This window comes from Trinickia soli, from assembly GCF_002879855.1.
Lineage (GTDB): Bacteria > Pseudomonadota > Gammaproteobacteria > Burkholderiales > Burkholderiaceae > Trinickia > Trinickia soli.
Map to the genome: position 1 here is coordinate 228669 of NZ_PNYB01000002.1, position 57671 is coordinate 286339.

General features: G+C 63.6%; 51 protein-coding genes, 1 tRNA gene and 1 pseudogene (1 of these 53 only partly in view). 21 read left to right on the forward strand and 32 right to left on the reverse strand.

What is annotated here, in order from left to right:
- The 7 genes from otsA to mltG all read right to left on the reverse strand — a co-directional run.
- A protein-coding gene (gene otsA, locus C0Z19_RS03350; RefSeq protein WP_102608364.1) for an alpha,alpha-trehalose-phosphate synthase (UDP-forming) crosses the window boundary here: on the reverse strand, nt 1–237 show its 5' end (the start). It extends 1140 nt beyond the left edge of the window; the window shows 237 of its 1377 coding nt (coding positions 1–237); the start codon lies at nt 235–237; the stop codon falls past the left edge of the window.
- Between the two features lie 19 nt (nt 238–256).
- The gene (locus C0Z19_RS03355; protein WP_102608365.1) at nt 257–634 is read right to left on the reverse strand and encodes a Rap1a/Tai family immunity protein; all 378 of its coding nucleotides are present in this window, start codon (nt 632–634) and stop codon (nt 257–259) included.
- 76 nt (nt 635–710) lie between these two features.
- Nucleotides 711–1463, reverse strand: coding sequence for an ankyrin repeat domain-containing protein (locus C0Z19_RS03360; RefSeq protein WP_425330250.1), 753 nt, complete (start codon nt 1461–1463; stop codon nt 711–713).
- A gap of 49 nt (nt 1464–1512) precedes the next feature.
- Nucleotides 1513–2304 carry a TatD family hydrolase gene (locus C0Z19_RS03365; protein ID WP_102608367.1) on the reverse strand — a complete coding sequence of 264 codons (792 nt, stop codon included), beginning with the start codon at nt 2302–2304 and terminating at the stop codon, nt 1513–1515.
- A 19-nt stretch (nt 2305–2323) separates the two neighbouring features.
- The gene (locus C0Z19_RS03370; RefSeq protein WP_102608368.1) at nt 2324–3355 is read right to left on the reverse strand and encodes a DNA polymerase III subunit delta'; all 1032 of its coding nucleotides are present in this window, start codon (nt 3353–3355) and stop codon (nt 2324–2326) included.
- Between the two features lie 105 nt (nt 3356–3460).
- Nucleotides 3461–4081, reverse strand: coding sequence for a dTMP kinase (gene tmk / locus C0Z19_RS03375; protein ID WP_102608369.1), 621 nt, complete (start codon nt 4079–4081; stop codon nt 3461–3463).
- Nucleotides 4082–5170, reverse strand: a complete 1089-nt coding sequence (mltG, locus tag C0Z19_RS03380; RefSeq protein ID WP_102608370.1) for an endolytic transglycosylase MltG — start codon at nt 5168–5170, stop codon at nt 4082–4084.
- A 78-nt stretch (nt 5171–5248) separates the two neighbouring features.
- On the opposite strand from mltG, the gene ygfZ reads away from it, so the two are divergent.
- A complete protein-coding gene (gene ygfZ / locus C0Z19_RS03385; protein ID WP_102608371.1) occupies nt 5249–6301 on the forward strand; it encodes a CAF17-like 4Fe-4S cluster assembly/insertion protein YgfZ in 1053 nt (350 codons plus the stop codon).
- Nucleotides 6302–6491: 190 nt separating this feature from the next.
- A complete protein-coding gene (locus C0Z19_RS03390) occupies nt 6492–7310 on the forward strand; it encodes an NRDE family protein (RefSeq protein WP_102608526.1) in 819 nt (272 codons plus the stop codon).
- A gap of 202 nt (nt 7311–7512) precedes the next feature.
- Here the strand turns inward: C0Z19_RS03390 and C0Z19_RS03395 are convergent, their stop codons facing one another.
- The 10 genes and pseudogenes from C0Z19_RS03395 to C0Z19_RS03440 all read right to left on the reverse strand — a co-directional run.
- Nucleotides 7513–8373: an SDR family oxidoreductase gene (locus tag C0Z19_RS03395; RefSeq protein ID WP_102608372.1), complete on the reverse strand. Its 861-nt coding sequence runs from the start codon at nt 8371–8373 to the stop codon at nt 7513–7515.
- 61 nt (nt 8374–8434) lie between these two features.
- Nucleotides 8435–9433 (reverse strand): NADP-dependent oxidoreductase, encoded by a 999-nt coding sequence (locus tag C0Z19_RS03400; RefSeq protein WP_102608373.1) that lies wholly within the window; start codon nt 9431–9433, stop codon nt 8435–8437.
- Nucleotides 9434–9505: 72 nt separating this feature from the next.
- Complete coding sequence (locus tag C0Z19_RS03405) at nt 9506–10012, reverse strand: PaaI family thioesterase (RefSeq protein WP_102608374.1); 507 nt, start codon at nt 10010–10012, stop codon at nt 9506–9508.
- Nucleotides 10013–10025: 13 nt separating this feature from the next.
- Nucleotides 10026–10328 carry a Dabb family protein gene (locus C0Z19_RS03410; RefSeq protein WP_102608375.1) on the reverse strand — a complete coding sequence of 101 codons (303 nt, stop codon included), beginning with the start codon at nt 10326–10328 and terminating at the stop codon, nt 10026–10028.
- 108 nt (nt 10329–10436) lie between these two features.
- The gene (locus tag C0Z19_RS03415) at nt 10437–11840 is read right to left on the reverse strand and encodes an efflux transporter outer membrane subunit (protein ID WP_233195982.1); all 1404 of its coding nucleotides are present in this window, start codon (nt 11838–11840) and stop codon (nt 10437–10439) included.
- 13 nt (nt 11841–11853) lie between these two features.
- Nucleotides 11854–13839, reverse strand: coding sequence for a MacB family efflux pump subunit (locus C0Z19_RS03420; RefSeq protein WP_102608377.1), 1986 nt, complete (start codon nt 13837–13839; stop codon nt 11854–11856).
- Nucleotides 13840–13841: 2 nt separating this feature from the next.
- Nucleotides 13842–15038: a macrolide transporter subunit MacA gene (macA, locus tag C0Z19_RS03425; protein WP_102608378.1), complete on the reverse strand. Its 1197-nt coding sequence runs from the start codon at nt 15036–15038 to the stop codon at nt 13842–13844.
- Between the two features lie 145 nt (nt 15039–15183).
- Entirely contained in the window at nt 15184–15399 is a 216-nt protein-coding gene (locus C0Z19_RS03430; RefSeq protein ID WP_102608379.1) for a hypothetical protein, read from the reverse strand.
- Nucleotides 15400–15472: 73 nt separating this feature from the next.
- Nucleotides 15473–16099, reverse strand: coding sequence for a bifunctional nicotinamidase/pyrazinamidase (gene pncA, locus C0Z19_RS03435; RefSeq protein WP_102608380.1), 627 nt, complete (start codon nt 16097–16099; stop codon nt 15473–15475).
- 49 nt (nt 16100–16148) lie between these two features.
- Nucleotides 16149–17450, reverse strand: a pseudogene (locus tag C0Z19_RS03440) (3-hydroxyacyl-CoA dehydrogenase); the annotation flags it as partial.
- 380 nt (nt 17451–17830) lie between these two features.
- Between C0Z19_RS03440 and C0Z19_RS03445 the strand changes: the two are divergent.
- Nucleotides 17831–18262: an STM2901 family protein gene (locus C0Z19_RS03445; RefSeq protein WP_102608527.1), complete on the forward strand. Its 432-nt coding sequence runs from the start codon at nt 17831–17833 to the stop codon at nt 18260–18262.
- Nucleotides 18262–18615 (forward strand): DUF1493 family protein, encoded by a 354-nt coding sequence (locus C0Z19_RS03450; protein WP_102608382.1) that lies wholly within the window; start codon nt 18262–18264, stop codon nt 18613–18615. Before C0Z19_RS03445 ends, C0Z19_RS03450 begins: the two co-directional genes overlap by 1 nt.
- 3 nt (nt 18616–18618) lie before the next feature.
- Here the strand turns inward: C0Z19_RS03450 and C0Z19_RS03455 are convergent, their stop codons facing one another.
- A complete protein-coding gene (locus tag C0Z19_RS03455; RefSeq protein ID WP_102608383.1) occupies nt 18619–20271 on the reverse strand; it encodes a 3-(methylthio)propionyl-CoA ligase in 1653 nt (550 codons plus the stop codon).
- 163 nt (nt 20272–20434) lie between these two features.
- Here C0Z19_RS03455 and C0Z19_RS03460 point away from each other — a divergent pair, with 163 nt between their 5' ends.
- The 5 genes from C0Z19_RS03460 (at nt 20435) to C0Z19_RS03480 (ending at nt 24529) form a co-directional block, all read left to right on the forward strand.
- Entirely contained in the window at nt 20435–21991 is a 1557-nt protein-coding gene (locus C0Z19_RS03460; protein WP_102608384.1) for a protein adenylyltransferase SelO, read from the forward strand.
- A 262-nt stretch (nt 21992–22253) separates the two neighbouring features.
- A complete protein-coding gene (msrB, locus tag C0Z19_RS03465; RefSeq protein ID WP_102608528.1) occupies nt 22254–22676 on the forward strand; it encodes a peptide-methionine (R)-S-oxide reductase MsrB in 423 nt (140 codons plus the stop codon).
- A gap of 109 nt (nt 22677–22785) precedes the next feature.
- A complete protein-coding gene (locus C0Z19_RS03470) occupies nt 22786–23316 on the forward strand; it encodes a septation protein A (RefSeq protein WP_102608385.1) in 531 nt (176 codons plus the stop codon).
- Nucleotides 23317–23319: 3 nt separating this feature from the next.
- Nucleotides 23320–23637, forward strand: a complete 318-nt coding sequence (locus C0Z19_RS03475) for a BolA family protein (RefSeq protein WP_102608386.1) — start codon at nt 23320–23322, stop codon at nt 23635–23637.
- A gap of 112 nt (nt 23638–23749) precedes the next feature.
- Nucleotides 23750–24529 (forward strand): peptidylprolyl isomerase, encoded by a 780-nt coding sequence (locus tag C0Z19_RS03480; protein ID WP_102608387.1) that lies wholly within the window; start codon nt 23750–23752, stop codon nt 24527–24529.
- A 141-nt stretch (nt 24530–24670) separates the two neighbouring features.
- On the opposite strand, the gene purL is transcribed toward C0Z19_RS03480, so the two are convergent.
- Nucleotides 24671–28750 carry a phosphoribosylformylglycinamidine synthase gene (gene purL, locus C0Z19_RS03485; protein ID WP_102608388.1) on the reverse strand — a complete coding sequence of 1360 codons (4080 nt, stop codon included), beginning with the start codon at nt 28748–28750 and terminating at the stop codon, nt 24671–24673.
- A 351-nt stretch (nt 28751–29101) separates the two neighbouring features.
- On the opposite strand from purL, the gene C0Z19_RS03490 reads away from it, so the two are divergent.
- Nucleotides 29102–30403 carry an FAD-dependent oxidoreductase gene (locus C0Z19_RS03490; RefSeq protein ID WP_102608529.1) on the forward strand — a complete coding sequence of 434 codons (1302 nt, stop codon included), beginning with the start codon at nt 29102–29104 and terminating at the stop codon, nt 30401–30403.
- A gap of 106 nt (nt 30404–30509) precedes the next feature.
- On the forward strand, nt 30510–32114 hold the full coding sequence (locus C0Z19_RS03495) for an NAD(P)H-hydrate dehydratase (protein WP_102608530.1): 1605 nt from the start codon (nt 30510–30512) through the stop codon (nt 32112–32114).
- 43 nt (nt 32115–32157) lie between these two features.
- On the opposite strand, the gene C0Z19_RS03500 is transcribed toward C0Z19_RS03495, so the two are convergent.
- Nucleotides 32158–33012 carry a lysozyme inhibitor LprI family protein gene (locus C0Z19_RS03500; protein ID WP_102608389.1) on the reverse strand — a complete coding sequence of 285 codons (855 nt, stop codon included), beginning with the start codon at nt 33010–33012 and terminating at the stop codon, nt 32158–32160.
- 312 nt (nt 33013–33324) lie between these two features.
- Here C0Z19_RS03500 and pgi point away from each other — a divergent pair, with 312 nt between their 5' ends.
- Nucleotides 33325–34956: a glucose-6-phosphate isomerase gene (gene pgi / locus C0Z19_RS03505; protein ID WP_102608390.1), complete on the forward strand. Its 1632-nt coding sequence runs from the start codon at nt 33325–33327 to the stop codon at nt 34954–34956.
- 40 nt (nt 34957–34996) lie between these two features.
- On the opposite strand, the gene C0Z19_RS03510 is transcribed toward pgi, so the two are convergent.
- The gene (locus C0Z19_RS03510; RefSeq protein WP_102608391.1) at nt 34997–35704 is read right to left on the reverse strand and encodes an ABC transporter ATP-binding protein; all 708 of its coding nucleotides are present in this window, start codon (nt 35702–35704) and stop codon (nt 34997–34999) included.
- Between C0Z19_RS03510 and C0Z19_RS03515 the strand changes: the two genes are divergently transcribed.
- Nucleotides 35703–36380, forward strand: coding sequence for an arylesterase (locus C0Z19_RS03515; protein ID WP_102608392.1), 678 nt, complete (start codon nt 35703–35705; stop codon nt 36378–36380). The two genes, C0Z19_RS03510 and C0Z19_RS03515, sit on opposite strands and share 2 nt — an antisense overlap.
- Nucleotides 36381–36466: 86 nt before the next feature.
- Here C0Z19_RS03515 and C0Z19_RS03520 read toward each other — a convergent pair whose 3' ends face one another.
- Nucleotides 36467–38398 carry a SurA N-terminal domain-containing protein gene (locus tag C0Z19_RS03520; RefSeq protein WP_102608393.1) on the reverse strand — a complete coding sequence of 644 codons (1932 nt, stop codon included), beginning with the start codon at nt 38396–38398 and terminating at the stop codon, nt 36467–36469.
- Between the two features lie 83 nt (nt 38399–38481).
- Here C0Z19_RS03520 and phaZ point away from each other — a divergent pair, with 83 nt between their 5' ends.
- Entirely contained in the window at nt 38482–39855 is a 1374-nt protein-coding gene (gene phaZ / locus C0Z19_RS03525; protein WP_102608394.1) for a polyhydroxyalkanoate depolymerase, read from the forward strand.
- 252 nt (nt 39856–40107) lie between these two features.
- Nucleotides 40108–40884: a fumarate/nitrate reduction transcriptional regulator Fnr gene (fnr, locus tag C0Z19_RS03530; RefSeq protein WP_102608395.1), complete on the forward strand. Its 777-nt coding sequence runs from the start codon at nt 40108–40110 to the stop codon at nt 40882–40884.
- 39 nt (nt 40885–40923) lie between these two features.
- On the opposite strand, the gene C0Z19_RS03535 is transcribed toward fnr, so the two are convergent.
- Nucleotides 40924–41913 carry a zinc-dependent alcohol dehydrogenase family protein gene (locus tag C0Z19_RS03535; protein ID WP_102608396.1) on the reverse strand — a complete coding sequence of 330 codons (990 nt, stop codon included), beginning with the start codon at nt 41911–41913 and terminating at the stop codon, nt 40924–40926.
- Nucleotides 41914–42191: 278 nt separating this feature from the next.
- Between C0Z19_RS03535 and C0Z19_RS03540 the strand changes: the two genes are divergently transcribed.
- A complete protein-coding gene (locus C0Z19_RS03540; protein WP_102608397.1) occupies nt 42192–42554 on the forward strand; it encodes a DUF3564 family protein in 363 nt (120 codons plus the stop codon).
- Nucleotides 42555–42697: 143 nt separating this feature from the next.
- On the opposite strand, the gene C0Z19_RS03545 is transcribed toward C0Z19_RS03540, so the two are convergent.
- The gene (locus C0Z19_RS03545; RefSeq protein WP_102608398.1) at nt 42698–43546 is read right to left on the reverse strand and encodes an ureidoglycolate lyase; all 849 of its coding nucleotides are present in this window, start codon (nt 43544–43546) and stop codon (nt 42698–42700) included.
- Between the two features lie 296 nt (nt 43547–43842).
- Here C0Z19_RS03545 and C0Z19_RS03550 point away from each other — a divergent pair, with 296 nt between their 5' ends.
- From C0Z19_RS03550 to C0Z19_RS03565, 4 genes are all read left to right on the forward strand, one after another.
- Nucleotides 43843–44661: an IclR family transcriptional regulator gene (locus C0Z19_RS03550; protein ID WP_102608399.1), complete on the forward strand. Its 819-nt coding sequence runs from the start codon at nt 43843–43845 to the stop codon at nt 44659–44661.
- A gap of 112 nt (nt 44662–44773) precedes the next feature.
- Nucleotides 44774–46282: a sensor domain-containing diguanylate cyclase gene (locus C0Z19_RS03555; RefSeq protein WP_102608400.1), complete on the forward strand. Its 1509-nt coding sequence runs from the start codon at nt 44774–44776 to the stop codon at nt 46280–46282.
- 32 nt (nt 46283–46314) lie between these two features.
- Nucleotides 46315–46881, forward strand: a complete 567-nt coding sequence (locus C0Z19_RS03560; RefSeq protein WP_102608401.1) for a TetR/AcrR family transcriptional regulator — start codon at nt 46315–46317, stop codon at nt 46879–46881.
- Nucleotides 46882–47076: 195 nt separating this feature from the next.
- Complete coding sequence (locus tag C0Z19_RS03565; protein ID WP_102608402.1) at nt 47077–47502, forward strand: organic hydroperoxide resistance protein; 426 nt, start codon at nt 47077–47079, stop codon at nt 47500–47502.
- 83 nt (nt 47503–47585) lie between these two features.
- Here C0Z19_RS03565 and C0Z19_RS03570 read toward each other — a convergent pair whose 3' ends face one another.
- Nucleotides 47586–47912, reverse strand: a complete 327-nt coding sequence (locus C0Z19_RS03570) for a DUF4148 domain-containing protein (protein ID WP_102608403.1) — start codon at nt 47910–47912, stop codon at nt 47586–47588.
- A 242-nt stretch (nt 47913–48154) separates the two neighbouring features.
- Between C0Z19_RS03570 and C0Z19_RS03575 the strand changes: the two genes are divergently transcribed.
- Nucleotides 48155–49102, forward strand: coding sequence for a LysR family transcriptional regulator (locus C0Z19_RS03575; protein ID WP_102608404.1), 948 nt, complete (start codon nt 48155–48157; stop codon nt 49100–49102).
- A 182-nt stretch (nt 49103–49284) separates the two neighbouring features.
- On the opposite strand, the gene C0Z19_RS03580 is transcribed toward C0Z19_RS03575, so the two are convergent.
- The 7 genes from C0Z19_RS03580 to tig form a co-directional block, all read right to left on the reverse strand.
- Nucleotides 49285–49360 (reverse strand) — tRNA-Val (locus C0Z19_RS03580).
- A gap of 83 nt (nt 49361–49443) precedes the next feature.
- The gene (locus tag C0Z19_RS03585; protein ID WP_102608405.1) at nt 49444–49716 is read right to left on the reverse strand and encodes an HU family DNA-binding protein; all 273 of its coding nucleotides are present in this window, start codon (nt 49714–49716) and stop codon (nt 49444–49446) included.
- 290 nt (nt 49717–50006) lie between these two features.
- Nucleotides 50007–50594: a hypothetical protein gene (locus tag C0Z19_RS03590; RefSeq protein WP_146011990.1), complete on the reverse strand. Its 588-nt coding sequence runs from the start codon at nt 50592–50594 to the stop codon at nt 50007–50009.
- Nucleotides 50595–51225: 631 nt separating this feature from the next.
- Entirely contained in the window at nt 51226–53643 is a 2418-nt protein-coding gene (gene lon / locus C0Z19_RS03600; protein WP_102608408.1) for an endopeptidase La, read from the reverse strand.
- Between the two features lie 182 nt (nt 53644–53825).
- Nucleotides 53826–55097 (reverse strand): ATP-dependent Clp protease ATP-binding subunit ClpX, encoded by a 1272-nt coding sequence (gene clpX / locus C0Z19_RS03605; protein ID WP_102608409.1) that lies wholly within the window; start codon nt 55095–55097, stop codon nt 53826–53828.
- 205 nt (nt 55098–55302) lie between these two features.
- Nucleotides 55303–55956, reverse strand: coding sequence for an ATP-dependent Clp endopeptidase proteolytic subunit ClpP (clpP, locus tag C0Z19_RS03610; RefSeq protein ID WP_102608410.1), 654 nt, complete (start codon nt 55954–55956; stop codon nt 55303–55305).
- Nucleotides 55957–56099: 143 nt separating this feature from the next.
- Nucleotides 56100–57446, reverse strand: coding sequence for a trigger factor (tig, locus tag C0Z19_RS03615; protein ID WP_102608411.1), 1347 nt, complete (start codon nt 57444–57446; stop codon nt 56100–56102).
- Nucleotides 57447–57671 lie beyond the last annotated feature (225 nt).

The following is a 57671-nucleotide window of genomic DNA, read 5'->3' on the forward strand; positions in this document are numbered from 1 at the left end:
GTATTGATCGTAGTCGCGGCGCGTCAGGCCGACCGTCGCGAACGTGACCGGGCCTTCGTCCTCGAGCGTCGGCCCGGCATTGGCGACGGCCTCGCTGACGACATCGCCGCTCCAGCCGAACCAGATGCCGCCCATGTCCTTGAGCGCACTGAAAATGCCGACTGCGAGCCCGCCGACCGAGCCTTTGGCCTCGGTGGGCGTTGCGACGCGGTTCGATACAGCGATGAGTCGGCCCATGATGGTGTTCGCCTGGCGGTCAGTCGCCTTTGCAGGGGAAGCTCTTCTCGAGCCCGAGCGACACTGCCGTGCTGGCGTTGTAGCTGTTCGCGTCGGGATTCTCGGCGACGTACCGGCGCACCGCATCAACGAGGCGTTGCGGCTCGACGTGCTCGGGCAGGCAGAAATACTGCCCCACGCGCGGGCCCGTCGTGCCGCCAATGGCGTCGATCGTGTTGAACACGCCATCCGCGGCGCCCTTGATATAGGCCACGCAGGCGGCCCGTGAGATTGCGTCCGTCTGGCTGCACAGCTTGTGCAGATCGCCAGCCGTGAACCTGCCGCCCCCGAGCGTGGTGACCGCCATCGCGGCGACCGGCATTGTCAACGTCCCGACGCATATCAAAGCCCGCAACATAATCTTCCTTTTCTCCGAGCGGTGAACGGGTACTGCGCCAATCGGCCCCGACGATCCTGCGCCGGAGCAAAGATGCTTATTTTGCACTGTTTCCGGCCGGCATAGACGGTGCCGAAGCAGCCGGCGCGCCCGACGCTGCGGCTGCCTCGCGCGCGTACATGTCTTGCAGCGCGTGGGTCACGTCCTTCGCGTGGTAGCGCTTGGCGAAATCGAGCGCCGTCAGGCCGAGCTGGTTCTTCACGCGAGAATCGGCGCCCCCATCGAGCAACACCTTGACCGTCGAGAGGTGATTGCCGCGCGCCGCCATCATCAGCGGCGTGGTGCCGTTCGGGGAGCCCGCGTCGATATACGCCGAATGGTCGAGCAGCAGTTGCACGATGTCGTCATGTCCGTTCGAGGCCGCGTAATGGAGCGGCGCCCACCCCTTCTTGTTCACTTCCGCGCCCTTGTCGACCAGCGCCTTGACGAGTTCGAGGTCGCCGTTCAGCGCCGCCAGCATCAGCGCGTTTTCGCCGGCGCCGTCGAGCTTTTCGATATCCGTCTTCGGATCGGCCATCAGGGCTTTGGCGACTCTATCGGATTTCTCGCGCGCCGCGAGTACGATGAGCGGCATGCCCTTGGCGTCGGTCGCATTCGGATCGACGCCGTGCGCCAAAGCCTTCTTCACCGCGCTGACGTCGTCGAACTTGACGGCCTTGACGACCGAATCGAGGTCCGAGGCGTGTGCCGTGACGGCAAATGCGGCGAGCGCGCCTGCGCAAGCGAGGCCGAAACGGTGCAGCGTGCGTTGGAACAGAGCCGGGAGCGACGAGTGCGTAAGCGTATTCAAGTGGTTTTCCCTGGTTTTATCGTATGAAGGAAGCCTGTTCGGTTCGGCATTACATCCCATGCGGCGCTGGAATGCGGAACAAGCGAAAGAAGTTTTGCGTCGTCGCAGCGCCGAGTTCGGCTTCCGGCATGCCACGCGTCTGCGCAATGTAACGTCCGACATAACTGACGTACGCAGGTTCATTGGGCTTGCCGCGATATGGCACGGGCGCCAGATACGGGGAATCGGTTTCGATCAGAAGCCGCTCCAGCGGCACGCGCCGCGCGACGTCCTGAACGTCGGTCGCGCTCTTGAACGTCACGATGCCGGAAAGGGAAATGTAAAAATTCTGGGCCAGCGCCCGCTCGGCGACAGCCCATGGTTCGGTAAAGCAGTGCATGACGCCGCCGGGCAGGTGCGCGCCCTCCTCGTCCATGATGCGCAGCGTATCGTCCGCCGATGCCCGCGTATGGACGATCAGCGGTTTCATGGTCGTCTTCGCCGCACGGATGTGCGTCCGAAAGCGCTCGCGTTGCCATTCGAGATCGGCGATCGAGCGCCCTTCGAGGCGGTAATAATCGAGTCCGGTTTCGCCGATCGCGACGACCTTCGGATGAGCGGCGAGTTCCACGAGCTCGGCCACGGTCGGCTCGCGTGCATCCTCATGATCGGGGTGCACGCCAACCGACGCATAGACGTTCTCATAAGCCTGGGCAACCTCCAGCACGCCCGGCAGCGTTTCGAAGTCGACGCTGACGCACAGCGCGTGCGTCACGTCGTGCGAGCGCATGTTCTCGAGCACTTGCGGCAGGCGCTCGACGAGCCCTTCGAAATTGATATGGCAATGCGAATCGACAAACATCGTAGGATCCTATGCAACCTCAAACGAATACATCGCGGTAGCCGAGAAACAGCGCTTCGAAGACCAGCCGCGCGTTCAACGGATGATTTTCGACCGCCCGCTCGCGCGTCACGGCCTTCATGAATCGCGCAAACGCATTGGCGTCGATGCGCGCGGCGCATTTCGCCAGTTCGCGCTGCGCGCCCGGGAAATACCGGGGCCGCTGCGCAGCGCGTTCGGCGACGAGATCGTAAAGCCAGCGCTGCAGCCAGCCGAGGACCACCGGCACCGGCAGCTTTTGCAGCGCCTCCGCGCAGGCGAACGCGTCGCATTGCGGGCCCGCCCCCAGTTGCTTGAGCGCGAAGTCGCGCAGCGCGCGATGCTCGTCGGCCGCCAGCGCGAGTGCCGCGAGCGGCGCGCCGCCGGCTTCGGCCAACAGCGCCGCGGCATCGGCCACGCCTTGCTGCGCGAGCCATGCGCGCGCCTCGTCGGGCGACGGCGTCGACATCGGCCATTGCCGGCAGCGGCTGATGATCGTCGGCAGCAGGCGGTCGACGCGCGCCGATACGAGCAGGAACACCACGCCGGCCGGCGGCTCTTCGAGCGTTTTGAGCAGGGCATTGGCCGATGCCGCGTTCAGCGCCTCCGCCGGGTACACGAGTACGACGCGTGCGCCGCCGCGATGCGCGCCCACGCCGCAAAAATCGAGCAGCGCGCGCACCTGCTCGATTTTGATCTCCTTGCTCAACGTGCGCGTTTTCTTGCCTTCTTCGCCGTCCGCCTTCTCATCGGCGCCAGCCGGGGCCGCCCCGACCGCCTCGCCAGCCAGCGCCTCGGGCAGCAGCGCCCGGTAGTCGGGGTGGTTGCCTTGCACGAACCAATTGCAGGCGGCGCATTGGCCGCAGGGCTCGCCGTTCGCCGTCGGCGCCTCGCAGAGCATGCCTTGGGCCAAATGCCGGGCAAACTGCAGTTTGCCGATGCCCGCCTGCCCGTAAAGGAGCAAGGCATGCGGCCACTGCGCGCGCAGGCGCTGCAGGCGTTGCCAGTCATCGAGCTGCCACGGGTAAATCATCGTCGAACCTTCATGCGGATGGGTACGGTTGCGTCACGGTGCCAGGGGCGCGTCGGTCCGGTCATAGCGCTTGATCGGGCTGTATCGCGCTTCGTCGCATTGTCGTCAAAGCTGATCGACGATGTCGCCGAGCACCTTGCGAATGTGCTCGATGCTGTCGGAGGCGTCGACGACGGCGAACCGGTGCGGCGCTTCCTCGGCTCGGCGCAGATACTCGTCGCGCGTCCGCGTGAAAAACGCCTCGGTTTCGCTTTCGAACTTATCGGGTGAGCGCGCAGCTCCGCGCCGGGCGCTGGCCGTTTCGGGAGGCAGATCGAACAACACGGTCAGATCGGGCTGAAAGCCGCCTTGAACCCAGCGCTCGAGCGCTTCGAGCTTGTCGCGAGGCAGGCCGCGCCCACCGCCTTGATAGGCGAACGTGGCGTCGGTGAAACGGTCGGACAGAACCCAGTCGCCACGGGCGAGCGCGGGCTCGATCACCTGCGCCAGATGTTCGCGTCGAGCAGCGAACATCAGCAACGCCTCCGTCTCGAGATCCATGCGCTCGTGCAACAGCAGCTCGCGCAGCGACTCGCCGAGCGACGTGCCGCCCGGTTCCCGCGTGGTCACGACGGCGTGCCCCATGCCGGCCACCTTCGCCTCGAGCTGCTCGCGGAACCACGGAAGGTGCGTGGTCTTGCCCGCGCCGTCGATGCCTTCAAACGTGATGAACTTGCCACGCGCCATTTATTGTTGTCCTCGAATGTATTTGTCGACGGCCCGGTTGTGAGCCCCGAGCGTATCGGAAAAGACGCTGCTGCCGTCGCCGCGCGACACGAAATAGAGCGCGCTGGTGGGCGCCGGGTTCAGCGCCGCCTGCAGCGAGGCGACGCCGGGCAGCGCAATCGGCGTCGGCGGCAAGCCGCGACGAATATAGGTGTTGTAAGGCGTGTCGCTTTGCAGATCGCGTTTGCGCAAACGCCCATCGTAGCTTTCGCCCAAGCCATAGATCACGGACGGGTCCGTTTGCAGCGGCATGCCGATTCGCAGCCGGTTGGCGAAGACGGCCGACACGAGCGGGCGATCGCTGGCCTTGCCCGTTTCCTTTTCGATCAGCGACGCCATCGTGAGCGCCTCGTACGGCGTGCGATACGGCAAGCCCGGCGCACGCGTGGCCCATGCGGCGGCCAACCGTTGCTGCATCACCCGATAGGCACGCCGGTAGACGTTCAGATCGCTCGTCCCTTTGTCGAACAGGTAGGTATCGGGGAAGAACAGCCCCTCGGCGTTTGTGATGTTGCCCGGGTTCGGAGCGTTCGGCGCGTCCGTCGCGCTCGTGGTCTTCGGCGTGCCCGTGGTGCTCGTGTCCTGCGCTGTGCTCGCTCCGATGGCGGCCAGCAAGGCCGCGTCGCTCATCGACGCCGTATCGTGCTTGAGTGCCGGATTGGCGTCGAGTTCGGCCCGCATCCGTTTGAAGGTCCAACCTTCGATCACCGTGACGACGGATTCGTTGACATCGCCGAGCGCGAGCTTTTGCAGCACCTCATAGGGCGTGACCCCGGTTTTGAACTCGTAGTTGCCCGATTTGAGGCGGCTCTGCAGCCCCAGCAGGCGCGTCATGAGAACGAACGGATCAGGCTGTACCGGCACCCCGCCACGGTTGAGCTGCGCGGCTACGCCACGCACCGTGCTGCGCGGCTGAATCGTCACGTCGAGCGTGGGAGCGGACAGTCCAAGCGGGCGCGTGGCCCAGTAGTAACCGCCGGCGGCAGCCAGCGCGGCAAGCAATACGGCGACCACTGCCCCGGCAGCGAGGCATTTCTTCAAAAGGGACATGCGAAACAAGGCTCGGATGGACCCCATATAATACTTGTTCGCCTAAGCCGAAGTCAGGATTGACCCGCTCCGAATTCCATGAACGAACCCAAAGCCTCCGTTTCCCCTGCCGCTCTGCCATCCTCTCCCGCTGCCGCCGAGTTCGACGCGGTGCTTTCGCGGGGCGCTTTCATGGCGCTCGACCAGTTTGGCGTCATCGAGGCGGCCGGCGATGACGCCGCCACCTTTCTGCATGGACAACTGACCAACGATGTCCAGCATCTGGACGCCGCGAGCGCCCGGCTGGCCGGCTACTGCTCGCCCAAGGGCAGACTGCTTGCGTCGATGCTCGTTTGGCGTGCGGCAGACGCCGTGCGCCTGCTGGTATCGAAAGAACTCACGGCCTCCGTCCACAAGCGGCTCTCGATGTTCGTGCTGCGCGCCAAGGCCAAGCTGACGGACGTTTCGGATGCCGTCGCGGTCGTGGGCTTCGCCGGCGATGTGCGCGCGGCGCTCTCGCGTCTGTTCGATGCTTTGCCAGACGGCGTGCACGTTCACGTTGCGGGGCCGGCCGGCTCGCTGCTTCGCGTGCCGGATGCGCAAGGGCGTCCGCGCTATCTGTGGATCGGCCCGAAAGCGCTTGTCGAAGAACACCTGGCGGCGCTCGAAGCGGAGCTCGCGCGCGTGTCGCCCTCCGTGTGGGATTGGCTCGACATCCATGCCGGCGAGCCCCGTATCACGCAAGGCGTCCTCGATCAGTTCGTGCCGCAAATGATCAACTTCGATGTGATCGGCGCGGTCAATTTCCGCAAAGGGTGTTACCCGGGACAAGAAGTTGTGGCACGCAGCCAGTATCGGGGGACGATCAAGCGGCGCACGGCGCTCGCGCATATCGCCGACGCGGCGAGCGGCTCTGCCGATCATGCGCCGGACAGCACTGCGCGCCCTGGCATCGAGCTGTTTCACTCCGAAGATCCGGGCCAACCTTGTGGCATGGTCGTGAATGCCGCGCCCGCCGCCAACGGCGGTGTCGACGTGCTCGCGGAAATCAAGCTCCTAGCGCTCGAAGGCGGCTCGGTTCATCTTGGCGCCGCCGACGGCCCGGTGCTCGTGTTTCAGCCGTTGCCGTACGCGCTGCCGAGCGAGGGTTGACGCGTTTGCGAGCGAATTTCAGGGCTAAGGCCGGATGCGTCTTGCATCGATGTTCGTTTGCGGCATGATTGTGGACGACGAAAGGCGGAGTCTTCCCAACTGGAGTGGGCCGAATTCAGTCGGCTTCGATTTTCAGACGCATTCACGTGCCGTTCTGCCTGTCTGCCTCCTCGTTCTCGTACCTCGTCACATGTGCCTGATCATATTCGACTGGCGGCCCGATGCCGCCACCGGCGCCGTCCTGACACTGGCGGCCAATCGCGATGAGTATTTCGCGCGGGCCAGTGCTCCGCTTGGCTGGTGGAGCGATGCGCCGAACGTGCTTGCCGGGCGGGATCTCGTCGGCGCGGGTACGTGGCTCGGGCTGTCGCGCGATGGTCGTTTCGCCGCTCTGACGAACTATCGCGACCCTCGCGCCTTTCGCGACGACGCGCCCACACGCGGCACGCTCGTGGCCGACTATCTTCACGGTCCGGCGATGGCTCCGCTCGACTACCTGAGCCAAGTGGCGAGTTATGGCGCGGCGTATAACGGCTTCAACCTGATCGTCGGCAATCTCATGGAGCGCTCGCTCGGCTGGTACTGCAACCGCGCCGCAGCGCCGCCGAGCCTGTTGCCGGCCGGCGTGCATGGCATCTCGAACGCCATTCTGGATACGCCCTGGCCCAAGCTCGCGCGCAAGCGGGCGGAACTGGCCGCGCTCGTCGAGCGCGAACATACGCCTGCGCTCGACACGCTGGTCGAATTGATGCGCGACCCCCGCGTCGCCCCCGACGAGGCACTCCCCTCAACCGGCATTTCGTTGGAGCGCGAGCGCGCGCTTTCGGCCGCGTTCATCGAAACGGACGGCTACGGCACGCGGGGCACGACAGCGCTACGTGCCAGTGTTCGCCAATCTGCGTTCGAGATAGAAATCGTCGAGCGCAGCGACGATGACGGGACTCACCGGCTCGTCCGCCCCGGTCATTACGAGCGCCGCTACGCATTCGAGGTCGACGCGCGACGCTAGGACAAGCCCGCTCGATCGATGAAAGCTGAAACGCGTAATAGCGCGGCGGTCGTAGCCGCCGCTAGCGCTCCAGACCGATCGAGCGCGCCATTTCGACATGCGTCGGTCGCGAACCGTCAGTTGCGATCGGTCGGCGGTCATCGGTCAGCCGCGATCAGTTCGCTGCGCCAGGGACGACCGACGAGGCGCATTGCTTCGCACCTCATGCCAGCGTCGATGCCGCCGCCATCGGGTCGGACGGTGGGCGCAACTGCTCGATCTCTTCGTGGCGCGCATGGACGCTGGCCATGATGCTCGGGTGCGTCACGACATAGAAGCGATCGGTCCGCACCGCCTCGTATGCCGCCTCGGCGATATCGGTCGCGCCGAGCCGGCCCGAGCGCACCGCTTTACGCAGTTCCCTGGCGGCCAGCAGTTGCGACGCCGACGGCGACGACTCGTTGCGCCAACGCGCCGGGCGGGCACGTTCGGCGTCCGCAATGGCTGTCGGAACGAACGCCGGACACAGCACGGAGCAACCGACTTTCGCCCCCACGCGGCGCAGATCGTGAAAGAGCGTTTCGGTCAGGGAGACGACGGCATGCTTCGAAGCGTTATAGATGCCCATGGACGGCGGGGAGATCAACCCTGCCACCGACGCCGTATTCACGATATGAGCCGGCTCGTCCTGGCGCAGCATGATGGGCGTGAACACGCGCACGCCGTGCGCGACGCCCATCACGTTGACGCCGAATACCCACGACCAGTCGTTGGCGCTCATCTCCCAAATGAAGCCGCTGGCGCCAACCCCTGCGTTGTTGAACAACAGATGCACCTTGCCGTAAGCGTCGAGTGCGCGACGCGCGAGCGCTTCGACTTCCGCACCGTTCGACACGTCCGTCGGCCATCCGATCACGTCGGCGCCCGTCATGGCCAGCGCTTCCACGACATCGCTCAACGCATCCGCGTCGATATCGGCAAGCACGAGCTTCATACCCAACTGCGCGCCCTTTCGCGCGAACGCGCGGCCGAACCCGCTCGCGGCTCCCGTGATGACCGCGACTTTGTCCTGGAAATGTTCCATGGTGTTCCCTTTGCCTTGCCCTCCGATGTCCGCACCGCACCTGCGGCGTGACGCGCGGGGATCAGGCGATCTTGACGAACTGCTTGCCGAAGTTCTTGCCGCGCAGCAGGCCGATCAGCGCATCGGGCGCATGATCGAGCCCTTCGACGATGCTTTCCCGGTAGCGCAGCTTCTGTTGCGCGACGAGCGAGGCGAGTGTGCGCAGGGCTTCGGGCCAAACGTCCAGATGCTCGGTGATGATGAAGCCCTGCACGAGCAACCGCATCGTCAGAATGATCGACGGTTGCTTGAGCGGCACCGGCTGGCCATCGTAACCCGCGATCATGCCGCAGACGGCAATGCGTCCGAACGGGTTCATCCTCGATAACGTCGCATCGAACACCTCGCCGCCGACGTTTTCGAAATAGCCGTCGACGCCGTCGGGCGTCGCGGCTTTCAAATCCTCGTACAGCTTGCCCGCCTTGTAGTCGACGCAGGCATCGAACCCGAGTTCTTCGACGACGTAGCGGCACTTTTCGGCGCCGCCTGCCACGCCGACCGCGCGGCAACCGGCCAGTTTGGCGAGCTGACCGACGACGCTGCCCACGGCGCCGCTCGCGGCGCTGACCACGATCGTTTGCCCCGCGCGCGGGGCGATGATCTTGTTCAAGCCGTACCACGCCGTCACGCCCGGCATGCCCGCCACCCCGAGATAGGCGGTGAGCGGCACGCGCGTATCGTCGATTTTGCGCACGCCCGCGCCATCGGAGACGGCATAGTCCTGCCACCCGAACATGCCGGTGACCTTATCGCCGACCGCGAAGCCATCGTGTTTCGACTCGACGACTTCTCCCACCGTGCCCCCGCCCATGACGTCGCCGAGCGCCACGGGTGTGGCGTACGACTTCGCGTCGTTCATGCGGCCACGCATGTAGGGGTCGACAGACAAATAGATGTTGCGAACGAGAAACCGGCCGTCTCGCAACTCGGCGAGCGGCGCCTCCTCAAGGCGGAAATTGTCGAGCGACACCTGGCCTTGTGGTCGAGAAGCGAGCACGATGCGTCGGTTCATCTGGGGCATGGCGAGATTCCTCCTTCCGATTCGCGGGTGCGCCGGCAAACGGCGACAAGCGCGGGCGGCCGAGCGGGTCGATCAGCCGTCGCTGGGCCCGGGTTTCGCGCCGGGCGTCCGGCGCCTTTTCTGTTCGACGATATCGCGCCCTACCGCGAGCCGCCGCATATATTTGAAGGTGCCGAGCGCCTTGGCGACAAAGTGGCCGCTGCTGTCGCGCACCTCGCCTTCACAATAGGCCATCGTGGTCGATCGATGCAGGACGCGGCCGAACGCGCGCAACTCACCGCGCCCCGGCTGCATGAAGTTCACCTTCATCTCGATCGTCACGACGCCGACGCCGTCCTCGGCCAGGCTGCGCGCAGCCGTGGCGAGCGCGACGTCCGCGAGCGTCATCGTCACGCCGCCGTGGGCGACGTGCCAGGTATTCATCTGCTCGTCGGTCAGCGTCAGCGCGACTTCGCTCTCCCCGTTCGCTGCAGCGACGAGGCGGACGCCAAGATGATCGACGAACGGACTCTCGATCGTGCGCTCGCGGTCCACTGAGGTTGCCGCACTTGCGCTGGGAGCGTGACGATCCGACGTCATGGCCTCGCGCTCTTCAGACTTGGTAGTCGACGCACTCGCGCGATTCGCGCACTGCGCCGATGAATTGCTTCAATGCTTCGTGCGCCGGATGAACCTGATAGGCATCGAGCGCCGCCTTGTCAGCAAAATCGGAAACGAGCACGACGTCATAGGTCGATTCGAGCCCGGGCTGAGCGATACCGACTTCCAGGTGCAAGATGCCAGGCACGATGTCGCGGCAACCTTCGAGCCGCTCCTTCAGCTTGCGTGCGTTCTCGGCCCGGCTGGCGCCTTCGGCCGTTTCCTTCAACTTCCACATAACAATGTGACGGATCACTGCTTCCCCTCCTTGACGCAGAGTTGCCGCAAATGCGGCGGTAGCGACGGATGATACTCGTTTCGCCGACGCCCGGCTGAACGCGGGCCGGCCCATCGGGCCGCGACGCTAGCCACCGCCGAGCGCGAGGAAAAGCGCCATTCGGTTCTCGAGACGAGCGAGGCGCACCTGCGCCTGTTCCCTGGCAGCGACGTGCTCGATGCGCTGGGCATCGAGCACGGGCGCAATGCCCGTGACGCCCCTTTCGAAACGCGCACGCGCCACGGCTGTCACGAGGCGCGCTTCGCTCAGCGAACGATCGCGCTGCACCGCCTCGGCCATGAGGTGCGATTGGGCGGAAAGCGCATCTTCGACGTCGGCAAGCGCCTGGTACAGCTTCTTTTGAAATTCCAGCGTTGCCCGATCGAAGTCGCTGCGTGCGACGGCGGTGTTCAATCGGACTGAATTCCATTGGACGAAAGGCAGCGCCAAGGCGACGCCGACCGAAGCGACGGGATTTTGCAGCACGCGCACTAGCATATCGCTGCTCGTGCCGAATTCGCTCGTCAATGCGAAGCTCGGATACAGGCTGGCCTGCGCAAAATCGACCTGAGCCATTTGGGCGCGCACGCGCCACTGGGCCGCGCGCAAATCGGGCCGGCGCGCGAGCACAGCGGCCGGGAGACGCGCAGGCACCTCGGGCACGACGGCCGACAGCAGGTTCGTCGGCTCTTGAGCGCGTCGTTCGGGCGCGCCGCCCAGCAACAGCGCCAATGCATTTCGCTTCGATTCACGCTGCTGCTGCCACCGCGTGGCTTCAGCCAGCAATTGAGCCAATTGCTGCTGCGCTTGCCCACGCTCGACGGGGGACGCGGCACCCGCGGCAACGCGCGTCCTGGCGATTGTCAACGTCCGCCGGGCATCGGCGATATCGCGCTCGAGCAGCCCGATCACTTCGTTCAGATAGCCGATGTGCCAGTAGAGCTGCGCCGTGGTGCCGATCAGCGCCAGCGCCGCCGCTTCGCGGTCCGCCTCGCTCGCCTGCGCGCGCCAGCTCGCCTCGTCACGCCGCGCCGCGAGCTTGTCCCAAAGATCGAGTTCGTACGACACGGTTCCGTTCACGCCGGTCGACGTGCGAATGCGGTCTGCGCCGAATCTGCGCGACGCCTCCACGTCCGCCGAGGCGCTCGCCTGCGGCCCCGTCTCGGCATCGATCAGGCCGGCTTGCAACTGCGCGCGGTATACGGCGATGGCCGCCAGCGCCAGATCGGGGTTCTTCGCCAGTGCTTCTTCGATAAGCGCATCGAGCGTAGCGTCGCCGAAGGCGTTCCACCAACGGTTAGCGTGCGCCTCTGGCGACGCGGTGCCTGCCACCTCGGGGGGCGACGCATCCGAGCGTGAGGCGCCCGGGCTCGACGGCGTCATCCACGCGGCCGGCAACGCTGGAATCGGCAACGCTTCGTGCCGTATCGAAGACGCGCAACCGGCCAGCACACCCATGGCAATGAAGGCTGCCCAAGCGGCCATGTTCATCGACGTCCTCCGCTCAATCGCGCGCCAGCGCTTCGACGGGATCGAGGCGCGCGGCATTGCGAGCCGGCATGAACCCAAAGGCGATGCCGATGGCCGTCGAGCAGGCCACCGCAGCGACGAGCGACTTTGCAGAAAACACCATGTTCCATTGATTGACGAATGCCGAAAAAACGAGGCTCGCGGCAAATGACAGAACGATGCCGATGGCGCCGCCCAGCATGCAGACGAGCACGGCCTCCACGAGAAACTGCAACATGACGTCGCTGCGCCGTGCGCCGACCGCCATCCGAATGCCGATCTCGCGAGTCCGTTCAGTGACCGACACGAGCATGATGTTCATCACGCCGATACCTCCGACGACCAGCGAAACCACCGCGATGAGCGTCAGCAGCAGCGTCAGCGTGCGGCCCGTCGATTCGACCGTCTTCACGACGCTGTCCATGTTGTAGGTGAAAAAATCCTTGCGGCCGTGACGGCGCGTGAGCAGCTCCGTCATCTTCGACTCGGCCACAGCGCCCGGCTGCCCCGCCTTGATCCTCACGGTGATGCCGTCCAGCCGCACTCCGCCGAACAGTCGTGCGCCGGCCGTCGTATAGGGCACCCATACCGTCAGGTCGCTCATGCCGCCGCCCCACATGGGGCGCCGGTCCGCCGCCACGCCGATCACCGTGCAGGGCACGTTGCCGATCAGAATCGTCTGTCCGATGGGGTCCGTGTGCGCACCGAACAGCTTGCGGCGCGTGTTGGCATCGATGACGGCCACTTGCGCATGTCGACGGACCGCTTCTTCGCCGAATTGAATGCCTGTGGCCAACTTGCGCCCCCGGACCTGAAAGAAGTGCTCGCCGACGCCGCTGACCATGACTTGCACGTCGACGTTGCCATGGCGGACCGTCGCATTGCGATAAATGCCCGGCGTCACGCTATCGATGTAAGGTTCGGCGGCGAGCGCATCCGCATCGGCCGCCACGAGCGTCCTGATCAGCGAGGCTTCGCTGTCGCCCCAGTCGCGGCCCGGGTAGACGTCGATCGTGTTCGTGCCCATCTCACTGATCTCGTCGAGCATGTAGCGCTTGGCTCCCTCGCCGATAGCCACGATCGACACGACCGACATGATGCCGATGACGATGCCGAGCATCGTCAGCAAGGTGCGCAGCCGATGCGCGAGCAGCGCCGCCCAGGCCGTTTTCAGCGCTTGGACCACGCGGGCGACGCCGGCTGCACCGACCGCTTTGCGGCGTTGGATGTCAGGCGATGCAAGCGGCAGCGCGTCCGCTGCATTTGCGCTCGTTTCGTCGCGGCCGATTCGACGCCGATCGCCGACGATGACCCCATCGCTCATCTCGACGACACGATGCGCATGCGCGGCCACCTGTTCGTCGTGCGTCACGACGACGATGGTATGTCCCGCCGCATGCAGATCGCCGAGAATGCGCATGACCTCGCGGCCGCTCTTGCTGTCGAGCGCGCCCGTGGGTTCGTCGGCGAGTATCACGTCGGCTCCGTTCATCAACGCGCGCGCGACGCTGACCCGCTGCTGCTGACCGCCCGACAGTTGGTTCGGGCGATGGGCGCTACGCTCGGCCAAGCCCAGCCGCGCCAGCAGCGCGTGCGCGCGTGCGAGGCGCGTGCGCCCGGCCGCGCCGGTATAGATGGACGGAACCTGAACGTTGTCGACGGCGCTCAGGTGCGGCAACAGGTGATAGCGCTGGAAGATGAAGCCGAAGCGCTCGCGACGCAAACGCGCCAGCACGTCAGGCTCCAACGCGCCGACATCGATTCCACCCACGCGGTAATGACCCGAGCTGGGGCGATCCAGACAGCCGAGCAGGTTCATCAGCGTCGACTTCCCCGAACCGGACGCACCCATGATCGCGACGAATTCACCGGCCTCGATCGTCAAATCGATGTTGCGCAGTACGGCGGTCTCGGCGGTCTCCTGATCGCCAGCCTGATAGCTGCGCGTTGCGCCGATGAGCTCCAGCAACGGCTCGCCCATCGTCAGGCCTCCGCGCCTGCGCCGGACGACCCGCCTTCAGGCTGCGTTTCGCCGATGATCACGCGCTCGCCTTCGCGCAATCCCTCCAGCACCTGAGCCTTCACCTGATTGTTCAAGCCCACGCGAACCTGGCGCGATTGCACGCGGCCGTCGTCGGCCAGCACGCGCACGGCGAAGGAACCGTCTTCGGCCTTTGCGCCAAGCGCCGACGCGGGCACGACCAGCGTCTGCTTCGCCGTGCCCTGCACGATCGATACTTGCGCCGTCATCGATATTCGCAGCCGATGGCCCGGATTGGGCACTTCGAAGAGCGCGTTATAGAAGACCGCCGCCCCGCCCCGCGATGTGCTGCCGGTCGAGCCGCCAGCCGCCGCGTTGGACGGTTCGGCGAATTCCTGCGGCGCCGGTTCGATCGCGCGCACGGTGCCGTCATAGCGTGTGTGCTGATCGCCGAGCACCGTGAAATGGACATGCTGGCCCGGCGCCACGCGCATCACGTCCGCTTCGGACACCTGCGCTTTCACCGTCATGGTGTCCAGGCCGGCCAGCTTGAGGATGACAGGCGCCTGCTGCTCGGCGATGACCGTTTGCCCTTGACGCGTCACGATGGCGACGACTTCGCCCGACATCGGCGCGCTGATGCGCGTGTAGCCCGCGTTTGCTTTCGCTTTGTCGACTTCGACGCGGGCCTGCTTCCAACGCGCATCGAGCTCGCTGAGGTTGGCGCGCTCGACGGCAAGTGCGGCTTGTGCGCGCTCGAGTGCATCGCGTGAAGTTGCCTCGCCCTCCCAGAGCTGTTGTTCGCGCTGGGCGGCCAGCCGGGCTTGACGCAACCGTGCATCCACCGCGCGGCGTTGCGCCTGCAGCGCCTGCTCGTTGGCTTGAGCTTGCCGAAGCGCATGGTCGAGCAAGGTCGGATCGATTTCGGCGAGCTTCTGCCCGGCTTTCACCTGATTGCCCAGTTCCACGGCGAGCGTCTTCAACTGGCCCGACACTTGCGCGCCGACATCGACCTGGCGATGCGCGTGCAACGTGCCGACGGCGAGCACGGCGTCTTCGAGATCGGCGCGCTCGACCAGCGCCGTCAGGTAAGCCGGCGCGTCATTCGCTGTGAAATGGCGGTAGCCGGCAACCACGAACACAAGCGCGATGATGGCAGCAGAGCCGGCCGCGAGCCGGCGATATCGGAGTTTGGGCATGCGTTGGACGATGAGCGCCGCGCCGGCGGCGTATGTTGACTTCGCGCAGGCGGACGGAAATGCAGAGCACGGCGCTTCGTGAGGCGTCGTGAATCAAGGATGGGGAATGTAATCGTCTCGAAATTACTCCGAGACGATGCGATTGTTACGGAATGTTAATGAGATGCCGCCCGACCGGCGCTATCGGATCGGACGGGTTGGAACAGGTTCGACTGGAAGCCCACAGCTCGCCGTTGCGGCCGACGATCTCATGCTCGGTCGATATCACGACCGTTCCGACCACGGCGGCAAAGCGCTCGGCCGTGGCGGCCGGCGTCAATTCGCGCGGTTCGACGTAGCGGTGCTCGGTGAAGTAGCTCACGGGTGTTGTCCTCGTCATGACACGGGTGGGCGGATCGATCAACGGCGCGTTAGCATTAGCGATAGCGCCAGCGTCACGCCAACGCTTGCTCTGCGTTCATGCGCACTACCCCCGCATCTTGCAATTGCTGCAAGGCGCGTTCCAGAGAGCCGTTCAAATCGATGGCACGGCACGCATCCTCGATCAACACCACGTCGAACCCGGCCGCGCGTGCGTCGAGCGCGGACCATGCGACGCAATAGTCGGTTGCGAGGCCGCAGCACCACACGCGCTTGACTTCGAGTTCGCGTAGATAGCCGGCCAGCCCCGTCGGCGAGTGCCGATCGGCTTCGACGAAGGCCGAATAACTGTCGATCGTGCGGCGGTACCCCTTGCGGATCACGAGCCGCGCATGCCCGGCTTCGAGCCGCGGATGGAGCGCGGCGCCGGGTTGCCCCTGCACGCAGTGAACGGGCCATAACACCTGTTCACCATAGGGAAGCTCGATCGTCTCGAACGGCTGGCGGCCGTCGTGGTTCGCCGCGAACGAGATGTGATCGCGCGGATGCCAGTCTTGCGTCAACACGACATGCTCGAATCCCGCCGCGAGTCGATTGACAAGCGGCACGATTTCGTCGCCTCGCGGCACAGCCAGCGCACCGCCTGGCATGAAATCATTTTGCACATCGACGATGAGCAATACGTCTTCCGGTCCTTTCATGAATCGTGAGCCCCCATCCAATCATGCGACCCGACGAGCGTCGGGTCGATCAATCGAGCAACGGCAAGCCGGAGCGCGCACGCTGGGCCAGCAACGGCGCGATCTCCCATGCATCGCCGTTCGCCTGCGAGGCGAAGCGGCGAATCGTGCGCTCGACTTCGGCCAGCCCCACGGTATCGGCGTAGAACATCGGGCCGCCGCGCCATGCCGGAAAGCCATAGCCATTCAGGTAGACGACGTCGATATCCGACGCCTTCGCCGCGATACCTTCCGCGAGGAGCTTCGCCCCCTCGTTGACAAGCGCATAAACGAGCCGATCGACGATTTCGTCGTGGCCGAAGGCGCGCCGCGTGCTGCCAATGCTGGCGCAATGGTCGACGATCATCGCGGTGACGAAATCCGACACGATCGGCTCGCGTTCTCCAGCGCGGTAATCGTACCAGCCTGCGCCCGTCTTCTGGCCGAAGCGACCTGCTTCGCAGAGCCGATCGGCCACGCGTGGATAATGCAGCGACGGTGCCTCGCGATAGCGGCGTTTGCGGATGGCCCAACTGATGTCGTTGCCGGCGAGGTCGCTCATTCTGAACGGCCCCATCGCGAAACCGAACCGCTCGATGGCCGAGTCGATCTCCTGCGGCAGCGCCCCTTCCTCGAGCATGAACAGCGACTGCCGGAAGTACTGCTCGATCATCCGATTGCCGATGAAACCGTCGCAGACCCTGGAGACGACAGCCGTTTTGCCGATCGTCTTCGCGACGTGCATGACGGTGGCGAGGACGTCTTTCGAAGTTGCCCGGCCGCGCACGACTTCGAGCAGCTTCATCACGTTCGCGGGGCTGAAAAAGTGCATGCCGACAACATCGGCTGGCCGCTGTGTGAATCCGGCGATGCGATCGAGGTTCAGCGTCGAGGTATTCGATGCGAGGATCGCGTCGCGCTTGGCCTGTGCGTCGATGCGACCGAACACCTGCTCCTTGACGCTCATTTCCTCGAAGACGGCTTCGATGATGAGATCGGCATCGGCGATCGCATCGTAGGACAGGGTCGGCGCGAGTCGCGCCAGACGTGCGTCCCGGTCGGCTTCGGTCAGCTTGCCCTTCTTGACGGACACATCGTAATTGCGTCGGATCGTGGCAAGGCCTCGCTCGAGCGCCGCGCCGTTCGTTTCGACGAGCGCCACGGGAATGCCCGCGTTGACGAAGCTCATCGCGATCCCGCCGCCCATCGTGCCCGCGCCGATCACGGCGACGCGCGCGATCGGCCGCAACGGCGTGTCGGCGGGTACATCCGCGATGTTGCCGGCCTCACGCTCGGCGACGGCCGCATACCGCAACGCGCGGCTTTCAGGGGTGTCGTCCACTGTCATGGGTATGCCTCGCTTTCGGGCGATCCTGGTGATGCATCTTACCGCCCGTCGACGCAACGGCTCACCTGGCTCTGATGCCACTTTTGGCGCTCGGACCGTTCGTTAATCTGTCCGATTTTGTTGCCACCCTGCTTCCTGCGCACATGTGAGTGCCATGATTCGCGCTTGGCGTTTTCTCGCCAGGTGCGCGCCAAAGTCTCGCCACCGCTCGACACCACTTTTGCTTCGCAGCGATCCCGCTCGAAGTGCGCGTGCCTTGAATGCAAACGGAGCCCCCGTCGAAGCAGCCGATGGGCCGTATCGGTCTCATCGCGAACCTTCATAGGTGCCGTTTTCCTGCAAGTCATTTGGATCGGGACACAAGCATGTCAAATACATACAGCTATGGGATACACCGTGACCTCACCCGCACTGAATTGTTCTTCTTAGTGGCAGTTGACAATACCATGGCGGAACTCGGCATCAGCGACGCTGTAGGTGTTGCTATGATCCTCTCTGGTTCGCGGCTGGTTCCTACGCGAGGAAAATTCGCTGGCGCGGTCGAAGGAACGTCGATCGTGCCAAAGCTCTCTCGCACTTTGCTCCCGTACGAAATAAAGCACCGAATCCTGCCGACGTTCACGTCATGGACCAGCGTAATGCTGCTGCGAGCGAAACTAACGAATCATATCGGCGTGTTCGTCGGCCGTGCCGTTCCCGGCGCCGGTTGGATGATTGCCGCCGCAGACGTGGCAACGATCGGATATAAAACAGTGGTTGAATATAACCGCCTTGTGAAACCGGAGGACCGTCTGTAATGGACGACGCTTGGATCAGGCTGCAGCACTTTATACGGGAAGCACGCGCGCCAAGCGCATTCGGACTAGACGAAAGGCTAACCCGTGACATGGACCTCTATCACGACCTGGATTGGGAGCCGCCGAAAATCCTGGAGGTCATGCATGCATGGGCCGAGCGATTCAACGTTGATATCAGTGGTTTCGACGTTGCCTACTATGTGCCGTCCGCCAATATGCGAAAGCGCGACGTAATGCTGGCCGCGCTGAAATCGCCCTTCAGCACGAAGGCGCGGGAATCTCTGGGCGGCCGTGTACTGACGCTTGCCATGCTGGAGGATGCGATGAAACGCGGACGGTGGGAGCAAGGCTGAGTATCAGGCCGAAGTCTCTCCCGCCCTCACCCCGGGCAGCACATGGTCGCGAAACATCTCGCGCAGCTTCAGCTTCAACAGCTTGCCCGTAGCCGTATGCGGCAGTTCGTCGACGAATACGACATCGTCGGGAATCCACCACTTGGCGACCTTGCCTTCGTAGAAGGCCAACAGCGCTTCGCGCGTGAGCGTGGCGCCAGGCCGCTTGACGACTACGAGCAGCGGCCGCTCGTCCCATTTCGGATGGTGGCACGCAACGCAGGCGGCCTCCGCTACCTCGGGATGCGAGACGGCGACGTTCTCCAGTTCGGTCGAACTGATCCATTCGCCGCCGGATTTAATGACATCCTTGCTCCGATCCGTGATTTGCAGAAAGCCGTCCGGATCGATCGTGGCCACATCGCCGGTCGGAAACCAGCCGTCGACGAGCGGAGATTCGTCGCTCGAAAAATAGCGGTCGATGACCCAGGGGCCACGCACGTGCAGATCGCCGAACGCGACGCCGTCGCGCGGCAACTCCCGCCCGTCTTGTCCGACGATTTTCATGTCGATGCCGCAAATCACGGTGCCTTGCTTCTGCAGCAACCGCCGACGCTCTTCGACCGGACGTTGCGATTGCTCCCAGTTGAGCCGCGCAAGCGTGCCGAGCGGCGACATTTCCGTCATGCCCCAGGCATGGATGACGCGCACGCCGTATTCGTCTTCGAACGCTTCGAGCATCGAGGGCGGACAGCACGAACCCCCGATAATCGTGCGCTCGAGCGACGAAAACCGCGCGCCGAGCGATTTCACGTGCGCAAGCAGGCTCATCCAGACAGTCGGCACGCCGGCCGAAAACGTCACGCGTTCGGCTTCCATCAACTCGAACAACGACTTGCCGTCCAGGTCCTTGCCCGGCAACACGAGTTTCGAGCCGGCGAGCGGCGCGCCGTGAGGGATGCCCCACGCATTGACATGAAACATCGGCACGACAGGAAGCACCGAGTCATGCGCCGAAAACCCCATCGCATCGGGTAGCGCAGCCCCCATCGCGTGCAGATAGACCGAGCGATGCGAATAGAGCGCACCTTTCGGATGGCCGGTGGTGCCCGACGTGTAGCAAAGGTACGACGCCAGCCGCTCATCGAGCACGGGCCAGTCGTAGTCGCCATCTTGAGCGCCTACGAGCGTTTCATAGCCGAGCAGCGGCGCATCGATGGCGGGAATATCGGCGTCCGCGGCCAGCGCGATCCACCCCTTCACGTTCGGACAGCGCGGGGCGAGCGTTGCGACGAGCGGCGCGAAGGTCGTGTCGAATAAGACGTAGCGATCGTCGGCGTGATTGATGATGTAGACGATCTGCTCGGGGAACAAGCGCGGGTTGATCGTATGGCAGACGGCGCCGAAACCGGTCGTCCCGTAGTACGCCTCGAGATGCCGATAACCGTTCCACGCGAGCGTGCCGATCCGGTCGCCCTGCTCGACGCCGAGCCGTAACAACGCCTGCGCGAGCTGCTTGGCGCGGCGCTCGCAGTCGCGGTAGGTGTAGCGATGGATATCGCCTTCGAGCCGGCGCGACACGATCTCGGTACTGGCGGCGTAGCGTGCGGCGTGCGCAAGCAGCGTCGACACGTTCAGCGGTACATCCATCATCTGGCCCAACAGCGGCGTTTGCATGGCGGCGGTCTCCTCGCGCGGTGGACGGTCCTGACTGTCTGGGTTGATTTCAGCCGAAGTTCGGCAAGCCCCCCGTCCGAGCGAGCGTTTGCGCGGCTTCGGCCGTGCTCAGCGCGCCGCGGAGCGGCGACTTACAATATCGGGTAACTCCGAGGCCCTCAATATGTCGTTTTCCCCAAGCATCGCCGCGCCGTCCCCCCGAATCCCGTCGTTGACCGAGGCGCTATCCGCCGCGCGCCCAGGCGCATTCGCGGGCCTGGGCAGCGCCTTCTATACGCGCCTGCCGGCCGCCCCATTGCCCGCCCCGTATCTCGTCGGGTTCTCCCCCGACGCGGCACGCATGCTCGGGCTCGATCCCGCCATCGCGGCCGAACCGGGCTTCGCCGAGCTGTTCGCCGGCAACGCTACGCGCGAATGGCCGCAGGCAGCCTTGCCTTATGCGTCCGTCTACTCGGGGCACCAGTTCGGCGTTTGGGCGGGCCAACTCGGCGACGGGCGCGCGCTGTCGCTCGGCGAGCTCGAACACGACGGCCAACGCTACGAGCTTCAACTCAAGGGGAGCGGCCGCACGCCCTACTCTCGCATGGGCGACGGCCGCGCCGTGCTGCGTTCGTCGATCCGAGAATTCCTCTGCTCCGAGGCGATGCATCACCTCGGCATTCCGACCACGCGCGCGCTCTCGGTCATCGGCTCCGATCAGCCGGTGCGCCGCGAGGAGATCGAGACGGCCGCCGTGGTCACGCGCGTCTCGCCCAGCTTCGTGCGCTTCGGCCACTTCGAGCACTTTTACGCCGCTGACCGCACGAGCGAACTGCGCGCGCTGGCGGAGCACGTGATCGACCGCTTCTACCCGGCCTGTCGCGAGGCCGACGACCCCGTTCTTGCCCTGCTCGACGCCGTCGTCGCGCGCACGGCCGAACTCGTCGCGCAGTGGCAGGCGGTCGGCTTCTGCCACGGCGTCATGAACACCGACAACATGTCGATCCTCGGCCTGACGATCGATTACGGCCCATTCGGTTTCGTCGACGGCTTCAATGCCGGGCACATTTGCAACCACTCCGACACGCAAGGCCGCTACGCCTATCGGACGCAGCCGCAGATCGCCTACTGGAACTGCTTCTGCCTTGCACAATCGCTACTGCCGTTGATCGGCGAGCGCTACGACGAAGCCGTGCGGCAGGAGCGGGCGATCGCCGATACCCAAACGGCGCTCGATCGCTTCAAGGGCCACTTCGGCCCGGCCCTCGAAAGCCGCTTCCAGGCGAAGCTGGGCTTGGCCGATGCACGCGAAGGCGACGCCGCGTTTGCCGATCGCCTGCTCGCGCTCATGCACGCGAGCCGCGCCGATTTCACGCTGACGTTCCGGCGCCTCGCGCTGGTTTCGCGGCGAGATGCGAGCGGCGACGGCCCCGTGCGCGACCTGTTTCATGACCTTGCCGGTATCGACGGCTGGCTGGCCGACTACCGCGCGCGGCTCGCCGCCGAGACGCGCGACGACGCCGCCCGGCGCGAAGCAATGCATCGCGTGAACCCGAAGTACGTGCTACGCAACCATCTGGCCGAAGCCGCGATACGGCGAGCGAAGGAGAAAGACTTCTCGGAACTCGAGCGCCTTGCGGCCGTGCTGCGCCGGCCATTCGACGAGCAGCCCGAGCATGAGGCGTACGCGGCGCTGCCGCCCGATTGGGCCGATACGCTCGAAGTAAGCTGTTCGTCGTGAACCGATCGGCCATTGCGCTGTCTGGTAGCCGTGTTCGGTTCGCAATGCCGCCGCGCATCGCATCCGCCCCGCGTGCTAGCGCGTATATACGGGAGAAGCCGACGGTAGAACCAGGCGCTGCGTCGACCGGCGCGATGATCGACCTTCGCCGAACTGTCGCGTCGCGCGCGCCAACGACGCCGCGAACGCCCCTCAACCCGACGCGCCACAAGCCGCGTCGCTCAACGGAGACAACATCGATATGAATGAGCGTCAAACCGATATGCCCGATTCCTCCGACGCACCGCGCGACACCTACGAGGTCAGGAAAACCGATCAGGCCTGGCGCGAGCAGTTGTCCGACATGGAGTACGAAGTCACGCGCCACGCCGCCACCGAACGGCCGTTCACGGGGCGCTACTGGGATCATTGGGAAGGCGGCGTCTACGATTGCGTCTGTTGCGGGACGCCGCTATTCGAATCGTCGACGAAATTCGATGCGGGTTGCGGCTGGCCCAGCTATTTCAAGCCGCTCAACGGCGAAGTGATCGAGGAGCGCACCGATCGCGCTCACGGCATGCTGCGCATCGAGGTGCGCTGCAAGAACTGCGGCGCACATTTGGGCCACGTCTTCGAAGACGGCCCCGCGCCCACCGGTCTGCGCTACTGCATCAATTCGGCTGCGCTACAATTCGAGCCCAAGTAAGCAGGCGGCGGGGCGCCGCCGAGCGGCCGCACGGCATCGTTCCCGCGCGCGGCGCGCTTGCGCCGCTCGCGGCCCGCTCCGTCCATCGACGCTCTCGGACTCAGGCTCCATGAAATTTCTTTTCGATCTGTTCCCGATCATCTTGTTCTTTGTCGCGTTCAAGGTTTCGGGCATCTTTACGGCTACGGCTGTCGCTATCGCCGCCACGCTGGTCCAGGTTGCGTGGGTCGCCTTTCGACATCGGAAGGTCGATCCGATGTTGTGGGTCAGCCTGGCCGTCATCGTCGTGTTCGGCGGCGCTACGCTCGTGCTGCATAACCAGAAGTTCATCCAGTGGAAGCCTACCGCGCTCTACTGGCTCTTCGCGATCGGTCTGGCCGTCGCGCGCTACGGGTTTCGCAAGAACCTCATCGAAGCGATGATGGGCAAACAGCTCACGCTGCCCGCGTTGATCTGGGACAGATTGAACATCGCCTGGGCGCTGTTTTTCGTCGCGCTCGGCATCGCGAACCTGTATGTCGTCGGAAACTTTACCGAGTCGCAGTGGGTCAACTTCAAGCTGTTCGGCACGACGGGCGCCATGTTCGTATTCATCGTCGCGCAAAGCCTCTGGCTCGCGAAGTATATGAAGGAGGAATGAGCGATGGATGAATCGTTCTCGTTCCTCGAAGCCTCGCCCGATGCGCGCATTGCGTTCATCGAGGCGCGCCTTACGAAGGTGCTTGCGCCCCAGTCGGTGGCCGTACGCGACGACAGCGCCCAGCATGCGGGCCATGCCGGAGCGGCCGCAGGCGGCCATTACACGGTGACGATCGTCGCCGACGCCTTCAAGGGCAAACCGCGCGTGGCCCGGCATCGGCTGGTGTATGATGCGCTGGCCGACGTTATGCAACGCGGGATTCACGCGCTCGCGATCACGGCCTGCACGCCTGAGGAATTTTCTCGGCCCGCCAACGTGTGATCCACGGCATCGTTGCTTGAACCTCGAGCGCCCCCGTCCCTTTCGACAGGGCGGAAAGGCGGGGGCGCAATCCCTCCACCGATTCTCTTCGACAGGAACGCCAGGAATTCCGATGATCCATAAAAAGACCCGCCTCTGCGTGTTGCTGGCCGTATTCGCGGCTGCTCCGGCTTTTGCGCAGAACGTTGCCGTCGTCAACGGCACGGCCATTCCCAAATCGCGCGCCGACGCGCTCATCGCCCAGCTCGTAAAGCAAGGTCAAAAAGATTCGCCGCAGTTGCACGACGCTGTCCGCGACGAACTCATCAATCGCGAAATCCTCATGCAGGAAGCCGTGCGTGAAGGCATTCCGACGCGCGCCGATGTGAAGGCACAAGTGGCCGTGGCCCAGCAGACGGTCGTGCTGCGCTCGCTGATCGAGGACTACGTTGCGAAGAACAAGCCGAGCGATGCCGAAGTGAAGGCGCGCTATGACGAACTGGTCAAGCAAGCCGGCGGCAAGGAATATCACCTGCACCACATCCTCGTCGATAACGAGCAGCAGGCGAAGGATCTGATTGCGAAGATCAAGGGCGGCGCCAAGTTCGAAGATCTCGCGAAGCAATTCTCGAAGGACCCGGGCTCGGGTAAGAACGGCGGTGATCTCGACTGGGCGAACCCCAAGACTTACGTGCCGGAATTCGCGGCTGCGGCGGAGAAGCTTCAAAAAGGTCAGATGACCGATACGCCCGTCCATACGCAGTTCGGCTGGCATATCATCCGCGTCGACGATATCCGCGACATCCAGCCGCCGCCGCTCGACCAGGTCAAGGGCCAAATCGTGCAGCAGATGCAACAGGAAAAGCTGCAAGCGTTTGAACAGAGTCTGCGCGCAAAGGCGAAGATTCAGTAACCACCCAGTGACGGACGGATAAGGCCGGGCGCAAGGCCGGCTGGCTGTCTCGGTCCCCAACGACAAATGCCGCCCTCGGGCGGCATTTGTTTTTCAGCGTGACCTCGCCATCTGGCGCTCCTTTGGCGGAGCGGCCGGCATTTACCCCAACCACCGCCGCGCATTGCGGAACACCCGCATCCACGGGCTGGCCTCGCCCCAACCTTCGGGATGCCAGCTCATCTGCACGGTGCGATGCACACGCTCCATGTGCGGCATCAACACCGTGAAGCGGCCGTCGGGCGTCGTGACCGACGTGATCCCATCGGGCGAACCATTCGGGTTGAACGGGTAGCGCAAAGTGGCCTCGCCGTGGTGGTCGACGAAACGCATCGCCACCGCCGCGCGCGCGGGATCGCCCTGCTGCGAGAAATCGGCGAAGCCTTCGCCGTGTGCAATCGCCACCGGAATGCGCGACCCTTCCATTCCCGCAAAGAAGATCGAAGGGGACGATTCGATGCCAACGAACGAGAAGCGCGCCTCGAATTTCTCCGACTTGTTGCGCGTGAACTTCGGCCATGCATCGGCGCCCGGAATCATCGAGGCCAAGCTGCTCATCATCTGACAGCCGTTGCAGATGCCGAGCGCGAACGTATCGGCCCGGCCGAAGAACGCCGCGAACATGTCGGCCAGTTGCGGATTGAAGCGAATCGTCTTCGCCCATCCTTCGCCCGCACCGAGCACGTCGCCGTACGAGAAGCCGCCGCACGCGACGGCGCCCGTGAAGTCGGCCAGTGTGGCACGGCCCGACAGCAGGTCGCTCATGTGGACGTCATACGCTTCGAAGCCCGCGCGATCGAACGCGTAGGCCGTCTCCAAATGCGAGTTGACGCCCTGCTCCCGCAAGATCGCAACGCGCGGGCGGGCCCCCGTCTGAATGAAGGGGGCGGCAACGTCCTCGCTCGGATCGAACGTCAGATGCGGCGCAATGCCCGGATCGTTCGCATCGAGCAGCATCTCGTATTCCGCGTCGGCACAAGCGGGATTGTCGCGCAGACGCGAGATGCGCCAGCTCACTTCGGACCAGGCACGCTGCAACTGCGCGCGCGGCGCATCGTAGATCTTCTTCGCATCGCGATAGACCTCGATCACATCGCGCTCGTTGAGTTTGCCGATGACATGCGAGCATGCGCCCAAGCCGTGGTCGCGCAGCGCAGCGAGCACCGCGTCGCGATCGGCTGCACGCACCTGGACGACGGCGCCGAGTTCTTCCGAGAACAGCGCGCGCAACGTCAGATCGTCGCGCCGGCCGCTCGTTTGTTTTGCCCAATCCTTCGCATCGCCGTAGTCGAACTCGTGCGAGGCATCGAGCGCGAGCATGTCGACGTTCAGCGAAACGCCGACATGGCCCGCGAACGCCATTTCACAGACGGTTGCCCAAAGGCCGCCGTCCGACCGGTCGTGATAAGCGAGCAGGCGGTCGCTTGCGTTCAGCGATTGAATCGCCGCGAAGAAGCGCTTGAGGTCTTCGGCATCGTCGACATCGGGCACGCTGTCGCCGACCTGCTGCGTCACCTGCGCCAGAATACTGCCGCCCAGGCGGTGTTTGCCGCGTCCCAGATCGATCGCGATCAGCACCGAATCGCCCACTTCGTCATGCCGGCGCAATTGCGGCGTCAGATGCCGGCGCACGTCTTCGACCGGCGCGAACGCCGAGATGATCAGCGAGACCGGGGCGACCACTTCCTTCGCCACGCCTTGCTCGTCCCACTTCGTCTTCATCGACAAGGAATCCTTGCCGACCGGGATGCTGATGCCGAGCGCCGGACACAGCTCCATGCCAATCGCCCTGACCGTGTCGAACAACGCGGCGTCCTCGCCCGGCGCGCCGCAAGCGGCCATCCAGTTGGCCGACAACTTGAGCTTGTCGAGCGATGCAATCGGTGCGCTTGCGATGTTCGTCACCGCTTCGCCCACGGCCATGCGCCCCGACGCCGGCGCATTGATGACGGCAAGCGGCGTGCGCTCCGCCATCGTCATCGCCTCGCCGCGAAAACCGGCGTAGTCGGCCGCCGTAATGGCGCAATCGGCGACCGGCACCTGCCATGGGCCGACGAGCTGATCGCGCACGCTCGTGCCGCCCACGGAGCGATCGCCGATCGTAATCAGGAACGACTTGCTCGCCACGGTCGGATGCTTGAGCACCGACACGGCCAGTTCGGCCAACGACAGACCCGTCACGTCGACAGGTGCGCGCTCGGCGCTTACGCGTTCGACGTTGCGATGCATGCGCGGCGCTTTGCCGAGCAACACGTCCATCGGCATGTCGACGGGATAGGTGGCCTCGCCTTCGGCATGTGCATCGATGAGCTGCAGTTGACGCTCCGCCGTTGCGACGCCGACGACGGCCAACGGGCAGCGCTCGCGCGAGCAGATCGCTTCGAACGCAGGCAGATCGGCCGGGGCGATCGCCAGGACGTAACGCTCCTGCGCTTCGTTCGACCAGATCTCTCGCGGAGACAAACCGCTTTCCTCGAGCGGCACCTGGCGCAGCTCGAAGCGCGCGCCCTTGTCCGCGCCGTCGACGAGTTCGGGAAATGCGTTCGAGAGCCCCCCCGCGCCGACGTCATGGATGCTCAGAATCGGATTCTTTTCACCGAGCTGCCAACATGCGTTGATGACTTCCTGCGCACGCCGCTCGATTTCCGGATTGCCGCGCTGGACCGAATCGAAGTCGAGCTCGGCCGTATTCGCGCCCGTCGCCATCGAACTTGCCGCGCCACCGCCCATGCCGATGCGCATGCCGGGGCCGCCGATCTGCACGAGCAGCGAGCCGGCCGGCAAATCGTGTTTGTGCGTATGCGCGTCGGAGATGTTGCCGATGCCGCCGGCGATCATGATCGGCTTGTGATAGCCGCGCACCTGGCCGCTGACGTTCTGCTCATAGACGCGGAAGTAGCCGCCCAGGTTGGGGCGGCCGAATTCGTTGTTGAAGGCGGCTCCGCCAAGCGGACCGTCGATCATGATTTGCAGCGGCGAGGCAATGCGGTCTGGACGACCGTAGGCCGTGTGTTGTTCGTTCGGATTGCGCATGGCGAGCGGCTGCGCCGCGTCGCGCGCGTTCTCCCACGGCTCGACGGCGCCGGGCAGCTCGAGGTTCGACACGGTGAAGCCCGTGAGACCCGCTTTGGGCCGGGCGCCGCGCCCGGTCGCGCCTTCGTCGCGAATTTCGCCGCCGGCGCCTGTCGCCGCGCCCGCGAACGGCGAGATCGCCGTCGGGTGGTTGTGCGTTTCGACCTTCATCAGCGTGTGCGTGAGCTCGACATGACGCCCGTAACGCTCGTCGAGCGCCGCGCGCTCGCCCGCTTGCGCCGGGCGCGGGAACCAACGCTCGGCCGGGCCGCCCTGCATGATCGCGGAGTTGTCCGAATAGGCGACGATCGTGCCCTGCGGATTGAGCTTCTCGGTGTTCTTGATCATCTGGAACAACGAGACGTCCTGCGCCTGCCCATCGATCGTCCATTGCGCGTTGAAGATCTTGTGGCGGCAGTGCTCGCTGTTCGCCTGCGCGAACATCATCAGCTCGACGTCTGTCGGATTGCGGCCCAGCTTGCCGAAGGCGTCGACGAGGTAGTCGATTTCGTCGTCGGCCAGCGCGAGCCCGAGTTCGCCGTTCGCGCGTTCGAGCGCCGCGCGTCCCTGCGCACGTACATCGACCGTCGTGAGCGGCTTGGCCGGCAATTCGTCGAATAGATGCAGTGCGTCGTCACGCGAGCCGACGACGCTCTCGGTCATACGGTCGTGCAGCGCCGCCGCCACCGCGGCGCGCGCTTCGTCGGACAGCGCCTTCTTGCCGCCAAGCAGGCCGCCGAGGCCCGGCTTCAGCGTGACGGTGAACTCGATGCCGCGCTCGATGCGACGTACGTGTTCGAGCCCGCAATGGTGCGCGATGTCGGTTGCCTTGCTGGCCCACGGCGAGACCGTGCCGATGCGCGGCACCACGAGGAACGTCTCTTGCGCGCCACGCTGCTCGCCGGGTTCGAACGGCTCGCCGTAGTGCAGCAGCGCCTCGATGCGCTCATTGTCCTGCGCCGACAGCGGCGTCAGTGCGTTGACGAAGTGCAGATACTGGCCACGCACGCCGACGATGTTCGCGTCGATGCGGGCAAGCGTTTCGAGCAGACGGGTTTGACGGAAGTCGGAGAGCGCCGAAGCACCGGAAAAGCACGAGAAGTGGGCCATGGAAGGACGTGGGCGTCGATGAGTCGCGCATCGCGCGCAGCCGCTTCGACAGGTGGGCCGATCGTTGCGCACGAATTGCTACGACATGAGGCGAAAGGAAGACCGAGATTATACCTGGAAGTCGTCCCCTGATAGGCGTATCGGGGACGCAGACGCCGAAGCGGGCGTCGCGCCGGCGCAGTTTCGCGCCCCAGGGTCAGCCATGATTGGCCGTTTGGCGCTATCATGCGCGGTTTGCCTCACCCGCGTCGGCAAGCGCACGCCGCGCTCGTCGTCCCACGTTTCGCATACGGCACGGCACATGCCGCGTCTCGCGGCGTGGCTGTCTGTGCGCACCGAACCCAGTCATTCATGGATGTCATCGTCATCGGCGGCGGAATCGTCGGCGTCGCCACCGCCTACCAGCTTCGCGCGGCCGGCCACCGCGTGTGTGTCGTCGAGCGCCATGCGACCGTCGCCCAAGGCGCGACCTACGGCCATGGCGGCATTGTCCTACCCACGCCGCTCGACGCCTGGTTCGGCCCCACGTTCATGGACGCGCGCCGCGGGGCTCGGAGCGGCGTCGTCTATCGCCCCGGCCTCAATTCGAGCGCGCGCCGCTTCGCGCGGCAGCTCTCGCGCCTGCAGGCGCCCGAGGCGTTCCGCGAGCAATGGCTTCGGCTGCGGCCGCTCGTCGAGCTTTCGCGCGAAGTCATTGCCTCGATCGCAGGCGGGTTCCATCTCGATTTCGAGCAGCGCGCGGGCCTGCTGCACGTCGTGCGCGACCCCCGCGAATGGGAGCAGGCACAAAGCGCATTCGATCTGCTACGCGAATTCGAAATGCATCATCACGTGCTGTCGGCCGCCGAATGCGCCGAACTCGAGCATTCCGTTCCCGCGGAACCCTCGTTTGCCGGCGGCGCGCTGTTCGAGCACGAGTACACGGCCAACTGCCCGCTCTTTACGAAACTCGTCAAGCAGGTGCTCGACGAGCAAGGTGACGTGCAGTTCCTGTTCGGGCGCGCCGTAGACGCCATTCGCCTCGAAGGCCATCGCGCCGCGGTTGAACTCGCCCCGGCGGAAGGTCAGCGCGAAAGCAAGCGCGAAGTCGACGTGATGTCTTGCGACGCCATCGTCGTGGCCGCCGGCGCTGGCAGCATTGCGCTGCTGGAGCGGTTCGGCCTGTCGTTGCCGCTACACGCGGTCCGCATGCTCGCGCTGACGGCGCCGATCGCCTACGAGGAATGCGCGCCGCATTTGACCGTGGTCGATTCGGCGCGGCGCGTCTCGATGACGCGGATGAACCAGCGTATCCGCGTCGCCGGTGCGGCCGTGCTGCAGAGCGAGCGCGAACTCGCCAAACCGCTCGCGGAGCCGCTTGCCGAAGCGGGTTCCGCGCTGCTGGCGCAGGCCACGCACGATTGGATTCCGGGCGCCGCCAAGATTTCGGCTGCCCACGCCTGGGAAGGCGTGCGCCTGCTCTCCCCGGACGGTCTGCCTTGCGTCGGCGGCACCGCTCATCCGCGCTTGTTTGCGAACTTCGGGCATGGCCCTGCCGGTTGGGGACTCGCCTGCGGGTCTGCTAAAGTGGTCGCAGATCTCATTTCGGGCGCTGCCCCGCTTGTGCCGCCCGAGACGCTGGCCGCCCTGCGGGTCGAACGCTTCGCGAACTGACGCCTCGCCGACCGCGGGGCGTCCCCGCGCGCGTGGCGTCGTCCCGTCTTCAGGGTTTTCGACGCGTTGCCTGAAGCGTTCAAGCGTGTCCGAGAAGCAGCTCGCCATGACCAACCCTCGCCCCCTGCCCGATCATCCGCCGCAGCTGCTTTCGCCGAACGATCGGCCATTGCCGCTCTTCACCGTGGCACAACTGCGCGAGCTCGAAGCGCGTGGCGCGGCAGGCTTGCCCGCCCATACGCTGATGGTCCGCGCGGGCGCCGCCAGCGCCCACTACCTGATCGAGCGCGCGGCGCACGAAGGTTCGCTGGCGACGGAGCACCCGGTCTGGATCGCGGCGGGGCCCGGCAATAACGGCGGCGATGCGCTGGTTCTCGCCACACGGCTTCGGCAGGCAGGCATCGCCGCCGAGGTCTGCATGCCTGTGGAAGTGAAAGCCGAAGACGCGCGCTGGGCGCTTGGCGAGGCCCGTGCCGCGGGTGTGCCCATTTCGCATGTGCCGCCCGCCTCGCTCGATGCGTTTGGTTGGGTCGTCGACGGGCTGTTCGGCATCGGCCTCGCCCGCCCGCTCGAAGGCATCTTCGCCGAACTTGCTGTGCGCATCGGCCGACGCGCGACGACGCACGGCCGCGTGCTAGCCCTCGATGTGCCGAGCGGGCTCGACAGCGATACGGGCAATGTCGTCGATGGCGGCCTCGCCGTTCGGGCCACCGAGACGGTCACGTTTCTAGGCGCGAAGCCGGGGCTTTACATGACATACGGGCGCGACCTGGCCGGCTCAGTGACGCTGGCGCCGCTCGGCGTGGATCTGCCCCCGGCCGCCGACGTCGCCCGATTGAACGCGCCGGCGCTGTTCGCGCCGCATTTTCCGGCGCGCTCATTCGCGTCGCACAAGGGCACTTTCGGCAGCTTGGCCGTCGTGGGCGGCGACACCGGAATGTGCGGCGCGCCGATTCTGGCGGCGCGCGCCGCGTTGCACACCGGGGCCGGCAAGGTCCATGTCGCATTCGTCGGAGAAGGCGCGCCGGCCTACGATGCGCCTTATCCCGAGCTGATGCTTCATCCGCCCGGCACGTTGGCATTCGACGCGATGGATGCGCTCGCCGTGGGTTGCGGCATGGGGCGCGGGGCGAACGCCATCGCTTCGCTGCAGAAGGCACTCGGGTGCAACGCACCGCTCCTGCTCGACGCCGACGCGTTGAATCTGATCGCGTCCGACACGTCATTGGCGGGCGTGCTGACTGCAGGCGCCGTCAAGGGAGCCAGCGGCGCCGACGGAACGGCGCGTCCGTGCGTGTTGACGCCGCATCCGCTCGAGGCTGCGCGTCTGCTGGGCACCGACTCCACGTCTATTCAACGCGACCGGCTGGGCTCAGCCCGCGCGCTCGCCGCCCGATTCGCAGCGGTCGTGGTGCTCAAAGGTGCCGGCACAGTCATCGCATCGCCGGACGGCCGTGCCGCCGTCAATCCAACCGGCAATGCGGCGTTGGCGACGGGCGGCACGGGAGATGTACTCGGCGGCATCATCGGCGCATTGCTGGCCGAGCGCCTGCCTGGCTATGAGGCAGCGCTGGCGGGCGTGTACCTTCACGGTTTGGCGGCCGAAACACTGACGGCCGGGGGTAGCGGGCCCGCTGGATTGACAGCGGGCGAACTCGCTCCGACGGTGCGTACCCTGCTCAATCGGTTGATTTACCCGGTCCGCGATTGACACGCGCGCCGCATGCGAATGGGCGCTGCGCCAGCGCCTGTCGCTACTGAGCGGCGGCCTGTGCGGTAGGCCGCTCGACGATTTGCTCGTTCAGATAGGCGAAGTGGCGCTCGCGCGGCACCGTCGGCGGGACGGCCATCGGTTCGTCGGGCTTGCGGTCGAGATAACTGACGACGAGGTCGTCGCCGTTGATGGCGATGCCGATCGGCTGAATCCTGTCGCCGATCTGGAACGTCGTGCCTCGTCCGTCACCGAAAACCACGGCCGCGTAATAAAACGTTCCACTGCCCGCGCCTTCTTCGGATAGGAACAGGGCCACGGCCGGCCGGCCACCGAGCACGCCGCCGACGTGCTCGGGCGGCTCGACGACGCGCGTCACGTCCTGCGCCGCCGAATCGGGCGCCGCCGGTTCGGTATGCTGCCCTCCGAGCAACGTCACGTCTTTGTTGCCCACGCGGTAAATGGCGTCTTTGTAATCGATCGAAGGTTGCGCGGGCTTTTGTTCGTGTGCAGCGGCCGCCGCGACCGTCAGGCCCAGATGCTCCGCTGCGCTTGCGCGCAATGCGTCGACGCGAAGTTGATAGGCGTTCGTGAGGCACGACACTTGTGCCCCGCAGGCATCGCGCGTGTCGTGCTCCCACTTTTGCTGGTCCGCCTGCACGCCGTCGCGGAAGTCGCGATACGGCATGCTGTCGGCGACGGGCTTCGCTTCGAGCAGCATGGCATAGTAGGCGCCCGCCCGAGCATCCAGTGCGCGCAATGCGCCATTCGCGCAAATGGCGCGTTCGCTCGGCAGGTGCGGTTTCGCACAGTCGATGCCGGCGGCCTGAGCGAACCCGTTCGAGGAAACACATGCAAGGAGCGCCGCGGCAGCGACGCATTGGCCCATTTTTTTCATTTTTCGTTATGCAGTTGCGAGGTTGAGAAACGTCAGATGATAGCTCGCATCGGGCGCGTTTTGCGACGCTCTACCCCCTCATGCGCCTGTTGTCGGTCTACTGTCGGCATACTGTCGGCAGACCGTCGGGTTGGGTATTCGCGTCGTATGAGCGCCTTCGATGGCATCGCGATACGCGTTCGACCGGAGGCGAGGCGAACTACGAGCCTTCGAGGCGGCCGATAACGCCGTTATACTGATCGACCCCGGCGCAACCCCAGCGCCCGACCAAGCCTGGCTCATGAAAGAGCCCCTCTTCGTTAGACGAACGCCATGACGCTCAAGACGCTGAACTCGCTTCCCTCTTGGTCCGCCCTCACCGCCCATTACGAACGCATCCGCGATGAGCGGTTGCGCGATTGGTTCGCCTCCGACACCGAAGCGCCGTCGCGCGCCGAGCGCTTCACGGTCGAAGGCGGCGGCCTCGTGGCCGACTTTTCGAAGAACCGCGTCACGGATGAAACGCTGCGCCTGTTGGTTTCGCTGGCTGACGAAGCCGGCGTGGCCAAGCGTCGCGACGCGATGTTCGCGGGTGAAGTCGTCAACCCGACCGAGAACCGCGCCGCGCTGCACACAGCGCTGCGCTCGACGCGAGCCGATGCGCCGTTCCATGCTCAGGTTGCGGCCGAGCGCGCGAAAATGGCCGACTTCGCCGAACGCGTGCGCAGCGGGGCGTGGACCGGTTATACGGGCAAGCGGATTCGCCATGTCGTGAACATCGGCATCGGCGGCTCCGATCTGGGCCCCAAGATGGTCGTGCATGCGCTCGCGCACGTCGCTCACCCCGATATTTCGACGTACTTCGTCTCGAACGTCGACGGAGCGGACCTGGCCCGCGTGCTCGCCCGCATCGATCCGGAAGAAACGCTCGCCATCGTCGTCTCCAAGACGTTCACGACGCTCGAAACGATGACGAACGCGCACTCGCTGCGCGATTGGTTCGTCCAGCAAGGTTGCCCGCAAGAGGCACTGGCGAAGCACTTTGTCGGCGTGTCGGCCAATCCGGCCGAAGTCGTCCGGTTCGGCATCGCCCAAGAGAACGTGTTCGAAATGTGGGATTGGGTGGGCGGCCGCTATTCGCTGTGGTCTGCAGTGGGACTCTCGATCATGATCGCCGTGGGCGCCGCGAACTTCGATGCGTTGCTTGCGGGCGCGCACGACATGGATCGGCACTTTCGCGAAGCGCCGCTCGCGCGCAACCTGCCCGTGCTGTTCGGTCTCATCGGAATCTGGTATCGCAACTTCTTCGGCTCGCAAAGTTATTTGGTCGCGCCGTACTCGGAAGCGTTGCACTTCTTGCCGTCGTATTTGCAGCAGCTCGAAATGGAGAGCAACGGCAAGTCGGCGCGGCTCGACGGCGCCTACGTCGACTACGCCACATCGGCCGTTACCTGGGGCGAGCCGGGCACCAACGGCCAGCATGCGTTCTTCCAGATGCTGCATCAAGGCCCGACGATCGTGCCGATCGACTTCATCGCCGTGCTCACGCCCGAGCACGCGCTCGTCAGCCACCATCCGAAGCTACTCGCCAATTGCTTTGCGCAGAGCGAAGCGCTGATGCTCGGCCGGACCGAAGAGGAAGCGCGCAAGGTCGCCGGCCCCGACAAACCCGAACTCGTGCCGCACCTCGTCTTCCCCGGCAACCGGCCCTCGACGACCCTCATGCTCGATGCGCTGACGCCGCGCTCGCTCGGGTCGCTCATCGCGCTGTACGAGCATAAGGTGCTGGTGCAAGCCGCGATCTGGGATATCAACCCGTTCGACCAGTGGGGCGTCGAACTGGGCAAGATCCTGGGCAAAGTCGTCGAAGCCGACCTCACGGCAGCCACGTTCGATCCACACAAGCACGACTCGTCCACCTCGGCGCTGATCGAACGCGCACGCAACGCCGCCAAGCGGGCCTGAGCCCGACGCGGCGCTCACCGGCGCTCAGGCGCCACAGCGTTCAGGCGGTGAGCGGGCTGGGTCGGACGACCCGGCCCGCGTCGATCGTAATCGTATGCGCGCAGCGGCGCGCGAGGTCGGCATCATGCGTGACCAGCACGAGCGTCGCCCCTTGCGCGGCGTTGAGTTCGAACATCAGATCGATCACGGCCTGCCCCGTGGCGGCGTCGAGGCTGCCGGTCGGCTCGTCGGCGAACAGCACGGCCGGGCGCGTCACGAACGCACGAGCCAATGCGACGCGCTGTTGCTCGCCTCCCGACAGCAGCTTCGGGTAATGCCTTGTTCGCGCTCCCAGCCCGACTTTTTCGAGCAATGCCTTGGCACGCGCCGTGGCCTCTTGCGTATCGACCCCGCCTTGCAATTCGAGCGGCAGCCTGACGTTTTCGAGCGCAGTCAAATGAGGCATCAACTGAAACGACTGGAAGACGAAGCCGACCGCCCCGTTCCTGAGGCGCGCGCGCTCGTCTTCCGACAGCATCGCGAGATCGTGTCCGAGCAGGCGAACCGAACCGGACGTGGGATTGTCCAAGCCCGCGAGCAAGCCGAGCAGCGTCGACTTGCCCGAACCGGATGCGCCAACGATGGCAACGCTCGTACCCGCAAGGACACGGAGGTCGATGTCCTCGAGTATCGTCAGTTCTCCCGTTGCATCCTTGACGCGCTTGCATAAACTGCGCACTTCGATAATGGCATGGGTATTTTCTGGCATGAACAAGCGTCGCTGGATTGTTGGTACGGCCGCCGCGGCCGCGATTGTGGCGTCAACCGTCGTCATAGCCGTCTCGCCGTTCGCCTCGTCGCCGGCTCACAGTGCCGAAACGACGAGGCCCGTCATCGTCGTGCTGGGCGACAGCATCTCGGCCGAATACGGCTTGCCGCGCGACACAGGATGGGTGGCACTGCTACGCAAGCGGCTGGCCGACGAGCGAATCGATTATAGCGTCGCGAACGCGAGTATCAGCGGCGATACGACAAGCGGCGGGCGCGCACGTATGCCGGAACTGATGGCGCGCCTGAAGCCGTCGATCGTGATCGTCGAACTGGGCGCGAACGACGCGCTGCGCGGCGTGCCGCTATCGACGACGCAAGACAACCTGCGCACGATCGTCGAACAGGCGCAACAAGGGCGCGCGAAGGTCGTGCTCGTCGGCATGTATGTGCCGGCGAATTACGGCCAAGCGTACACGCAGCGTTTTCATGGCCTCTACAGCACACTGGCGCATGATATGCACGTGAAGCTCGTGCCATTTCTCCTCGCCGGCATCGAAAACCGGCCCGACATGTTTCAATCGGATCAGATGCACCCCTCGCAGCAGGCACAGCCGGTGTTGCTCGACAACGTCTGGCCTGTACTGTCGCCGCTGCTGGGCAAGACCGGCCACTGAGCGCAACTTCGTCTGGCGGGACGGCGGAGCCGCGGCGGTCGCGCCTTAAACAAAAAACGCGCCTTGCGGCGCGTTTTTCTCGTCTGCTACTGCGAATCGGCTTGCGACCCGCCGAGCGAACCATACAGCTTGACCTTCGAGCGCTTTCGCAGCGACGCCATATACGCTTCCAACTGCGTTTGCGCGTCCACCTGCGCCAGTTGACGCTGTGCGGCCGTCAGGCGGTTCGGGTCGATCGGCGCCGGCGGTACGACGCTGTTGATGCGGTAGATCGCGTAGCCGTCGTTGCCGAGATCCACGCCGACGTAACCGGGCAGTTTCGTGTCGTCGGCCTTGAAGATCGCACTCAGCGCGAGCGGCGAGATGCCCTGCGCGTCAGTGCGCGAGATCTTCTGCTCGGCCCCGAAGCCGGCCGTCGATTTCGACTTTTGCAGCTCGGCGAGCTTGGCCGCGCCATCCTTGCGGGCGAGTTCCGCGGCCTGCTCCGCGATATATTTGGCCTTGACCGCGTCCTTGATCGACGCGAGGGGCGGCGTAGCGGCACCCTTGTAGTCGTTCACATGGGCAGCGATCAGCGTGTTGTTCCCGACGTCGATCGCTTGCGTGTTGTTATGGTTCTTGACCGAATCGTCGGCAAACACGGCCGCCAGGAACTTCGGATTGTTGAGCGGGCTGTCCGGCGGCAGCGCAGGGTTCGCCTTCGGCGTGACCGTCGCCGTCTGGATCGTCAGCTTGAACTTGTCAGCAGCCGGCTTCAGGCTCTTCGCCTGTTCGTAGACCGTCGACGTAAAGCCATCGGCATCGTCGCTGTAGGACTTCGTGGCCAGTTGCGTCTTCAGATCCTTGACGATCGCGTCCTTCACCTCGGCGAAGGGCTTCGTCGCCGCCGCTTTGACGTCCGTCGCCTTGATGATGTGATAGCCGAACGACGTATGCACGACGCTGCTCACTTCGTCTTTGTTCAAGGCCATCGCGGCCGTATCGAACGCCTTTTCGCCGGTCAGCACGCCGCTTGTCGACCAGCCGAGGTCGCCGCCCTTCGCCGCCGATCCCGGATCCTGCGATTCCTTTTGCGCGATCGCGGCGAATTGATCGGGGTGCGCCTTGACGTCGGCCAGCACCGCTTCGGCTTTCGCCTTCGCCTTCGCATCGTCGGCCGGGCTCGCCGATTTCGGCGAGGCGATCAGAATCTGGCTCACGCGCACTTCGCGCGGCGTCGTGTAGTGCGCGACGTTATCGTCGTAGTACTTCTTCGCGTCGGCATCGGTGGGCGACACGCCGGCCGCGAGCGTGGCCGGCGAAAGCACGAGGTAGTCGATCGTGGCCGTGGCGGGCGTGGCGAAATCGGCTTGATGGGCGTCGTAGTAAGCCGACAGCTGCGCATCGGTGGGTTGAACCTTGGCCGCGTAATCGCTCGCATGCAACATGAGCGCTTGCACGACGCGCTGCGCCTCGGCGAGCTGAGCGACGCGCTCGGCCAGCGACTTCGGCGTAAACGCGCTGGCCTCGATGCTTTCGGGAATCTGCTGCATGGCGAGCCCGTAGCGCACGCGCTCGTCGTACTGCTCGGGCGTCATACCTTGCATCGCGAGCAGTTGCTTGTAGCGATCGATGTCGATCGAACCATCGGGCTTGCGCAGCGACGCGATGACGGGGTCGGCCAGCAGCGCGCGGCGCACGGCATTGTCGGACGCCGTCAGGTGTTCGCGCTGCGCTTCGTCGGCCATGGCGCGCTGCTGGATCAGGTTGTCGAGCAATTCGCTGCGACGCGCCGGCGTATCGAGCGCCTTCGCATCGAACTGCGCACCGAGAAACTGGCGAGCCTGATCGAGCTGCTGGCGCATGGCGCTGTCGAATTCGGCGCGGGCGATCTTGTGCCCGTTCACGCTCGCCACGTTCGCGCTTTCGTCAAAGAAATTGCGAAAGCCTTGTATACCGACGAAACCCAACCCCGGTACGATGACCAGGACGAGCATGAGCATCATCAGGCGCTTATGGTTGCGAAAGAAATCGAGCATGCGTGATCGGTTACGTTGGACAAAAACGCCCAATAGTACAACAGGTCCAACGGCAGACGGCAATTTGGACCGAGGAGGCGACGATGTTTTACCAGTGGCTCGAAACCCAGCGCGCGTTGCTGCGGTCGATCGACGCGTGGGCCTCGCTGGCGGCGGCACCGTGGGGCGGTTTGCCGGGTTGCTCACAGGGCGCGCCGCCGGTCAGCACATCGGAACCGGACGAAGGCCGCTTTGCGCGCGTCGCGTTGCCCGGCTGCGACTGGATCTATCGGTTGATGCAAACGACGCCCGAGCCCCCGCCGTTCGGAATCGAAGCGGTGCAAATCGATGGGCGCACCATCAAAGTGTCCGAGGCGGTCGTCGATCGCACGGCCTTTTGCGAACTGCGACGGTTCGCTCGCGAACGGGAAACGACGCCTGCCCCGCCTGACGAAAGCGGCCCGGCAGTGCGACCGAAGCGTGAGCGGCGAGGCAAAGCAGCCGCTGGCGCCGCCGACGGCCCGCCCCCACCGTGCGTGCTGCTCGTGACCCCGCTCGCCGGACACCACGCCGTGATGCTGCGCGAGACGGTCCAAACGTTGCTCGAAGAGGCGGACGTCTTCGTCACCGACTGGGCGAACGCGCGTGACGTCCCGCTCGATCAAGGCCGGTTCGGCCTGGACGACTATGTCCTCGCGGTCGAGCGTTTTTTACGGCCGTTGACCGAACGCGGCGTGCATGTGCTGGCCGTATGCCAAGCGGCCCCGCCAGCGCTCGCCGCCGCCGCGCTGGTCGCCGCTGCCGGCGAAGGCCGTGCGCCGCTGAGCGTCACGCTGATGGGCGGCCCCATCGACACGCGTCCGCATCCGACCATGATCGACCGGCTTGCCGCGACGCATGACATCGAATGGTTCCGCCGCACCGTCATCGACATCGTGCCGCCCCCCTACCCGGGGGCCGGTCGACGTATCTATCCTGGCTACCTGCAGCACGCGGCGATCGTCGCGGCACACCCGCACCGGCAATTGGCCCTGGAATCCCGCTATTGGACCAGCCGTATCTCGGGTGACGCCCAGGCCGTCGCCTCGAGCCTGCGCTCGCTCAACGAATATTCGGCCGTGCTCGACATGGACGAGGAATATTTCCTCGATACGGTTCGCGTCATTTTCCAGGAGCAGCGATTGGCGCGCGGCACGTGGTCGATCGGCGCCCGCCGCGTATCACCGGCGGCGCTGAGTGCTACGGCGCTTTGCACAGTCGAAGGCGATCGGGACGACATCACGGGCGCAGGCCAGACGCACGCAGCGCACGACCTCTGTCGCGCCGTGCCCGATGCAATGCGCATGCGTCTGACCATTAACGATTGCGACCATTACGATCTGTTCACCGGGCCGCGTTGGCACGACGTTATTCATCCGACGTTGCGCGAGTTTTGGATTTCCGCATCGGCAAGCGGGGCGAGCGGCGCGGTGCAATGATTGCGCGCGCAACTGATTGCGGCTGCATGCGCTCGATCAGCCTCGAGCGAAATCGATTACATTTCACAGTCGAAATCACTCCACCCGACTTTGCCACGAACGCTTGTAGGGGAATCCTTACACGCCTTCGTCAACACTTACCGCACTTTCAACCGCCGCCGATTTCTTTCATTTGGCCGACCTCCGATACTGTCATTCAGGAAATAGGCGCGCCCGCCCCCTGGCTATGCGCAGCTCCTTAACGGAGGTCGTATGTTCAACGAAGCAGTTTTCGCCGACGATATCGCGGCTCCATCTGCAGCGCCCGCGACATCTTGCACCGGCCGTGCGTCCAAGCCCGCTCGTGTGGCGCAGCAATGCACCACGTGTTCGATGCGTTCGGCTTGCATGCCGCAAACACTTAATGCGCAAGACCTCTCGCGCTTCGATTCGATCGTCAGCGCCACGCGTATCGTCAAACGCGGGGATTCGCTCTACCGCGCGAACGATTCGTTCCAAAGTATCTATGCGATTCGCGCCGGTTCGTTCAAAACGGTCGTCATGCACCGTGACGGCCGCGAGCAGGTCACAGGTTTTCATCTGGCCGGCGAAGTGCTGGGACTCGACGGCGTCTGCACGGAACGACACAGCAGCGACGCCATCGCACTCGAAGACAGCAGCGTGTGCATCATCCCTTACGAGCTCCTCGAAGCGCTCTGCGCCGAATCGAGAACGCTTCAGCAACAGATGCTCCGGACAATGAGCGGCGAAATCGTGCGCGAATCATCGCTGATGATGTTGCTGGGCACGATGAGCGCCGAGCAGCGCGTCGCTTCGTTTTTGCTCAATGTGTCTTCCCGGATGAAAGCGCGTGGTTATTCCCCAGCCGAATTCAATCTGCGCATGACCCGCGAAGAGATGGGCAATTTTTTGGGCATGAAGCTCGAAACCGTGAGCCGCATGTTCTCGAAGTTTCAACGCGATGGGCTCGTCCATACGCACGGCAAGCAAATCCGCATCGTCGATATCGACGCTCTCGGCCGCGTGTGATGTCGGCGTGTCACAGCGCGCGCTCGTGAGGCGCGTGGCTCAAGCCCGCACGTCAAGCACGGCCGCCCCTGCCAGGCGCCCTTCCCGCAAGTCGGCCAGCGCTCGATTTGCTTCGGCCAAAGGGTATACCGTGGTCTCGATCTCGAGCGGGACTTCGTCGGCGAGTTTCATGAACGCATGGCCGTCCTCGCGCGTGAGATTCGCCACGGAAACAATTCGACGTTCGCCCCACAAATCGTCGTACGGAAACGAGGGAATGTCGCTCATATGAATGCCGCCGCATACGACGATGCCCCCTTTGACCAGCGCATGCAATGCGATTGGCACAAGCGCGCCCACCGGGGCGAAAATCAGCGCGGCGTCGAGCGGCTGCGGCGCGGGCTCGGTGCTTGAGCCGGCCCAGTGTGCCCCGAGACGCCGCGCGAGCGCCTGCGCCGCCGTATCGCCGGGACGCGTGAACGCATAGACTTCGCGCCCCTGATGACGCGCCACTTGCGCGACGATGTGAGCAGCCGCGCCAAACCCGTAGATACCGATGCGCCTTGCGTCGCCCGCCATCGACAACGACCGATAGCCGATCAGGCCGGCGCACAGTAGCGGCGCCGCCTCCCGATCGTCATAGCGCTGCGGCAAGCGAAAACAATAGCGGCTGTCGGCGACGGTGCGTTCGGCGTAGCCGCCGTCGATCGTATAACCCGTGAACTGGGGCGCGTCACAGAGATTCTCCCTTCCTCGCCCGCAATATGTGCAATGCCCGCACGTTCGGCCGAGCCACGGCACGCCGACGCGGTCGCCGACCGAAAATGCGCTGACGCCTGCGCCGATCGCCGCCACGACGCCGACGATCTCGTGCCCCGGCACGAGCGGCGTTTTCGGCTGTGTCAGTTCGCCATCCACGACATGCAGATCGGTGCGACATACGCCGCACGCATGGACATCGATCAACAACTGGCCGGGCTCCGGCCTTGGATCGGCCAGCTCGCGCAATTGCAACACCGGCGAATGCCCATCGAAAACCATCGCTCGCATTTGCGTACCTCCCAGTGTGTTGGGTCGAGCCATGCGCCGATCCGGCGCCGGGAATCGGGCACCGGGCACCGGGCTCCGACTATCGGCGCCTCTGCTCATTGCCCATTTCAGCGCACGCCGTCGGCCAGAACTTGACCCAAAGCAAGGTTGACGGGTGCCGTCCGCGCGATGATTGACTTTAACGAAGCGACGCCGGCAACGCCAGGCAGGCCTTCGGCTTCGAACAAAAACGCAAATCGACCTGAACCGAGGAAGCAGTACGAGGAGAGGACACGACGATGCGCATCACTATCCATCTCAGTACGTTCGACGAAATCAATCCCTGCGCGTATGCGATCGTCTGGATCGATCGCGACGCGCGGAAATGGTCGCGCGAGAGCCACTATGGCCTGGATTTGCCCACTTGGGGCATAGTCGAGGTACAGCCCGGACTGACGCGTTTATGCGATCCGCACGATGGCACTGCGATTTGCGATCTGGACGGTTTCGATCTTCAGCGCAAGGACGGCCCGTTTGAGGGCGAAACCGGTTCGGCGCAATGGTGCGGCAACCGATCCCGTGGCCATTGGCACGTGCAGTGCATCGACGATGAGACTACCCTGGCAGAACACGGCGTCTTTGCCGACGACGACAGCCTCTGAGCGACGCCGCATCAGTGGTCGTATCGACAGCCGTGTTCAACGGCGGTGTTCAACGGCGGTGTTCAACTGCGGTGTTCAACTGCGGTGTTCAACTGCGGACGCGCATCCGCGCCCCGCAGCTGTGTATATCAGGCATGTTGAGCTTATTGCGCGGCGACCGTCCGCTGCAACTGCTCGCCCAGCCCGCTGATCCCCAACCGGATCGTCTGCCCCGCCTTCAGGTAGACCGGTGTCGGCTTGATACCGAGCCCGACGCCGGGCGGCGTGCCGGTGGAGATGACATCGCCGGGCTGCAGGCTCATGCAGCGGCTCAGATAGGCGACGAGCTCAGCGACGCCAAAAATCATCGTGCGCGTATTGCCGTTTTGATAGCGATGGCCGTCCACCTCGAGCCACAAATCCAACTGCTGAGGGTCGGCCACCTCGTCGCGCGTGACGAGCCACGGACCGATCGGGCCGAATGTGTCGAAGCCTTTGCCCTTGTCCCACTGGCCGCCGCGTTCGATCTGCCATTCGCGCTCCGACACGTCGTTGACGACGCAATAGCCGGCCACGTGATCGAGCGCGTCTGCCGCATCGACGTTCTTGCACGGCTTGCCGATCACCACACCGAGCTCGACCTCCCAGTCGGTCTTGTTCGAACCGCGCGGGATTTCGACGTTGTCGTTCGGCCCGACGATCGCGCTCGTCCACTTGTTGAAGACTACGGGCTCCGTCGGCACCGGCAGATTCGATTCGGCCGCGTGGTCGGCATAGTTCAGACCGATACAAACCATCTTTCCCACCCGACCGACGCATGCGCCCAGACGCACGCCCTCGGGCGCGCGCGGCAACGTCGACGTATCGAGCGCGCGCAGCCGGGCGAGACCGGCATCGGACAGCACGTCGCCGGCAATGTCGTCCACCACCGCCGAAAGATCGCGCACGATGCCGTCGGCATCGACCAAGCCCGGCTTTTCCTGGCCCTTCGGGCCGAATCGAAGCAGTTTCATTGTGTTGCTGTTCCTCAAGATGGATGAAACGGATGGCGTCGGCAAGATGCAACGATGCAGCCTCGTCATGCCCCCCGTGCGGTGGCTGACGAGGCTGCGCCTTCGCTATGCTGCGGGTTGCTACAGTCAGTCACTACGATTTCTGCTCGCCGAAGCCGTTCGCAAGTGACAGCGTTTGCGCCGGCCGGCATAATTCGTTTGCGTATGAACGCAATATTCATATACGGACGATCATACATCAAGGAGATCGATCATCGTGTACCCTTCAGTCCCCACGCCGTGAGGCAGCGACGCCAGTGAAGCCAGCCAAGCCATCCACCGCGAACGAAGTCCATCCGGACGCGACGACCGATGAAGCCGAGCGCTACCGCGCGCCCGCGCTCGACAAAGGGCTCGACATCCTCGAACTTTTGTCTGAACAAAAAGAAGGGCTTACCCGGGCCGAGATCATGAAAGCGCTTGGCCGCAACGCGAGCGAAATCTATCGGATGCTCGAGCGGCTTGTCGCGCGCCAGTACGTCATGCGCTCGGCCGCCGGCGATCGCTATTCGTTGAGTCTCAAGCTGTTTGCGCTCGCGCATCGGCACCCTCCCATGAACCGGTTTATCGCCGAGGCGCTGCCGGTCATGCAGGCTTTCGCCGAAACAGCCGAGCAGTCCTGTCATCTGACCGTCTATGACCGCGGCAACCTGCTCGTCATTGCACAGGTGGACGGACCAGGCACCTGGGGGCTGTCGATTCGCCTCGGTTCGCGCGTGGGCCTGATCGATACCGCGTCGGGCCAAGTCATGCTGGCCTTCCAAAGCGCAGCCGAGCGCGACCGCATGCTGGCCGAGCACACGAAGGTCAAAGGCGAAATCTCGCTCGCGGGTACCGCGCTCGCGAGCTCTTTCGCGATGATTCGCGAGCAGGGACATTTGCGCAAGGACAGCGCGCAAACTTTCGGCGTGACCGATATCACGTTCCCGATCCTCGGCCCGTCGGGGCATGCGATCGCCTCGCTGACCACGCCCTACATGCGCCGCATCGACGAATACGTCGCCCCGTCGCTCGATGATGTGACGACGATGCTCGGCACGGCCGCGCACAAGCTGTCGATGCATGAAACGAGGTAGCGGCGGCCTGCGTCGAGTGCTCAATTTCGGGCCGGATTGGCCGTTAACACAAAGAACAAGCCGCAGAGAACCCACACCCTACATCGTGTAGCCGCCCTTAACGACCATCGCCATGAAACCAGGCACCCCCTCCGACGCGACCGGACTCGACGCGACCGGCGTCGCGCTCGCCGATTTGTTCGATCTGACGCCCACGTCGCTCTGGCTCGAAGACTACAGCCGCCTGCGCGCCTTGTTCGACACCTGGCGCGAGCAAGGCGTGGCGGATCTGCGCGCGTTCCTCGAAGCCGATTCAAGCCGCGTCGCGCAATGTTCGGCCTGCATCCGCGTGTTGAAGGTCAATCGCCGTACGCTCGAGATGTACGGCGCACGCGATTTCGACGAGTTGTGCGCGCACCTGCACATCGTCCTGCGCGACGACATGCTCGAAGCGCACGTCGACGAACTCGTGCAGATGTGGTCGGGCAGCGCGACGTTCGAAAGCAAGAGCGTGAATTACACGCTCGGCGGCCGGCGTCTGGACATCCTGCTCAAGGGCGTCATGCTGCCGGGGCACGAAGCCTCGTGGGATCGCGTGCTCGTCGCCATCGACGACATCACCGCACTCGAAGATGCGCGCCGACGCGTCGCCGCAAGCCAGCAGTACGCACAAGGCTTGTTCGAGCACGCGCCCGTCTCGCTCTGGATCGAAGATTTCCGGCGCATCAAAGTGCTGATCGATGAAGTACGCGAGCAAGGCATCACCGATTTCCGGACATTCACGGACGTGCACCCCGAATTCGTCGAGCGCTGCATGGCCGAGATCGTCGTGCTGGACGTGAACCGCTACACGATCGATCTGTTCAAGGCCGACGACAAGCCTTCGCTATTGAGCCGGCTGCCCGAAGTCTTTCGTGACGACATGCGCCCTCACTTTCGCGAGCAACTGATCGAGCTGTGGGAAGGCCGGCTCTTTCAACAGCGGGAAGTGCTGAACTATTCGCTCGATGGCAGCGAAGTGCATCTGCATCTGCAGTTCTCCGTGTTTCCCGGACACGAGCAGCACTGGGACCTCGTCTTGCTTGCGCTGACCGATATCACCGCGCGCAAGAAGGCCGAGGCGTACCTCGAATATCTGGGCAAGCATGATGTGCTGACGAAGCTGAAAAACCGTTCGTTCTATGTCGACGAGCTGAATCGCCTCGAACGCAAAGGCCCCTTCCCCGTCAGCGCGATCATCGTCGACCTCAATGATCTGAAAACCGTCAACGACCAACTCGGGCATGCGGCGGGCGACGCGCTGTTGCGGCGCGCCGGCGAAGTGCTGCTCAAGGCGATCCACAAGCCGTATCAGGCGGCGCGCATTGGCGGCGACGAATTCGCGGTGCTGCTTCCCGGCGCGAACGAGCGCGAAACGGAAGTGGTCGCCGAAAGCATTCGCCAAATTGTCGAACTGAACAATCAGTTCTATTCGGGGCCGAAATTGAGCTTCTCGATGGGCGCATCGACCTGCGACCTCGGCGAGCGCATCGAGGACATGCTGCGCGAGGCCGATGCCGCCATGTACGAAGACAAGCGTCGCCATCATGCTCCCGAAGCTTCAACCACCGCCCCTCGCCCGGTGACCACAGAAGACGCTTGACAATCTATCTGCTAGTAGATAGATTAGCGGGCATGGACACGACGAAGACGATCCGCGAACAGATACTCGACCATGCCATCACGTTGATGATGCTGCGGGGTTACAACGGGTTCAGTTATCGGGATTTGTCGGAACTCGTCGGCGTGAAGACATCGAGCATCCACTATTACTTTCCGTCGAAAGACGACTTGGTGCTCGAAGCCGTTCAGGCCTATACGCAGGAAGTGCAAGGCGCGGTGCAATCGATCGATGCGTCGCTGTCTTCGCAGGCGAAGCTCGCCAGGTTCGCGAAGATGTTCGGGCGCACGCTTGGCGATGGCGATCAGATCTGCCTATGCGGCATGCTGGCGGCCGACATCGAGACGTTGCCCGAGCCGGTCCGTTTGGCAGTGCAAGCGTTTTTCAGGGCGAATGAGACCTGGCTTGCCAAGGTATTCGCAGAAGGCGCTCATGATGGCACCGTCGCAATGGGCGTCAAGCCGGAACAGGCCGCGCGCACATTCTTTGCGGCCCTGCAAGGCGCCGGACTGACGAGTCGGCTATTCCGAACGAGGAGCCGGCTCGATGAAGTGGGAGCATCGTTCAAGACGTCGAAGTAAGCAGTCGAAGCAAGGGCGCGGTTAGGCGCCCTATTTATGGGTGTTGTTATCTATCTATAAGTAGATAGATAACACGTCAAACCCCAATAGTTGGACGTGTAGTGGCTGAAGCAAAAGCGGTTTCATGCGGATGGCCTATCTTCTACCGGGTGGCCCGCCGCATTTCTCACACTGACCTTTGATAGGAGTTGCACCATGTCGATCGAAAAAGTTCTCTACCGTGCTCATGCTCGCGCTACGGGCGGCCGTGACGGGCGTGCCGTCGTACCCGACAGCGGTCTCGACCTGCGCTTGACGACACCCCGCGAGCTCGGAGGCGCTGGCGGTGACGGCGCCAATCCCGAGCAACTGTTCGCGGCAGGCTATAGCGCGTGCTTCATCGGCGCACTGAAGTTCGTCGCGGCGCGCGACAAAATCGCGTTGCCGCAGGATGTGTCGATCGATGGCAGCGTCGGCATCGGCCAGATTCCGAACGGCTTCGGCATCGAGGTTGAGCTCAGGATCTCGCTGCCCGGCATGGATCGCGACGCGGCACAAGCGCTGATCGAAAAGGCCCACGTCGTGTGCCCGTATTCGAACGCGACGCGCAATAACATTGACGTCACGCTCACGTTGGCCTGACTTCACGGCGCGATGCAAGAGAAAACGCCCAGGCCTTGCGGCCTGGGCAAAGCACCACCGGAAACTCCAGCGGCTCGGAGACCTTAGTTGCGTTGATAAACGTTGGGCGAGTACGAGCTCACGGCGCCATCCTTCAGCGGGCTCCCGGCTTGCGAGGCGCCCTCCACGCTCGGGCCATAGCCGCTCGTATCGGCTTGCGCGATGCCTTGCTGCGCCTTCACGCGTTGCTCAGCCGCCTGGATATTGTCCGGATAGTGGATGCGGTCGAGCGGGTTGTAACCCGCTTGTTCGACGCGCACCAGATCGGCGCGCACTTGATCGCGCGTGACGGGCTGATTCGATTGAGCGAACGATGCAACGGGGGCGACGAGGGCGACGGCGACAGCGATTTGCTTGATGAGCGAGTTCATGATTACTACCTCCGGGTACTGTTCTTAGGGGCTGCGAACACCGTTGTGTGCAGCAGGTGAAGGCAGTGTAGGCTTAGGGTCTTCCCGGATAAATATGGGATTTCGGAATTCATTGGTGCGGTAGGGATAACAATCCGAAGCCGCCGCTCGCACCCGGCTGCGCAGCCTGCGAGCGCCGTGGCGCGACTTGACCGACAATTGCGGAGCGGTCAAACAGAGAACGATACGGAGGGAGGCGGCCTATGGATCGCTTCGTTGCAATGAAGGTGTTCGCGCGCGTCGTCGAATCGCACAGCTTCGTCAAGGCGGCCGAATCGCTGCAGATGGCGACGCCGCAGGTGTCGCGCATCGTCCAGGCGCTTGAGGCGCATCTGGGTGCGCGGCTGCTCAACCGTACGACGCGCAGCATCAGCGTCACGGACGACGGCGAAGCCTATTATCAGCGCTGCATTCGCGTGCTCGCCGAAGTCGACGAGATGGAAGCCGAACTCACGCATGCGAAACTGAACCCCAAAGGGCGGCTGAAAGTGAACCTGCCTGCGCTGGTCGCCAAAATGATCATCATTCCCGCGCTGCCCGACTTCTTCGCGCGTTATCCCGACATTGAAGTCGAGATGGGTTTGAGCGATCGCCAGGTCGATATCGTCGAGGAAGGCGTCGATTGCGTCATTCGGACCGGCGACCTGGAAGATTCGGGGCTGGTGGCGCGACGCATCGGCAACATGCGGCGCATTACGTGCGCATCGCCTGCCTACCTGGAGAAATACGGCGAGCCGAAGACCATCGAAGACTTGCACCAACATATTGGCGTCAATTACGTATCGAGCAATACAGGGCGATTGCGGATGTGGGACTACGTCGCGAACGGCGTAGTAGAAACGGTCGAAATGCGAGGCCTGATCGCTGTGAACGACGTCGACGCGTACGTCCAGTGCGGCCTTCATGGCCTTGGGTTGCTCAAGACTGCGATATTTCCGATCGCACATTACCTCGCCAAAGGCGAACTACGGGAAGTATTGAAGGACTATTGTTCGCCCCAGCGGCCGATCTCGATCATGTATGCGCGCGATCGGCACTTGCCGCGCAAGGTGCGCGTGTTTGCCGATTGGGTGGCGGAGTTGTTTGCGCGCGAGCCGTTGATGCAGACGCCAATCAATGCGCCGGTGAGCGTTGGCGCAGAGGCGGCCTAAGGAGCATGCGCAGAAGCACAGCATGAGTGCGGCCCTGTGAGCCGCTCTGTGAGCCGTTTGGGCGCTGGCTTAATCCGGCTCGATCCGCCCCGGGAAAACAAAAAACCCGCATAACCGGACGGCTCGCGGGTTTTTGTTTGACCGTCACGCCAGGATGCGCTGACGGGTGCATTCACGAACGATGGTGGGTGCTGAGAGGCTCGAACTCCCGACCTACGCCTTGTAAGGGCGCCGCTCTACCAACTGAGCTAAGCACCCGTTCGCGAAGCTTTGCTTTGCAGCTTTTTACGGTTCCCGCTGCATTCGCGAACGTGTCAGGACGTTCACAACCAGCGAGCCCGCTAGTTTAGCGCATCTTTTAGCGCTTTGCCAGGCTTAAATTTGGGCACCTTGGCCGCCTTGATCTTGATCGCCGCGCCGGTGCGCGGATTGCGGCCAGTGCGCGCCGTGCGCTTGCCGACTGCAAACGTGCCGAAGCCGACCAGCGTCACCGTACCGCCCTTCTTCAACGCCCCCTTGACGCCGCCGATCACAGCCTCGAGCGCCCTTCCCGCGGCCGCCTTCGATAGGTCTGCTTGCTCTGCAATATGGTCGATCAGTTCCGTCTTGTTCATCCGAATCCCCGATGATGAATGTTGGACTGCAATTGTGAGAGCACCGGAAAGTGCTCGAAAGAGAGCACAGGCAAGCTGCGCTGGCCCATTAAAGGTGGCCGAAACTACAGTGTCAACCGGGGTTGCGCCGGATACGGGCAACCACCATTGGCCGCGGTATCGCACGCCTGGGCGCACCCGGGATAAAACGACGGTTTCGCTGCTGACCGCGCCGGTTCTTGCCTAACTGGCCAATTCCCGCGCGACGCCGCTGGGATAAGCGTTCGGCGTGCCCCTTCTTCTCCGCCTTTTTAGCCACACGCCAGCGGTTTTCGAGCGTCGATTTCGGGGTTCTCTATAAAGGACAGCGTTTTGCCTCGCGGCATCACGCATTGGTCGCCCTGAAAAACCGGCCACGCAAAAAACGGAATGATTTGCGCCTGCGGAGCGAAAGGCGCAGTGTCGTATCCCGCATAGTCGGCAGTAAACGATTCTCCGTTTTCCAATTGAAAATACAGTGCGCCAATGTGTCTTGTCGGGCCGCTGGCGCTATCGTTACTGACGTTAAAACCGATTACGTCTTTGGCGTGAATGAAGTGGTTGTCACGTAAAGGCGGAAGCACAAAATCAACCTTGGTGTTGTCGTGGAAATCGACCGTTAGAGCGGTTTCACCAATCCTTACGAGCTGCGCGCTGAGCCTGCATGGAGCACTTCCCACATTCAGAATGGCAAAAAAAGCGTTGGATTTGCTCATACCCGGAGCATCTGCCGCTATTTGTCGGATTTCGATATTGTTTTCCGAACATGCGTCGGTTTTTGCGCAAGCAGTGGGCGGGTTGACGAAAAGTAAGCAGAGCGCAACGATGCCTGCGGCTTTTGGTTCGTTGATGATGACCATATCCCGGTTCCTCAACGTATTCGTATCACATGCACGACCTGTCTACAGGTGGCATGCGATTCTCGAAGACTTTTGGCCTCGTTAACCAGGTCCCGGTAGCGGAGGCGCGCCGGTGGTAACGCCCCCCTTCTAGCGGCTCCCGGCCCTCGTCTCGACGATTTTTGGCCTCATTGATCGGGGCCGACTCCGGCGCAGCAGCGAGATCCCTCGCAACGTCGGTGAGACTACGAGACGATCCTTCGATCAAAAAAGCGCAAACGAAGAAGGGGACGCGGCTCCGCCAAACTGCTCGAAAAAGGCTGCGATTGATTATATTGATGCGCTCGCTCGATGGGGTGTCTCTGCGATTGAACGTCGGCTCGCCTTCCCGCAATGTGAACAATAAATGAGACGCCGTGGGTGACTCGCATACTGCCCGCGCCGCGACGCATGTAGGTCGAAGCAATGCTGACTAAGGCCGGTTCCGATGAACGAAACGGTGTCGATACCGATCTCCCGAAAGGAAACAGCCCGATCAGCGTAAGCCGATCGGGCTGTTTGGGGCATGGTCGACTGCCTCGATGAGAACCGCGAGAGGCGCACTGCACACCAATCGCGGTTTTGATTGCCGCATTCTGCGCGGCCACCGTGCTTAATGTTTGACGACCTCAGTCGCAGCAGCATCCTTGGCTGCATCGGCAACCGGCGTAGCCTTCACCTCTTCCTCAACCAGCGGCTCAGGCACCCGTTCGAGCGCAAGTTCGAGCACCTTGTCGATCCACCGGACCGGCACGATCTCGATCGCGTTCTTCACGTTATCGGGGATATCCGCCAAATCCTTGACGTTCTCCTCGGGGATGAGCACGAGCTTGATGCCGCCGCGATGCGCCGCCAGCAGCTTCTCCTTGAGCCCGCCGATCGGCAATACTTCGCCGCGCAGCGTGATCTCGCCCGTCATCGCCACGTCAGCCCGCACGGGGATACCCGTGAGCACCGACACCAGCGCCGTCGTCATCGCGATACCGGCGGACGGACCGTCTTTCGGCGTCGCGCCTTCCGGCACGTGGATGTGGATATCCTGCTTCTCGAACGCCTCGTCCTTGATGCCAAGACGACGCGAACGCGAACGCACGACCGAGCGCGCGGCTTCGACAGACTCCTTCATCACATCGCCGAGCGAACCGGTACGGATGACGTTGCCCTTGCCCGGCATCACCGCGGCTTCGATCGTCAGCAAATCGCCGCCGACTTCCGTCCACGCAAGGCCCGTGACCTGGCCGATCTGGTTTTCCTTCGCGGCAAGCCCGAAGTCGTACTTGCGCACGCCCAGGAATGTGTCGAGATTGCTGCCGTCGACCTTGACTGCGCCGTCGGCCTTCTTCAACAGCAACATCTTCACGACCTTGCGGCAGATCTTCGACACTTCACGCTCGAGCGAACGCACGCCCGCTTCACGCGTGTAGTAGCGAATGATGTCGCGGATCGCCGCTTCGGTCACATCGATCTCACCGTCACGCAGGCCGTTGTTCTTCTTCTGCTTGGGCAGCAGATAACGTTGCGCGATGCTGACCTTCTCGTCTTCCGTGTAGCCGGCCAAACGGATCACTTCCATCCGGTCGAGCAACGGCGGCGGAATGTTCAGCGAGTTCGATGTCGCGACGAACATCACATCCGACAAGTCGAAATCGACTTCGACGTAGTGGTCGGCAAACGTATGATTCTGCTCCGGGTCGAGCACTTCGAGCAGCGCCGACGACGGATCTCCGCGGAAATCCATCCCCATCTTGTCGACTTCGTCGAGCAGGAAGAGCGGATTGCGCACACCGACCTTCGTCAGGCTTTGCAGGATCTTGCCCGGCATCGAGCCGATGTACGTACGACGGTGGCCGCGAATCTCGGCTTCGTCACGCACGCCGCCCAACGCCATGCGCACGAACTTACGGTTCGTTGCGCGCGCAATCGACTGGCCGAGCGACGTCTTACCGACGCCCGGAGGCCCGACGAGGCACAGAATCGGCGCCTTCACCTTGTCCACGCGTTGTTGCACGGCAAGATATTCGAGAATGCGTTCCTTGACCTTCTCAAGACCGAAGTGGTCTTCGTCAAGCACGCGCTCGGCGTTCGAGAGGTCATTGTTGACCTTGCTCTTCTTGCGCCACGGCAGCCCGATCAGCGTGTCGATGTAGTTGCGCACGACAGTCGCTTCAGCCGACATCGGCGACATCAGCTTCAGTTTCTTCAGCTCCGAATCGGCCTTCTTCTTGGCTTCCTTCGGCATGCGTGCGGCTTCGATGCGCTTTTCGAGTTCCTCGAGATCAGCGCCTTCTTCGCCTTCGCCAAGTTCCTTCTGAATCGCCTTGACCTGCTCGTTCAGGTAGTACTCGCGCTGGCTCTTCTCCATCTGGCGCTTCACGCGCCCACGGATACGCTTTTCGACCTGAAGAATGTCGATCTCGGCTTCGAGTTGGGCGAGCAGGTGCTCGAGCCGTTCCACGACCGGGAACATCTCGAGGATGTGCTGCTTCTGATCGAGCTTGAGCGGCAAGTGCGCAGCGATCGTATCGGCCAAGCGGCCCGCTTCGTCGATCCCGGCAAGCGACGTCAGGATTTCGGGCGGGATCTTTTTGTTCAGCTTCACATATTGATCGAACTGCGACACGATCGCGCGGCGCAACGCTTCGGTTTCGGCGCCGTCGGCATGGTCGGGTTCGAGCGGCATGACTTCGCAGGAAAATTGCGTTTCCTGCTCTTCGATCGAAAGCGTCTTTGCGCGCTGCAGGCCCTCGACGAGCACCTTCACGGTGCCGTCGGGCAGCTTCAGCATTTGCAGGATGTTGGCGATACACCCTACTTCATACATGTCCTTATCAGTCGGCTCGTCCTTGGCCGCGGTCTTTTGCGCGACAAGCATGATGTGCTTGCCACCCTCCATCGCGACTTCGAGCGCTTTGATCGATTTGGGTCGCCCCACGAACAGCGGGATAACCATATGCGGGAAAACGACGACATCTCGCAACGGCAGCAGCGGGAGCGTGATGCGCTCTTGAGGGAGGAGTTGGGTTCCTGACATTTCATTTCCCCATGAGTGGAATCAGTTCTTTCGGTAGTTGAGGCTGGCGGTACGAATTGCAAGCCTGCGCGTGCGGGAAAAGTTCGATGAATTCAGAAGCGGTCAGTGTTACCCACAAGATAAACGAAAAAAGCCGTTCACGTCTCCATGAACGGCCGTTCCAGCAAAAGCTTTAGGGCTGATCAATTCGAGCCCGCCACCTTGGGGGCCTCTTCATAGATAAGCAGGGGCTTGCCGTCACCGTCGATGACGTTGTCGTCGATGATCACTTTGCTGACCCCTTTCATGACCGGCAGTTCGTACATGACGTCCAGCAATGCCTGTTCCAAAATGGATCGCAGGCCGCGCGCCCCCGTCTTACGACGAATCGCTTTGCGCGCCACGGCTTGCAGCGCCGCGGGCCGGATTTCGAGCTCGACCCGCTCCATCGCGAACAGCTTGTTGTACTGCTTCACGAGCGCGTTCTTCGGCTCGACGAGAATTTTCATCAGTGCAGCTTCGTCAAGCTTACCGAGCGTCGCCACAACGGGCAGACGGCCGATCAATTCGGGGATCAACCCGAATTTGATCAGATCTTCGGGCTCGACTTCGCGCAACACCTCGCCGGCGTCGCGCTCCTGCTTGCTCTTCACGCTTGCGCCAAAGCCGATGCCGGTCTTTTCGGTGCGATCGGTGATGACCTTTTCGAGGCCATCGAAGGCGCCGCCGCAGACGAACAGAATATTCGTCGTATCGACCTGGATGAAGTCCTGATTGGGGTGCTTGCGCCCGCCTTGCGGCGGCACCGACGCCATCGTCCCTTCGACGAGTTTGAGCAGCGCCTGCTGGACGCCCTCGCCCGATACGTCACGCGTAATCGACGGGTTGTCGGACTTGCGGCTGATCTTGTCGATCTCGTCGATGTAAACGATTCCGCGCTGCGCCTTCTCAACTTCGTAGTTACAGTTTTGCAGCAGCTTTTGAATAATGTTCTCGACGTCTTCACCCACGTAGCCGGCTTCGGTCAGCGTGGTGGCGTCGGCGATCACGAACGGTACGTTCAGCAGGCGGGCCAACGTCTGCGCAAGCAATGTTTTGCCGGACCCGGTAGGGCCAATCAGCAGAATATTGCTTTTCGACAGCTCTACGTCGTCCTTCTTGTCGAGATGCTTGAGCCGCTTGTAGTGGTTGTAGACCGCCACGGCCAGAATCTTCTTCGCGCGCTCCTGCCCGATCACGTACTGATCGAGGATGTCGCGAATTTCTTGCGGGCTCGGCAGATCGGACTTCGACAGGCCGACGTCCGTGCCGGCGCCCGCGGCTTCGTCGCGAATGATCTCGTTGCACAAGTCGATACATTCATCGCAGATGAACACCGACGGGCCGGCAATGAGTTTCTTGACCTCATGCTGGCTCTTGCCGCAAAACGAGCAATACAGCAGCTTTTCGCTGTTCGAACCTTTCTTGTCCGCCATGGATATACGAGCCTCCGGACACTCGAATGACAGGTGCGCCGATTGCCGCCCCTAACGCAGGGTCGGATCCAATCGGCCGGCGCGTCGGGACATGTGCAATCCACGTCCCCCGACGCGCTTAGAACTATTATCGACCATTTCCGAGATCGCTTGAGCCGGCCGTCCCACTCAGTGAGCAAATACCCGGGCTGCCGGCTTGCGCGATCTACGGACGCTTATGCAAAACCTGATCGATGAGCCCGTACGCCTGCGCGTCTTCACCGGACATGAAATTGTCGCGGTCGGTGTCACGTGCGATGCGCTCGACCGGTTGCCCCGTATGTTGGGCAAGCAGCTGGTTGAGCCGCTCTTTCAGATACAGAATTTCACGCGCCTGAATCTCGATATCGGACGCCTGGCCGCGCGCGCCGCCGAGCGGCTGGTGAATCATCACGCGGGCGTTGGGCAACGCGAACCGCTTTTCCTTCGCGCCGGCGGCCAACAGGAATGCGCCCATGCTGGCCGCAAGCCCCATGCAGAGCGTCGATACGTCGGGTTTGACGAACTGCATCGTGTCGTAGATCGCCATGCCGGCCGACACCGAGCCGCCCGGGCTGTTGATGTAGAGGCTGATGTCCTTGTCGGGATTCTCGCTCTCGAGGAACAGCAACTGCGCCACGACGAGGTTAGCCGTCTGGTCGTTGACTTCGCCGACCATGAACACGACGCGCTCTTTCAACAAGCGCGAATAAATATCGTACGAACGCTCGCCGCGGCCGCTCGTTTCCACGACGATCGGAACGAGCCCCAGCGCTTGCGCCTCGAAATCGCGCGGTGCGTTCGAAGCCAACGTGTCCAACAGTTGAGCGCGAGAGATCATGCAAAGGATCCTTGTTCGGAATGGGTCTTGAAACGGCGGGAAGACAGCCCGCACGCGCTTGCTACCCGCAGCCAACGCGTTGCTGCATGAAAAACGGCGTGCGGCCGTCGCTCCGACAGCCTGCACGCCGCTCTGGCGATGCCTTACGCTTGCGCCGAGGCGCTCGCCAGTGCTTCGAAGCTGACTTCCTTGTCCGTCACCTTCGCCTTGCCGAGGACGAATTCGACGACGTTGCTTTCAACGACATACGCTTCCATCTCGGCCAAGCGCTGCTTGTTCGAATAATACCAGCGGATGACTTCCTTCGGGTCTTCATAGCTCTTAGCAAATTCCTCGACTTCCGCGCGGATTTGCTCGGGCTTCGCCTCGAGGCCGTTCTCCTTGACGAGTTCGGCCAACACCAACCCCAACTTCACGCGACGCTCCGCCTGTTCCTTGAACATCTCGGCCGGAATCGGCGCGTTTTGCGCGTTAGGCACACCGCGTTGCACGAGATCCTGGCGCGCCATCTCGACGAGGCGTTCCTGATCCTGCTCGATGAGGGCCTTCGGCACTTCGAGTTCGGCAACCTTGAGCAGCGCGTCCATCACTTGATTCTTGACCAGCGACTGCGTACGACGCTTGGCTTCGCGCTCGAGGTTTTCCTTGATCTCTGCACGCATTTTAGCGAGATCGCCGTCGGCGATGCCGAGCGACTTCGCAAATTCGGCGTCGACTTCGGGAAGGTGCGGCCACTCGATCTTCTTCATCGTGATCGTGAACTGAGCCGTCTTGCCGGCGACTTCCTTGCCGTGGTAATCGTCAGGGAACTTCAGATCGAATTCGCGCGCCTCGCCGACCGTGAGGCCCGTCGCCGCCTGCTCGAACTCGGGCAACATACGGCCTTCGCCAAGCACGAACGCGAAATCTTCCGCGGTGCCGCCTTCAAACGCTACGCCATCGAGCTTGCCGACGAAGTCGACCGTCACGCGATCGCCGCTCTTGGCCGCTACGTCCGCACCGCCGTCGCCATGCTCGCCGGCTTCGCCGCGTGCGTGGTAGTGCACACGCTGCTTGCGCAGGATGTCGAGCGTGCGATCGACTTCGGCTTCGGAGATTTGCGTGACGGCGCGCTCGACTTCGGCGCTCGCCAGATCGCCGAGCTTCACCTCAGGGTAAACCTCGAACGTGGCGTCGAACGCATACGTATCGTCCGCCGCGCCTTCCTTCGGGCTGAAGCTCGGCTGGCCGGCCACGCGCAGGTTCTCGGTGCGGCTGATGTCGAAGAACTGCTTGCCGACCTTGTCGCTCAGCACTTCGGCTTCGACCTGCCCCGCGTACTGCTGGCTCACCATCTTCAGCGGCACCTTGCCCGGGCGGAAGCCCGGCATGCGGACGTTCTTCGCGAGTTGGCGGATGCGCGAATCGATTTCCTTCTGCACTGTGTCTTTCGGCAGGGAAATCGTCACACGGCGTTCAAGCTTGCCGAGGTTTTCAACAACGTTAGCCATGGCTTCAATCGTCCTAAATTGTTCAAGCGAATTGGTATCTTCGCCGTGCCCACGTGTTGCGCCTCGCTCTGAAAGCGCCGCAATCACCGCCGGTAGTTGCCTCGGGAGTTGCTCGGAAGTTGCCTGGGCAGCTGCCCGAGTCGTCCCGCCGGCGGCACGGTTGGATCGGAAGAATCGAATATTCTAGCAAACTATTGGTCGGTGGCACCCCGATTCGGCGATAGG

Bases quoted from the DNA above. Each gene is read 5' to 3' on its own strand.
- C0Z19_RS03480 (WP_102608387.1), top strand. From the start codon at position 23,750: ATGATCCATAAAAAGACCCGCCTCTGCGTGTTGCTGGCCGTATTCGCG.
- phaZ (WP_102608394.1), top strand. From the start codon at position 38,482: ATGTTTTACCAGTGGCTCGAAACCCAGCGCGCGTTGCTGCGGTCGATC.
- C0Z19_RS03540 (WP_102608397.1), top strand. From the start codon at position 42,192: ATGCGCATCACTATCCATCTCAGTACGTTCGACGAAATCAATCCCTGC.
- C0Z19_RS03355 (WP_102608365.1), bottom strand. From the start codon at position 634: ATGTTGCGGGCTTTGATATGCGTCGGGACGTTGACAATGCCGGTCGCC.
- C0Z19_RS03565 (WP_102608402.1), top strand. From the start codon at position 47,077: ATGTCGATCGAAAAAGTTCTCTACCGTGCTCATGCTCGCGCTACGGGC.
- C0Z19_RS03535 (WP_102608396.1), bottom strand. From the start codon at position 41,913: ATGCGAGCGATGGTTTTCGATGGGCATTCGCCGGTGTTGCAATTGCGC.
- C0Z19_RS03365 (WP_102608367.1), bottom strand. From the start codon at position 2,304: ATGTTTGTCGATTCGCATTGCCATATCAATTTCGAAGGGCTCGTCGAG.
- C0Z19_RS03475 (WP_102608386.1), top strand. From the start codon at position 23,320: ATGGATGAATCGTTCTCGTTCCTCGAAGCCTCGCCCGATGCGCGCATT.
- C0Z19_RS03370 (WP_102608368.1), bottom strand. From the start codon at position 3,355: ATGATTTACCCGTGGCAGCTCGATGACTGGCAACGCCTGCAGCGCCTG.
- C0Z19_RS03470 (WP_102608385.1), top strand. From the start codon at position 22,786: ATGAAATTTCTTTTCGATCTGTTCCCGATCATCTTGTTCTTTGTCGCG.
- mltG (WP_102608370.1), bottom strand. From the start codon at position 5,170: ATGTCCCTTTTGAAGAAATGCCTCGCTGCCGGGGCAGTGGTCGCCGTA.
- C0Z19_RS03515 (WP_102608392.1), top strand. From the start codon at position 35,703: ATGAACAAGCGTCGCTGGATTGTTGGTACGGCCGCCGCGGCCGCGATT.
- C0Z19_RS03445 (WP_102608527.1), top strand. From the start codon at position 17,831: ATGTCAAATACATACAGCTATGGGATACACCGTGACCTCACCCGCACT.
- C0Z19_RS03420 (WP_102608377.1), bottom strand. From the start codon at position 13,839: ATGGGCGAGCCGTTGCTGGAGCTCATCGGCGCAACGCGCAGCTATCAG.
- msrB (WP_102608528.1), top strand. From the start codon at position 22,254: ATGCCCGATTCCTCCGACGCACCGCGCGACACCTACGAGGTCAGGAAA.
- C0Z19_RS03490 (WP_102608529.1), top strand. From the start codon at position 29,102: ATGGATGTCATCGTCATCGGCGGCGGAATCGTCGGCGTCGCCACCGCC.
- C0Z19_RS03560 (WP_102608401.1), top strand. From the start codon at position 46,315: ATGGACACGACGAAGACGATCCGCGAACAGATACTCGACCATGCCATC.
- C0Z19_RS03495 (WP_102608530.1), top strand. From the start codon at position 30,510: ATGACCAACCCTCGCCCCCTGCCCGATCATCCGCCGCAGCTGCTTTCG.
- C0Z19_RS03545 (WP_102608398.1), bottom strand. From the start codon at position 43,546: ATGAAACTGCTTCGATTCGGCCCGAAGGGCCAGGAAAAGCCGGGCTTG.
- tig (WP_102608411.1), bottom strand. From the start codon at position 57,446: ATGGCTAACGTTGTTGAAAACCTCGGCAAGCTTGAACGCCGTGTGACG.
- C0Z19_RS03570 (WP_102608403.1), bottom strand. From the start codon at position 47,912: ATGAACTCGCTCATCAAGCAAATCGCTGTCGCCGTCGCCCTCGTCGCC.
- C0Z19_RS03510 (WP_102608391.1), bottom strand. From the start codon at position 35,704: ATGCCAGAAAATACCCATGCCATTATCGAAGTGCGCAGTTTATGCAAG.
- C0Z19_RS03555 (WP_102608400.1), top strand. From the start codon at position 44,774: ATGAAACCAGGCACCCCCTCCGACGCGACCGGACTCGACGCGACCGGC.
- C0Z19_RS03400 (WP_102608373.1), bottom strand. From the start codon at position 9,433: ATGCCCCAGATGAACCGACGCATCGTGCTCGCTTCTCGACCACAAGGC.
- C0Z19_RS03520 (WP_102608393.1), bottom strand. From the start codon at position 38,398: ATGCTCGATTTCTTTCGCAACCATAAGCGCCTGATGATGCTCATGCTC.
- tmk (WP_102608369.1), bottom strand. From the start codon at position 4,081: ATGGCGCGTGGCAAGTTCATCACGTTTGAAGGCATCGACGGCGCGGGC.
- clpP (WP_102608410.1), bottom strand. From the start codon at position 55,956: ATGATCTCTCGCGCTCAACTGTTGGACACGTTGGCTTCGAACGCACCG.
- C0Z19_RS03460 (WP_102608384.1), top strand. From the start codon at position 20,435: ATGTCGTTTTCCCCAAGCATCGCCGCGCCGTCCCCCCGAATCCCGTCG.
- pgi (WP_102608390.1), top strand. From the start codon at position 33,325: ATGACGCTCAAGACGCTGAACTCGCTTCCCTCTTGGTCCGCCCTCACC.
- C0Z19_RS03585 (WP_102608405.1), bottom strand. From the start codon at position 49,716: ATGAACAAGACGGAACTGATCGACCATATTGCAGAGCAAGCAGACCTA.
- C0Z19_RS03390 (WP_102608526.1), top strand. From the start codon at position 6,492: ATGTGCCTGATCATATTCGACTGGCGGCCCGATGCCGCCACCGGCGCC.
- pncA (WP_102608380.1), bottom strand. From the start codon at position 16,099: ATGAAAGGACCGGAAGACGTATTGCTCATCGTCGATGTGCAAAATGAT.
- C0Z19_RS03415 (WP_233195982.1), bottom strand. From the start codon at position 11,840: ATGAACATGGCCGCTTGGGCAGCCTTCATTGCCATGGGTGTGCTGGCC.
- ygfZ (WP_102608371.1), top strand. From the start codon at position 5,249: ATGAACGAACCCAAAGCCTCCGTTTCCCCTGCCGCTCTGCCATCCTCT.
- C0Z19_RS03450 (WP_102608382.1), top strand. From the start codon at position 18,262: ATGGACGACGCTTGGATCAGGCTGCAGCACTTTATACGGGAAGCACGC.
- purL (WP_102608388.1), bottom strand. From the start codon at position 28,750: ATGGCCCACTTCTCGTGCTTTTCCGGTGCTTCGGCGCTCTCCGACTTC.
- C0Z19_RS03500 (WP_102608389.1), bottom strand. From the start codon at position 33,012: ATGAAAAAAATGGGCCAATGCGTCGCTGCCGCGGCGCTCCTTGCATGT.
- C0Z19_RS03395 (WP_102608372.1), bottom strand. From the start codon at position 8,373: ATGGAACATTTCCAGGACAAAGTCGCGGTCATCACGGGAGCCGCGAGC.
- macA (WP_102608378.1), bottom strand. From the start codon at position 15,038: ATGCCCAAACTCCGATATCGCCGGCTCGCGGCCGGCTCTGCTGCCATC.
- lon (WP_102608408.1), bottom strand. From the start codon at position 53,643: ATGTCAGGAACCCAACTCCTCCCTCAAGAGCGCATCACGCTCCCGCTG.
- C0Z19_RS03405 (WP_102608374.1), bottom strand. From the start codon at position 10,012: ATGACGTCGGATCGTCACGCTCCCAGCGCAAGTGCGGCAACCTCAGTG.
- C0Z19_RS03590 (WP_146011990.1), bottom strand. From the start codon at position 50,594: ATGGTCATCATCAACGAACCAAAAGCCGCAGGCATCGTTGCGCTCTGC.
- C0Z19_RS03575 (WP_102608404.1), top strand. From the start codon at position 48,155: ATGGATCGCTTCGTTGCAATGAAGGTGTTCGCGCGCGTCGTCGAATCG.
- C0Z19_RS03455 (WP_102608383.1), bottom strand. From the start codon at position 20,271: ATGCAAACGCCGCTGTTGGGCCAGATGATGGATGTACCGCTGAACGTG.
- fnr (WP_102608395.1), top strand. From the start codon at position 40,108: ATGTTCAACGAAGCAGTTTTCGCCGACGATATCGCGGCTCCATCTGCA.
- clpX (WP_102608409.1), bottom strand. From the start codon at position 55,097: ATGGCGGACAAGAAAGGTTCGAACAGCGAAAAGCTGCTGTATTGCTCG.